The 57,671-nt window shown below is 38.3% G+C and carries 46 protein-coding genes, 1 tRNA gene, 2 rRNA genes and 3 pseudogenes (2 of these 52 cut by a window edge); 5 read left to right on the forward strand and 47 right to left on the reverse strand.

Annotated elements, in window-relative coordinates; all coding sequences use genetic code 11:
* The 8 genes from EHR_RS12990 to EHR_RS13025 form a co-directional block, all read right to left on the reverse strand.
* Positions 1–182 (reverse strand): 23S ribosomal RNA (locus EHR_RS12990) (it extends 2,732 nt beyond the left edge of the window).
* Positions 183–361: 179 nt separating this feature from the next.
* Positions 362–434: transfer RNA gene (locus tag EHR_RS12995), tRNA-Ala, on the reverse strand.
* Positions 435–513: 79 nt separating this feature from the next.
* Positions 514–2,073 (reverse strand): 16S ribosomal RNA (locus tag EHR_RS13000).
* Together the 16S and 23S rRNA genes with 1 tRNA gene alongside form the textbook arrangement of a ribosomal RNA operon.
* Before the next feature lie 666 nt (positions 2,074–2,739).
* The gene (locus EHR_RS13005; RefSeq protein WP_014834748.1) at positions 2,740–4,239 is read right to left on the reverse strand and encodes a HAMP domain-containing sensor histidine kinase; all 1,500 of its coding nucleotides are present in this window, start codon (positions 4,237–4,239) and stop codon (positions 2,740–2,742) included.
* Complete coding sequence (locus tag EHR_RS13010) at positions 4,236–4,922, reverse strand: response regulator transcription factor (protein ID WP_005875038.1); 687 nt, start codon at positions 4,920–4,922, stop codon at positions 4,236–4,238. The genes EHR_RS13005 and EHR_RS13010 overlap by 4 nt, the downstream gene beginning before the upstream one ends.
* Before the next feature lie 187 nt (positions 4,923–5,109).
* A complete protein-coding gene (gene gndA, locus EHR_RS13015) occupies positions 5,110–6,531 on the reverse strand; it encodes an NADP-dependent phosphogluconate dehydrogenase (RefSeq protein WP_010738115.1) in 1,422 nt (473 codons plus the stop codon).
* A gap of 209 nt (positions 6,532–6,740) precedes the next feature.
* Positions 6,741–6,920, reverse strand: coding sequence for a 50S ribosomal protein L32 (rpmF, locus tag EHR_RS13020; protein ID WP_010719637.1), 180 nt, complete (start codon positions 6,918–6,920; stop codon positions 6,741–6,743).
* 56 nt (positions 6,921–6,976) lie between these two features.
* Positions 6,977–7,546, reverse strand: a complete 570-nt coding sequence (locus EHR_RS13025; RefSeq protein WP_010738116.1) for a YceD family protein — start codon at positions 7,544–7,546, stop codon at positions 6,977–6,979.
* Positions 7,547–8,049: 503 nt separating this feature from the next.
* On the opposite strand from EHR_RS13025, the gene EHR_RS13030 reads away from it, so the two are divergent.
* Positions 8,050–8,952: a LysR family transcriptional regulator gene (locus tag EHR_RS13030; RefSeq protein ID WP_010738117.1), complete on the forward strand. Its 903-nt coding sequence runs from the start codon at positions 8,050–8,052 to the stop codon at positions 8,950–8,952.
* A gap of 257 nt (positions 8,953–9,209) precedes the next feature.
* Here the strand turns inward: EHR_RS13030 and pyk are convergent, their stop codons facing one another.
* The 3 genes from pyk to dnaE form a co-directional block, all read right to left on the reverse strand.
* On the reverse strand, positions 9,210–10,979 hold the full coding sequence (gene pyk / locus EHR_RS13035; RefSeq protein ID WP_042970026.1) for a pyruvate kinase: 1,770 nt from the start codon (positions 10,977–10,979) through the stop codon (positions 9,210–9,212).
* Positions 10,980–11,113: 134 nt separating this feature from the next.
* Positions 11,114–12,076 carry a 6-phosphofructokinase gene (pfkA, locus tag EHR_RS13040; RefSeq protein WP_010719641.1) on the reverse strand — a complete coding sequence of 321 codons (963 nt, stop codon included), beginning with the start codon at positions 12,074–12,076 and terminating at the stop codon, positions 11,114–11,116.
* A 166-nt stretch (positions 12,077–12,242) separates the two neighbouring features.
* Positions 12,243–15,557, reverse strand: a complete 3,315-nt coding sequence (gene dnaE / locus EHR_RS13045; protein WP_010738118.1) for a DNA polymerase III subunit alpha — start codon at positions 15,555–15,557, stop codon at positions 12,243–12,245.
* A gap of 224 nt (positions 15,558–15,781) precedes the next feature.
* Here dnaE and EHR_RS13050 point away from each other — a divergent pair, with 224 nt between their 5' ends.
* Entirely contained in the window at positions 15,782–15,970 is a 189-nt protein-coding gene (locus EHR_RS13050) for a YjzD family protein (protein ID WP_010719643.1), read from the forward strand.
* A gap of 272 nt (positions 15,971–16,242) precedes the next feature.
* On the opposite strand, the gene EHR_RS13055 is transcribed toward EHR_RS13050, so the two are convergent.
* The gene (locus tag EHR_RS13055) at positions 16,243–17,439 is read right to left on the reverse strand and encodes a multidrug efflux MFS transporter (protein ID WP_010738119.1); all 1,197 of its coding nucleotides are present in this window, start codon (positions 17,437–17,439) and stop codon (positions 16,243–16,245) included.
* A 352-nt stretch (positions 17,440–17,791) separates the two neighbouring features.
* On the reverse strand, positions 17,792–19,228 hold the full coding sequence (locus tag EHR_RS13060; protein ID WP_010738120.1) for an NCS2 family permease: 1,437 nt from the start codon (positions 19,226–19,228) through the stop codon (positions 17,792–17,794).
* A 310-nt stretch (positions 19,229–19,538) separates the two neighbouring features.
* On the opposite strand from EHR_RS13060, the gene EHR_RS13065 reads away from it, so the two are divergent.
* The gene (locus EHR_RS13065; protein WP_010738121.1) at positions 19,539–20,348 is read left to right on the forward strand and encodes a Cof-type HAD-IIB family hydrolase; all 810 of its coding nucleotides are present in this window, start codon (positions 19,539–19,541) and stop codon (positions 20,346–20,348) included.
* Between the two features lie 71 nt (positions 20,349–20,419).
* Here EHR_RS13065 and EHR_RS13070 read toward each other — a convergent pair whose 3' ends face one another.
* The 7 genes from EHR_RS13070 to EHR_RS13095 all read right to left on the reverse strand — a co-directional run bounded on the left by EHR_RS13070 (position 20,420) and on the right by EHR_RS13095 (position 29,524).
* Complete coding sequence (locus EHR_RS13070) at positions 20,420–22,573, reverse strand: peptidoglycan D,D-transpeptidase FtsI family protein (RefSeq protein WP_010738122.1); 2,154 nt, start codon at positions 22,571–22,573, stop codon at positions 20,420–20,422.
* A 260-nt stretch (positions 22,574–22,833) separates the two neighbouring features.
* Positions 22,834–23,682 carry a MurR/RpiR family transcriptional regulator gene (locus EHR_RS13075; protein WP_010719648.1) on the reverse strand — a complete coding sequence of 283 codons (849 nt, stop codon included), beginning with the start codon at positions 23,680–23,682 and terminating at the stop codon, positions 22,834–22,836.
* 361 nt (positions 23,683–24,043) lie between these two features.
* Positions 24,044–24,541, reverse strand: coding sequence for a hypothetical protein (locus EHR_RS13080; protein ID WP_135982564.1), 498 nt, complete (start codon positions 24,539–24,541; stop codon positions 24,044–24,046).
* A gap of 233 nt (positions 24,542–24,774) precedes the next feature.
* On the reverse strand, positions 24,775–24,897 hold the full coding sequence (locus EHR_RS14655; RefSeq protein ID WP_014834751.1) for a hypothetical protein: 123 nt from the start codon (positions 24,895–24,897) through the stop codon (positions 24,775–24,777).
* A 273-nt stretch (positions 24,898–25,170) separates the two neighbouring features.
* Positions 25,171–27,111 carry a threonine--tRNA ligase gene (thrS, locus tag EHR_RS13085; RefSeq protein ID WP_010738124.1) on the reverse strand — a complete coding sequence of 647 codons (1,941 nt, stop codon included), beginning with the start codon at positions 27,109–27,111 and terminating at the stop codon, positions 25,171–25,173.
* 326 nt (positions 27,112–27,437) lie between these two features.
* A complete protein-coding gene (locus tag EHR_RS13090; RefSeq protein ID WP_002287649.1) occupies positions 27,438–27,617 on the reverse strand; it encodes a 2-hydroxymuconate tautomerase in 180 nt (59 codons plus the stop codon).
* A gap of 113 nt (positions 27,618–27,730) precedes the next feature.
* The gene (locus tag EHR_RS13095) at positions 27,731–29,524 is read right to left on the reverse strand and encodes a heavy metal translocating P-type ATPase (protein WP_010719651.1); all 1,794 of its coding nucleotides are present in this window, start codon (positions 29,522–29,524) and stop codon (positions 27,731–27,733) included.
* Between the two features lie 198 nt (positions 29,525–29,722).
* Here EHR_RS13095 and helD point away from each other — a divergent pair, with 198 nt between their 5' ends.
* The gene (gene helD / locus EHR_RS13100; protein ID WP_010738125.1) at positions 29,723–32,002 is read left to right on the forward strand and encodes an RNA polymerase recycling motor HelD; all 2,280 of its coding nucleotides are present in this window, start codon (positions 29,723–29,725) and stop codon (positions 32,000–32,002) included.
* A gap of 111 nt (positions 32,003–32,113) precedes the next feature.
* Here helD and EHR_RS13105 read toward each other — a convergent pair whose 3' ends face one another.
* The 25 genes and pseudogenes from EHR_RS13105 to fabT all read right to left on the reverse strand — a co-directional run bounded on the left by EHR_RS13105 (position 32,114) and on the right by fabT (position 55,565).
* Positions 32,114–32,752: a hypothetical protein gene (locus tag EHR_RS13105; RefSeq protein WP_010719653.1), complete on the reverse strand. Its 639-nt coding sequence runs from the start codon at positions 32,750–32,752 to the stop codon at positions 32,114–32,116.
* 295 nt (positions 32,753–33,047) lie between these two features.
* On the reverse strand, positions 33,048–33,767 hold the full coding sequence (locus EHR_RS13110) for a YebC/PmpR family DNA-binding transcriptional regulator (RefSeq protein ID WP_010719654.1): 720 nt from the start codon (positions 33,765–33,767) through the stop codon (positions 33,048–33,050).
* A gap of 282 nt (positions 33,768–34,049) precedes the next feature.
* Positions 34,050–35,204, reverse strand: coding sequence for a nucleotidyltransferase (locus EHR_RS13115; RefSeq protein ID WP_010738126.1), 1,155 nt, complete (start codon positions 35,202–35,204; stop codon positions 34,050–34,052).
* 374 nt (positions 35,205–35,578) lie between these two features.
* Positions 35,579–36,319, reverse strand: coding sequence for a class I SAM-dependent DNA methyltransferase (locus EHR_RS13120; RefSeq protein WP_010719656.1), 741 nt, complete (start codon positions 36,317–36,319; stop codon positions 35,579–35,581).
* A gap of 1 nt (position 36,320) precedes the next feature.
* Positions 36,321–36,644 carry a ribosome silencing factor gene (gene rsfS, locus EHR_RS13125; protein WP_010719657.1) on the reverse strand — a complete coding sequence of 108 codons (324 nt, stop codon included), beginning with the start codon at positions 36,642–36,644 and terminating at the stop codon, positions 36,321–36,323.
* Positions 36,645–36,700: 56 nt separating this feature from the next.
* The gene (yqeK, locus tag EHR_RS13130) at positions 36,701–37,288 is read right to left on the reverse strand and encodes a bis(5'-nucleosyl)-tetraphosphatase (symmetrical) YqeK (RefSeq protein WP_010719658.1); all 588 of its coding nucleotides are present in this window, start codon (positions 37,286–37,288) and stop codon (positions 36,701–36,703) included.
* Positions 37,278–37,925 (reverse strand): nicotinate-nucleotide adenylyltransferase, encoded by a 648-nt coding sequence (locus EHR_RS13135; protein ID WP_010738127.1) that lies wholly within the window; start codon positions 37,923–37,925, stop codon positions 37,278–37,280. The genes yqeK and EHR_RS13135 overlap by 11 nt, the downstream gene beginning before the upstream one ends.
* Positions 37,926–37,937: 12 nt before the next feature.
* A complete protein-coding gene (locus EHR_RS14585) occupies positions 37,938–38,189 on the reverse strand; it encodes a YhbY family RNA-binding protein (protein ID WP_052312488.1) in 252 nt (83 codons plus the stop codon).
* Between the two features lie 74 nt (positions 38,190–38,263).
* Positions 38,264–39,373: a ribosome biogenesis GTPase YqeH gene (gene yqeH / locus EHR_RS13145; protein WP_010738128.1), complete on the reverse strand. Its 1,110-nt coding sequence runs from the start codon at positions 39,371–39,373 to the stop codon at positions 38,264–38,266.
* A complete protein-coding gene (locus EHR_RS13150) occupies positions 39,370–39,897 on the reverse strand; it encodes a YqeG family HAD IIIA-type phosphatase (protein WP_010719662.1) in 528 nt (175 codons plus the stop codon). The genes yqeH and EHR_RS13150 overlap by 4 nt, the downstream gene beginning before the upstream one ends.
* A 276-nt stretch (positions 39,898–40,173) precedes the next feature.
* Positions 40,174–40,908 (reverse strand): amino acid ABC transporter ATP-binding protein, encoded by a 735-nt coding sequence (locus EHR_RS13155; protein ID WP_010738129.1) that lies wholly within the window; start codon positions 40,906–40,908, stop codon positions 40,174–40,176.
* A 13-nt stretch (positions 40,909–40,921) separates the two neighbouring features.
* The gene (locus EHR_RS13160) at positions 40,922–41,611 is read right to left on the reverse strand and encodes an amino acid ABC transporter permease (RefSeq protein WP_010738130.1); all 690 of its coding nucleotides are present in this window, start codon (positions 41,609–41,611) and stop codon (positions 40,922–40,924) included.
* Between the two features lie 12 nt (positions 41,612–41,623).
* A complete protein-coding gene (locus EHR_RS13165; RefSeq protein WP_010738131.1) occupies positions 41,624–42,451 on the reverse strand; it encodes a transporter substrate-binding domain-containing protein in 828 nt (275 codons plus the stop codon).
* Between the two features lie 979 nt (positions 42,452–43,430).
* Positions 43,431–45,851, reverse strand: a complete 2,421-nt coding sequence (locus EHR_RS13170) for an immunoglobulin-like domain-containing protein (RefSeq protein WP_014834756.1) — start codon at positions 45,849–45,851, stop codon at positions 43,431–43,433.
* Between the two features lie 1,031 nt (positions 45,852–46,882).
* Entirely contained in the window at positions 46,883–47,668 is a 786-nt protein-coding gene (locus EHR_RS13180; RefSeq protein WP_010738133.1) for an acetyl-CoA carboxylase carboxyl transferase subunit alpha, read from the reverse strand.
* A pseudogene (gene accD, locus EHR_RS13185) lies at positions 47,661–48,529 on the reverse strand (acetyl-CoA carboxylase, carboxyltransferase subunit beta). The gene EHR_RS13180 and the pseudogene accD overlap by 8 nt, the downstream one beginning before the upstream one ends.
* Positions 48,530–49,908 (reverse strand): annotated as a pseudogene (locus tag EHR_RS13190) (acetyl-CoA carboxylase biotin carboxylase subunit).
* Between the two features lie 7 nt (positions 49,909–49,915).
* Positions 49,916–50,335: a 3-hydroxyacyl-ACP dehydratase FabZ gene (fabZ, locus tag EHR_RS13195; RefSeq protein ID WP_010719672.1), complete on the reverse strand. Its 420-nt coding sequence runs from the start codon at positions 50,333–50,335 to the stop codon at positions 49,916–49,918.
* Positions 50,336–50,358: 23 nt separating this feature from the next.
* Positions 50,359–50,853 carry an acetyl-CoA carboxylase biotin carboxyl carrier protein gene (accB, locus tag EHR_RS13200; protein ID WP_010738136.1) on the reverse strand — a complete coding sequence of 165 codons (495 nt, stop codon included), beginning with the start codon at positions 50,851–50,853 and terminating at the stop codon, positions 50,359–50,361.
* 2 nt (positions 50,854–50,855) lie between these two features.
* Positions 50,856–52,091, reverse strand: a complete 1,236-nt coding sequence (gene fabF / locus EHR_RS13205) for a beta-ketoacyl-ACP synthase II (protein ID WP_010719674.1) — start codon at positions 52,089–52,091, stop codon at positions 50,856–50,858.
* 17 nt (positions 52,092–52,108) lie between these two features.
* A complete protein-coding gene (fabG, locus tag EHR_RS13210) occupies positions 52,109–52,846 on the reverse strand; it encodes a 3-oxoacyl-[acyl-carrier-protein] reductase (RefSeq protein ID WP_010719675.1) in 738 nt (245 codons plus the stop codon).
* Positions 52,837–53,772 (reverse strand): ACP S-malonyltransferase, encoded by a 936-nt coding sequence (fabD, locus tag EHR_RS13215; RefSeq protein ID WP_010738137.1) that lies wholly within the window; start codon positions 53,770–53,772, stop codon positions 52,837–52,839. The genes fabG and fabD overlap by 10 nt, the downstream gene beginning before the upstream one ends.
* A gap of 110 nt (positions 53,773–53,882) precedes the next feature.
* Positions 53,883–54,107, reverse strand: a complete 225-nt coding sequence (locus tag EHR_RS13220; protein ID WP_005876288.1) for an acyl carrier protein — start codon at positions 54,105–54,107, stop codon at positions 53,883–53,885.
* A 46-nt stretch (positions 54,108–54,153) separates the two neighbouring features.
* Positions 54,154–55,115 (reverse strand): annotated as a pseudogene (locus EHR_RS13225) (beta-ketoacyl-ACP synthase III).
* Between the two features lie 9 nt (positions 55,116–55,124).
* A complete protein-coding gene (gene fabT / locus EHR_RS13230) occupies positions 55,125–55,565 on the reverse strand; it encodes a fatty acid biosynthesis transcriptional regulator FabT (protein WP_010738139.1) in 441 nt (146 codons plus the stop codon).
* A gap of 345 nt (positions 55,566–55,910) precedes the next feature.
* Here fabT and EHR_RS13235 point away from each other — a divergent pair, with 345 nt between their 5' ends.
* Complete coding sequence (locus EHR_RS13235; RefSeq protein WP_088766128.1) at positions 55,911–56,783, forward strand: GIY-YIG nuclease family protein; 873 nt, start codon at positions 55,911–55,913, stop codon at positions 56,781–56,783.
* 342 nt (positions 56,784–57,125) lie between these two features.
* On the opposite strand, the gene EHR_RS13240 is transcribed toward EHR_RS13235, so the two are convergent.
* Positions 57,126–57,356, reverse strand: a complete 231-nt coding sequence (locus EHR_RS13240) for a YkuJ family protein (protein WP_010719680.1) — start codon at positions 57,354–57,356, stop codon at positions 57,126–57,128.
* 86 nt (positions 57,357–57,442) lie between these two features.
* A protein-coding gene (locus EHR_RS13245; RefSeq protein ID WP_010738140.1) for an NAD(P)-dependent oxidoreductase crosses the window boundary here: on the reverse strand, positions 57,443–57,671 show its 3' end. Its footprint extends 659 nt past the window's final position; the window shows 229 of its 888 coding nt (coding positions 660–888); its start codon lies beyond the right edge, outside the window — the gene reads right to left on this strand; its stop codon occupies positions 57,443–57,445.

Raw genomic sequence — 57,671 nt, forward strand, 5'->3', positions numbered from 1 at the left:
TACCTCGAATGCGCTATGTATTCACGCAAACGTAACATCCTATAAAAGATGCTGGGTTCCCCCATTCGGAAATCTCTGGATCATAGCTTACGTACAGCTCCCCAAAGCATATCGGTGTTAGTCCCGTCCTTCATCGGCTCCTAGTGCCAAGGCATCCACCGTGCGCCCTTATTCACTTAACCTTATCAACCTTACGGTTGGGTTTTGATCTTTCTTCTAGCGATAGAAGTCCGATCAAGAAAATAAGCAATTGAACTTATTAAAAAACTCATTCAACGCGGTGTTCTCGGTTTGTATTACTAATTTACTTCAAATATCCAGTTTTCAATGAACAAAATGTTTTAACAACTAATGTTGTTAATGGAGCCTAGCGGGATCGAACCGCTGACCTCCTGCGTGCAAAGCAGGCGCTCTCCCAGCTGAGCTAAGGCCCCGATTTATTTTTGAGAGTAGACCTCTCAAAACTGAACAAAGTAKAAAAACAAACAGTGTAGTCTCCGTAATATTCCTTAGAAAGGAGGTGATCCAGCCGCACCTTCCGATACGGCTACCTTGTTACGACTTCACCCCAATCATCTATCCCACCTTAGGCGGCTGGCTCCAAAAGGTTACCTCACCGACTTCGGGTGTTACAAACTCTCGTGGTGTGACGGGCGGTGTGTACAAGGCCCGGGAACGTATTCACCGCGGCGTGCTGATCCGCGATTACTAGCGATTCCGGCTTCATGTAGGCGAGTTGCAGCCTACAATCCGAACTGAGAGAAGCTTTAAGAGATTAGCTTAGCCTCGCGACTTTGCGACTCGTTGTACTTCCCATTGTAGCACGTGTGTAGCCCAGGTCATAAGGGGCATGATGATTTGACGTCATCCCCACCTTCCTCCGGTTTGTCACCGGCAGTCTTGCTAGAGTGCCCAACTAAATGATGGCAACTAACAATAAGGGTTGCGCTCGTTGCGGGACTTAACCCAACATCTCACGACACGAGCTGACGACAACCATGCACCACCTGTCACTTTGCCCCCGAAGGGGAAGCTCTATCTCTAGAGTGGTCAAAGGATGTCAAGACCTGGTAAGGTTCTTCGCGTTGCTTCGAATTAAACCACATGCTCCACCGCTTGTGCGGGCCCCCGTCAATTCCTTTGAGTTTCAACCTTGCGGTCGTACTCCCCAGGCGGAGTGCTTAATGCGTTAGCTGCAGCACTGAAGGGCGGAAACCCTCCAACACTTAGCACTCATCGTTTACGGCGTGGACTACCAGGGTATCTAATCCTGTTTGCTCCCCACGCTTTCGAGCCTCAGCGTCAGTTACAGACCAGAGAGCCGCCTTCGCCACTGGTGTTCCTCCATATATCTACGCATTTCACCGCTACACATGGAATTCCACTCTCCTCTTCTGCACTCAAGTCTCCCAGTTTCCAATGACCCTCCCCGGTTGAGCCGGGGGCTTTCACATCAGACTTAAGAAACCGCCTGCGCTCGCTTTACGCCCAATAAATCCGGACAACGCTTGCCACCTACGTATTACCGCGGCTGCTGGCACGTAGTTAGCCGTGGCTTTCTGGTTAGATACCGTCAAGGGATGAACAGTTACTCTCATCCTTGTTCTTCTCTAACAACAGAGTTTTACGATCCGAAAACCTTCTTCACTCACGCGGCGTTGCTCGGTCAGACTTTCGTCCATTGCCGAAGATTCCCTACTGCTGCCTCCCGTAGGAGTTTGGGCCGTGTCTCAGTCCCAATGTGGCCGATCACCCTCTCAGGTCGGCTATGCATCGTCGCCTTGGTGAGCCGTTACCTCACCAACTAGCTAATGCACCGCGGGTCCATCCATCAGCGACACCCGAAAGCGCCTTTCAAATCAAAACCATGCGGTTTCGATTGTTATACGGTATTAGCACCTGTTTCCAAGTGTTATCCCCTTCTGATGGGCAGGTTACCCACGTGTTACTCACCCGTTCGCCACTCCTCTTTTTCCGATGGAGCAAGCTCCGGTGGAAAAAGAAGCGTTCGACTTGCATGTATTAGGCACGCCGCCAGCGTTCGTCCTGAGCCAGGATCAAACTCTCATAAAAAGTTCGAACAATCTTGCGATTGTTAAGCTCAATTGTTTGCTAGCATATTGCTTGCTTGTTAAAAATGTTTGTTGTCTTGAATCAATCAAGACGCCCTACACATTTGGTTTGTCTTTGCTTTGTTCAGTTTTCAAAGGTCTACATTTTCTCTTTCAACAACTCTTATATCTTAACATTTTCTTAAGGTTTTGTCAACAACTTTTTTCAAGTTTTTTTGACTGAGTTGTTTGCCGTGTTCTTAACGACTTGATTATCATATCATTTAAATTGTTATTTGTCAACAACTTTTTTCATTGATATTTCAATCTTTTCGTCACTCCTTAATCAAGCGACTTCGTTATTATAACATGGTGATTTTTCATCGTCAATATGTTTTTTCAACAAATTTTAAAGTGAAATTCATCACGCTTTATCAGAACAAATAATAATATATCAAGGACTGTCGAAAATTGCAATAGAAAAAAACATATTTTTCACTATAATTTTTAAAGGCGAATATTCCTCTCGATAATTAGTATTTTGACGTTTTTTTATAGTTTTTTCAGCGCGTTTAACACCAATTCAGATACAAAAGTTCGGTTCCGCGTATTTACGTTTTTTATAAATTCGAGTACTTCCCTATATTATTTGTTTTTTGAATAAAAAAACAAGTAAAGTTAACCCCCTTTACTTGTTTTCTTCTTTTACAATCGGAATAAAGATCCTAAAAATGGTACCCTGCCCAACGACACTTTCTGCATTGATTCTTCCTTTATAATTTTCAACCAATTGCTTGGCAATGGATAACCCTAACCCATTACCACCTTTTGTTCGTGCTCTGGCTTTGTCGACACGATAAAAGCGATTAAAAATCTTATTAAGGTCTTCTTGTGGTATGCCTTCTCCAAAGTCTTGAATCGCAATTTCAAATTCGCTCAATGTAGAAGAAATCGAAATATGCACTTCTTTTCGATTGGTTGAATACTTCACTGCATTATCCAAAATAATAATGATTAGCTGTTCAAAGTGGTTACGATAAATTTGCAGAGTCACTTCTTTTGCTAAATCGTCATCTAAAGTAATGACATAATCTGGATATAGTATTTTGAAGTTATTGTAAACCTGGTAAGTGACTTCTTTCGCTAATGTCGTTTCATTCGCATAATGCATATCCACTTGTTCTGCTCTGGAAAGATCAAGCATTTCCTGAACCAAACTCTTCATTCGGCTAATTTCCTGCATACTTGCAGCTAATGATTCTTCAAAGATTTCAGGATCATCTTTCCCCCAACGGTTCAATAAACTCAAGTGTCCCTCAATGATTGCTACTGGAGTTCTTAATTCATGAGAAACATCTTCCACAAATTGTTCTTGCTGTTCAATATAAAGACGCATGCGATCAAGCATCTCATTGAAGATTTCAGCAAGATCAGCTATTTCATCATTCGTATCGATTTCCGGCATATGAATATCTGATTGTGGGTCTTTACGAATCGTATCCATCGTGTCTCGTAAGACCTTTAATGGTTTTAAGAAATAAGAGGATAAGAAAAACCCGAGTATAATACTTAAAATCAAGGAAACAACTTCTAATACGATGAGTGTCAATAATAACTTGTTCCGAATATCATAAAAAGATGAAAGTTCATAAAAACTTTGAGCATAACCAATCTTTTCTCTCGTTTCTTTAGAATAGATCGGCTGGACAGAAAGAAAACCAGTTTTGCCATCTAACGTAACGATCGTTGGCACTTTTCTAGTTGTTTGGATCAATGAACGATCTTTTTCATGCGTTTTAAAAATTAATTTTTCATCTAAGTTATAGACATATAGATCCATTGAAGATTGTCCTAATTCGGAAATGAACGAATCGATTTTCATCAAATTCCCTTCAATGATTGATGTGTCACTGATGCTCGTATTATTTTCTGCATTTGTTAAGTTGCGGTAAGTGTTGACTAATGTCAGCTCTTCATTTGCATTGGCTAATCGTGAAGCGACTTCTGAGATCGTTCGTTCGTCATTGTTTCGCTCTTTTGCCACGATTAGATTGATTGAAGACTTATACGTAATGACCGCAAAAATGGTAAAAACAACGAATATAAAGAAAGAACTTGCAAAGGCCCACTTGATTGTCAAGGAGGGACCTTTAAGTTCTCTTTTTTCAGAATTTTTCGGTTTTATCACGAGCGCATCACATAGCCTGTTCCACGGACAGTTTGGATATAACTTTCTTCTCCAGGAACATCAATTTTATTACGAAGATAACGAATATAGACATCCACAACATTCGTTTCGACTTCTGTTTCGTATCCCCATACTTTGTTTAGTAAAACATCACGGGCTAATACAACATTTACATTTTCCATCAAAGTAAGTAACAATTCATATTCACGTTTTGTTAACTCAATGACTTCACTGCCGCGTCGTACGACACGATTTTCTTTTTCGATCGTTAGGTCACGATAGGTGATCGTTGTTTGTTTCGCTACATTCTTGTCTCCTTCAATGTCGATACGACGTAATAAGGCACGTAAACGAGCTAATAATTCTTCAATCGCAAAAGGTTTAACGATATAGTCATCTGCACCATGATCTAATCCTGAGACACGATCGATTACTGAGTCTCTAGCAGTCATCATAATGATTGGTGTATTTTTAACTTGACGGACACGACGGCATACTTCTAGTCCATTTAATTCTGGTAACATCAAGTCTAATAAAATAGCATCCCATTCATTGTTTAACGCTGCATCTAATCCTGTACGGCCATTGTAATGTACTTCTGCATTGTAGCCTTCATGCTTTAATTCTAACTCGACAAACCGAGCTAAGTTTTTCTCATCTTCAATGATTAGAATATTACTCATCAATTTTTTTCCTTTCTATTCTACGGGCTTTTCAAAACTCTATTATTATACCGATAATCTACTTAAAAATCTATAACCATTTTATCATGGATAATAATTTTTAAAAAGAGCTGAAGTCTTCTCTTTTCAGTTGACTCCAGCTCTCATGTCATCTTTTATTTTTCTTCATCTTCAAGAAGCGAAAAGATTACTCTTCATGATACCATGAATAATGGAAGATTCCTTCTTTATCTACCCGTTCATAGGTGTGCGCACCAAAATAATCACGTTGCGCTTGGATAATATTTGCCGGTAAGCGTTCTGCTCTATAAGAATCGAAATAAGCAATCGCAGAAGAAAAAGTTGGTACTGGAACGCCTGCTTGGACAGCTAGTGCGACTACATCTCTTACTGCTTGTTGGTATTTATTGGTGATGTCGACAAAATAATCATCTAATAAAAGATTTTCGATATCAGAATCCTTGTCATACGCATCAGTGATTTTTTGTAAGAAACGAGCACGAATGATACACCCAGCGCGCCAGATCTTAGCAATTTCACCAAATGGCAGATCCCAACCATATTCTTTAGAAGCAACACGTAATTGAGCAAAACCTTGTGCATAACTCATAATTTTGCTGAAGTACAATGCTTCACGGATTTTTTCGATTAACTCTTTTTTATCTCCAGTAAATGAAAACTCATTCGTGCGGGTTAGCACTTTGCTTGCTCGGACACGTTCATCTTTGTATGCTGAAATGTAGCGGGCAAAAACTGATTCTGTGATCAATGGTAAAGGAACACCTAGGTCTAACGCACTTTGGCTCGTCCATTTCCCTGTTCCTTTGTTACCAGCAGCGTCCATGATGACGTCAACGATTGGTTTACCAGTTCCTTCATCATCTTTTCTTGTTAGAATATCTGCAGTGATCTCAATCAAGTAACTATCTAACTCACCTTGATTCCATTCTTTAAAGATGTCAGCCATCTCTTCAACTGATAAGCCTAAAATGTTTTTCATCAAGTCATAGGATTCTGCAATCAATTGCATATCGCCATATTCGATGCCGTTATGAACCATTTTGACATAATGACCAGCACCATTAGGACCGATGTAAGTCACACAAGGGGCCCCGTCTTCTGCTTTAGCAGAGATTTGCTCTAAGATTGGCGCAACCAATTCATAGGCTTCTTTTTGCCCTCCAGGCATGATTGAAGGTCCTTTTAAGGCTCCTTCTTCCCCACCTGATACACCTGTGCCGATAAAGTTGATACCAGAGTTAGCTAGTTCTTCATTCCGACGAATCGTGTCTTTGAAGAAAGTATTTCCTCCATCGATTAAAATATCTCCTTTATCTAAATGCGGAAGTAATTCTTGGATGGTTGCATCCGTTGCCGGACCAGCCTTTACCATTAGAAGGATTCGACGTGGTTTTTCGATCGAATCGACAAATTCTTCGATTGAATAAGTTGCTTTAAATTTTTTGTCTGGGTGTTCTTCCACCACAGCAGTTGTCTTTGATCCAGTACGGTTAAAGAGGGCAACTGAATACCCACGACTTTCAATATTAAGGGCTAAGTTTTTACCCATTACGGCCATACCGACAACGCCGATTTGTTGTTTTGACATATGAACTCCTCCTACATATGGGATGTTCTCCCTAATCTCTATCATTATAGCTTAACATGGCGCTATTGCAAACCAAAGAAGCATATATTTTTATGACGTTGTTTTAATATTAATGGACGAGCTAGGAAAGTTTTAAAGTATCACAAAAAAATAAACCTCAAGGCTCCATGGTTAGCCTTGAGGTTTTTACATTTTCTAATTAAAATGTATTAAGCTTCTTTAGACATTACGTCCTTACCATCGTAGTAACCACAATTTGCACATACGTGATGGCTTTTTTTCATTTCACCACAGTTTGCACATTCGTTTAAACCTTTGATTGTCAATTTGTAGTGTGTACGACGTTTTGCTTTTTTAGCTTTTGATGTTCTTCTAGCTGGTACTGCCATTTTGCTACACCTCCTTGTAAAGTCTTGCACCTTAATTGATGCAATATATTCCAATCTTACGCTTTATCATCTTCATTTGATGGTTCATCAAAAAGTTCCGATAATTTTGCAAGACGAGGATCTACTTTTGTCTTGGCATCTTCTGATTTTCTACGCTCATATTCTTCTTCGGAAACGACTTCCCAATCTGTTCCTTTTGGCAGGTCAGTTGCTAGTTCTTCTTCCTCTGTTAATACGCGCATCGGAATTGCCAATAAAATGTTGTCTTCAATTGATTCTGTCAGGTCAAGTTTTGCATCTTCGATTAACAAAATCTCTTCTGCAGACAATTGGTCATCTCTGAGTTGATATTGTTCTTTTGTCATAAACAATTCGTCAACAGTAAAGTCCATCGGTAATTCAACCGGTTCTAAAGAACGCGTAGATGGAACAGTCAGAGTCGTCTGCACAGTGTAATGAACCAGATAGCCTTTTTTATCAACTGAGACTAACCCTTGGACTGCAACAGGCGCAACATCTAGTATTAAATTGTCTCGCTCCATGAGTTCCGCTTTAAGATCAAGGGTCTCATGAAATGTTAACGGTGTCTCTTGGTATTTTCTCAATTCGAGTAAGGACCATTTCATTTTTCATCACTCCTAAGCAACAAAAGCAATTATACAGGGCAAAAAGGTCCTTGTCAATGAAATTTTCTTGACACCTTACACTTCATTAAAAAACATTTTTTTATTTATTCGTTATGTTGTCTTATTTTTATTTACGAACAAATTTCCATGGCAACCCGCAACAAATAGAGAAGCCATTTTTTTAACTAAACTTTTTCTCTATTACGTGAAAGACTCTCTGTAAATTTTGACTTTTTCTCCTTATTGTTTCGTAAACTATATGTTTACCCCAAAATTAACTGATGATTTTTAGAATAACATTCGATCATTCCTACAGAAGAACGATTTTTACTAACCAAGAATGATAACTAACGGTATAAAAACAGCAGTTTTGATCGTTTATCCGGCTAAATTCTTCTACAAGTTGTTCTGTGGCGTACATACTTGATGGTTTCTATTTGCTCAAGTATTCAAGATGAACTACAATAAACAATATTTATAAGAAAAAGGAGCAGACGCTTGTTATGAACACACGAGATATCGAATATTATGTTCAAATCGTCAAGCAAAAGAATTTTACCAAGGTAGCCAAGTACTTTCAAGTTAGTCAACCGACGATCACTTACGCACTTAAGCGCCTGGAAAAAGAACTTGACGCAGTTCTTATCACGAGAGATCGTTCACACCACGAATTAGTGATTACCCCTGCTGGCAAACAGTTATTTATCCATGCACAATCTATCTTGCAAGAGATCAAGATGGCAAAAGCAGAGATTACGCAATTACAGAAAAAGAAATTACGATTTGGAATGCCACCAATCATTGGCAATGAATATTTTCCGAAATTATCCAGTTATTTTATTAAATCTCAGCTAATGGACCAAATTGAGATTACAGATGGTGGCTCGAGAGATTTGTATGGCATGATCCACCAAGGAAGAATCGATTTAGCGATCCTGGGCTCCACCCAACCAATTATCGATCAAAAATTAGAGATCGAATTACTTTTAGACAAGCGATTCATGATTGTCGTTGCTCCTACTCATCCTTTCGCTGACCGACAAACGATTTCTTTTAGCGACCTAATAGCTGAACAATTCGTTTTATTGAACGAGCATTACGTTCATCCTGCAGCTTTTAAAAAGTTAGCTAAACAGGCACATATTGAACCTAAAGTTGTTTACCAAAGCAATGACTTAGCCATATTGAAAAGCATGATTCGAGAAAATATCGGGATCGGTTTTTTAACTGAAATTGCTATTCACCCTGAAGATCATCTCGTATCGATCCCACTTTCCGATCAGCTTCAGCCGCACTTTCTGATTTCACTCGCTAAGCGTACTCAGCAAATCCCGACTCCTTTACAAGAAAATGTGGTTGAGGTCATCCAACAATTTATGAAAACTCAAAAGAAGAACAAATCTTAATTGAATGGCTATTAATAGAAATGAATAATAATTAACACTTTTGAATAAACATCAAATAATGGTTGTACGGTAGTCTGCTTGTTCCTCTCTAATTGACACTTTAAGTAACATTAGAAAAAGGTCGTTTTAAAAACGTAGCTTAAACACCCCGACGATCATTCTGTTAAAATGAAGGTTGACGCATGATTCATCTAAAAAACAACGAAAAAAAAGGATAAGACCTAGTCTTATCCTTTTTTGATGATCAGCGGAGTCAATTAGATTGCTGTTGTTTCGCCACGGTATACAATACCACGACGTGAGTCTACAGTTACTAACTCGCCATCAGTGATTGTTGAAGTTGCATCTTGTGCACCAACGATTACAGGAATGTCTTGTGCAATTCCTACAACTGCTGCGTGTGAAGTCAATCCGCCTTCTTCAACGATAACTGCTGCTGCTTTTTCAATTGCAGGCATGTATTCTTTATCAGTTGTTGGAACAACTAAAACCATGCCGTCTTTTGCTTTTTTGATTGCTTCTTCAGCTGATGAAGCAACAACTGCATTTGCAACGACTGATTTTTGACCAACGCCTTGAGCTTCTAATAATTTTGAACCAATCATTTGAATTTTCATTACGTTAGTTGTTCCACGTTCACCAACTGGTACACCAGCAGTGATCAAGATCAAATCGCCTTCTGAAGCAAAGCCTAAGTCAACTGCTTTTTGAGCAGCTAATTCAAACATTTCGTCAGTTGTTGTTGGTTTTTCAGCAACTGTTGGGTAAACACCCCAGTTAAGCATCAAACCACGTTTTGTACGTTCGTCAAAAGTAACAGCCAAGATGTCAGCATCTGGACGGTATTTTGAGATCATTTTAGCTGTATAACCAGATTCAGTTGCAGCTACGATTGTTTTAACGCCTAAGTTTTTAGCAGCGCGTGCTACAGATAGACCGATTGTTTCAGTCACATCAGTTTTATCAAATTCGTTTAATTGGAAAGTACCTAATTCTGATAATGCATTTTCAGCTTGTTGGTCAATACGAGCCATTGTTGCAACAGCTTCTACAGGGTAGTCACCGTTTGCTGATTCTCCTGATAACATTGTTGCATCAGTTCCGTCAAATACGGCATTGGCAACGTCAGAAGCTTCTGCACGTGTTGGACGTGGGTTTTCTTGCATTGATTCCAACATTTGTGTTGCTGTGATTACTGGGATACCAGCTGCATTACATTTTTTGATAATACGTTTTTGAACCATTGGAACTAATTCGGCAGGAATTTCAACACCCATGTCACCACGAGCGATCATTACACCATCAGAAACTTTGATGATTTCGTCGATGTTGTCGATTCCTTCTTGTGATTCAATTTTAGGGAAGATTTGAACGTGTGTCATATCTTTTTCTTCTAAAATTTCACGAATATCTAAAACGTCTTGCGCTTTACGTACAAAACTTGCAGCGATAAAGTCGATATCGTTATCTAGACCAAAACGAATATCATCTGCATCTTTAGGAGTAATCCCTGGTAAGCTAATTGAAACGCCTGGTGCATTAACCCCTTTACGAGATCCTAGCATTCCAGCATTCTTCACTTCTACAACTAATTCACGAGTTGCTTCGTCTTTTTCAATGATTTCCATATCGATCAAGCCATCATCGAATAAAATGTGTCCACCTACATGAACGTCTTCAAATAGTCCAGGGTAAGTAACAGCGATTTTTTCTTTTGAACCTACATGTTCAGGATCCATTGAGATACGAGTTTTATCTCCTACTTCAAATTTGATGTATCCTGCACGACCAAAATCAGCTTCAGTTGTGCCTTGAACAGTTGTACGAATTTCAGCACCTTTTGTATCTAAAAGGATACCTACATCTTTACCTGTTTTTTTAACTGCTTCACGGACCATTGTCATACGTGATAATTGTTCTTCATGATCACCATGTGAAAAGTTAAAGCGGAAGACATTTGCCCCAGATTCAATCAATTTAGAAATAGTTTCTACTGAATTACTTGCTGGTCCTAATGTACTAACGATTTTGGTTTTTTCATTTTACAAAACTCTCCCATTCAATTTTGTTTATTTAAAGCTGGTTAAAGCCTAAATACAAAGATAACAAGCTATACCTATTTTTAACTATAGCTTAAATTTAAAATAACAGGCTTTCAATCTTAGAATGAAAGTGAGTTATTTAAGTCATAAAGTGATAAGTCTGGTTTGTGTTTGTTGCTTTCTAGTGTTTCGATGATATCTGCAGCGACCATTTCATTGTCGCGGATACCCACACATAGTCCACCTTTACCTGCACGAAGCAAGTCAACAGCATAAGCACCAAATTTGCTTGCTAACACACGGTCACGTGCGCTAGGTGAGCCACCACGTACTACGTGTCCTAAGATGGATACACGTGTATGGTAATCACCATATTCAGAAAGTTTTTCGGCAAATTCATTTCCGCCCATTACGCCTTCTGCTAAGATGATCAAGCAATGTTTTTTACCACGATCGCGGCCTTCTTGGATTTTTTTAGCCACAGATGCCATATCAAAATCATGTTCAGGAATGATAATTTCATCTGCGCCACCGGCAACACCTGACCATAATGCGATATCGCCAGCGTTACGTCCCATTACTTCAATAACAAACGTACGAACGTGTGAAGTTGCTGTATCACGAATACGGTCGATTGATTCTAAAACTGTGTTGATTGCTGTATCAAAACCGATTGTGAAATCAGTTCCTGGAATATCGTTGTCAATCGTTCCTGGAACACCAACAGCTGGAAATCCACGTCTTGTCAATGCCATTGCTCCATGGTAAGAGCCATCTCCACCGATAACAACTAAACCTTCGATACCGAATTTTTTCAATTGTTCGATCCCTTTTAATTGACCTTCTTCAGTCGCAAATTCAGGGTAACGTGCAGAGTACAAGAATGTCCCACCACGTTGGATTTTATCACCCACATCTGCAACATCTAGACGACGAATATCTCCTGCAACTAATCCAGCAAATCCATAGTTGATTCCATATACTTCGAGCCCTTCATAAATCCCTTTACGAACAACAGCACGAATAGCAGCATTCATTCCAGGTGCGTCTCCGCCACTGGTCAAAATTCCAATGCGTTTCATAATAATCATTCACCTCATTAAAATACTTTATCCTAAGCAATGCTTAGGTTAATAACCTTCTTTGCGTTAACCACGACTAACATTCTAACATTATTTTTAGCAATTGTCTTGATTTACTGATAAAAAAATGAAAAAAATGAAAGCAAATAGTATATTTTACCGTAAGTTATTTGAAAACAACATTTTCTGGTTGGAGCAAGTAAGCTAATTGACTCTTCAAGCTCTTACTTCCATCGACCCAATAAGCTTCTGCCAGCACTACTTTCCGTTGATTCTTTTCATGGTACATCACGACTGGAATGTACCCAGAATGTTTCTGAAAAATAGTTTGCAATTGTTTCATCGTTTGTGGATCATCAAATTCTTCTTTGATTCGTAAGTAGCAAGTCTGATCTTGATATTGTTCTTCTAATTCTACAGGATCAGCAAAATTTTCGCCAATCAATTGCAACTCTTGGTTGTATTTACTCGTTTCTGTTCGTCCCTGAACAAAGATCACTTTATTCAACTCAAACAATGAACGAAATTGTCGATAGGATTTGGGGAATACAGTGATCGTGATTTCTCCACTGATATCTGTTCCTTCAACAAAAGCCATCAATTCCCCTTTTTTAGTTCTGATTTCACGGATATTTTTAATCATCACTAATACACTGACTGTTTGTTTCGGAATAACTTCAGTAATTAACCGGATTTTTTTAGCTAATTTCAAGCGTTCATAGCCTTCTGTTGGGTGCCCTGAAAGATAAACGCCTAAATATTCCTCTTCTAATTGCAGCTTTTCTTCTAAAGAATAGTCAGCCACTTCTTCTTCTTTTAAAGCCATGATCCCTAGGAGATCTAAGCTTCCACCACTATAAATAATGTTTTGTATTTTTCCTTCTAAATCGAGCATCAATTGTTTTCGGTTTGGTGCCAATTCATCAAACACGCCTACTGCTACTAATGACTGGATCAACTCTAATTTTAGCCAGCGTTTATCTAAACGAATCAAGAATTGATCCACTGATTGATAAGCGCCATTTTCTTTTCGATCTTTTAAGATATCCTCAATGAAGTCTTTTCGGACACCTTTGATCGCAGTTAGACCAAAACGAATCTCTTCTGGATTAATTAGCTCAAAGCCATAATAGCTCTGATTAATGGAAGGTGCTGCTAGTTTTAATTTTTTCTTTCTTGCCTCAGCGATGTATTCTTTTAATTTGGTCGTATTGTGTCGAACCGAATTTAGTAAACTAACAAAAAATGCGCCTGGATGGTGGGCTTTGAGGTACGCCATTTGGAACCCAACAAATGAATAAGCAAACGCATGCGAGCGATTGAAACCATAATTGGCAAAACGTTCGATATAGTCATAGACTTCGACCGCTTTTTCTTTCGAATAGCCCTGACTTACTGCCCCGCTGACAAAGTGTTCCCGCTCTTTGTCAATCACTTCTTTTTTCTTTTTACTGATTGCTCGACGCAAAATATCCGATTGGCCCAAAGAAAAACCAGCCATCTTTGCAGCGATTTGCATAATCTGTTCCTGATACACGATGACACCATATGTGTTTTTTAAAATAGGCATTAAGGAGTCATCAGGATAATGGATCGTTTCTTTTCCTTTTTTGCGGGAAATAAACGTATCGATATTTTGCATTGGTCCTGGACGATATAACGCATTGACTGCCGCAATATCTTCAATTGTTTCTGGTCCTAATCGGCGTAAAACATTGCGAATACCTGCAGATTCAAATTGGAAAACCCCTGTAGTATCTCCTTGTTGAAAGAGAAAAAGTGTCTTAGGATCATTTAAAGGAATTTGTTTCAATCGAATTTCTTTCTTTTCTACTTTTTTAATAGCTTTCAATGCGTAATCAATGATCGAAAGATTTCGCAATCCTAAAAAATCCATTTTGAGTAGTCCGATCGCTTCCACGTCATTCATCGTATATTGAGTTAAAAATGCTTCATCTGATCCTTTTTGTAATGGAACCAGATCTAATAGATTCTTATCACTGATCACAACACCCGCTGCGTGAGTCGAGACATGTCGAGGCAATCCTTCTAAAATCGAAGCTGTTTTAAATAGTAATTGATTTTTTTCACTTAACTGAACTAACTCCACTAAGGGTTTCGATGTCCGATATGCTTCGGGTAAGGTAATTTTCAACTGATTAGGGATCGCCTTTGACCATCGATTGGCTTCGCTTTGTGATAAACCAAAGACACGAGCCACGTCCCTTAACACCATCTTAGCCGCCATCGTCCCAAACGTTGCAATTTGCGCCATATGGTATTGTCCATATTTTGCTCTGACATAATTCAAGACTTCTTCTCTACGATTATCAGGGATATCCAAATCGATATCTGGCATCGTATAACGTTCTGGGTTTAAGAAACGCTCAAAAAGCAAATCATATTGCAAAGGATCGACATCGGTGATCTCCAAGATATATGCAACTAATGAACCAGCCGCTGATCCTCGTCCAGCGCCAGTCACGATTTTTTCTCGATGAGCAAACGCCATGACGTCCCACACGATCAAGAAATAATCATCAAAGCCCATTTGATGGATAATCGACAACTCATATGCTAGACGCTCTTGATATTCAGGAGTGATTTCTTCGACTCGCTCTACTAATTTTGCGTGGCACAATTCATCAAGGTACTGACCAGCACTTTTCTGATCTGGTACTGGGTAATGAGGCAGCAGCTTTTGATGAAATTGAAATTCAAAGGAAACCGATTGAACTAAACGTTGCGCACCCTCTAGCGCATCAACCAACTGTGCTTCATTAAACCGTTGGATCATTTCATTTTCAGCAAGTAAAAAACCTGTTTTAGTTTCTATCTTTTGTTGGTTGATTGCTTCCATAGAAAGTTGGCTCCCAGCTCGAAGATGTTTCATCGTCTCAAGCGCAAACAGTTCTTCTTGTCTTAAGCTGGCAATAGGTTGTAATGCACATAAGGAATAATTGTTTTCTGCTAGGAACGTTACCCAACCACTTGGTAGTTCTGAGAAACTTTCAGTGATTCCAACATAAAAATCTTGTCGACCTACTTTTTCTTTGAGTGCTTGCCAATGGGCAGTAAAGGTCTCCGTTTGATTAAATTCAGCTACCACAGAATGTTGGGGAGGAACGACGAAAATCAAATGATCTGATTCCGTAAATTCTGATAATGCGAGACTTTCTTGAATCATTTTTTTACTCGACAGCTTCATCAACTGCTGGTAGCCAACGCCATCTTTCGCATATACCAATAAATCAAAAGCTTGGGACTCATAAGTATAAGTAAGGAGCATGCCGACAATTGGCTTTATTCCTTCTTTGATACATGTTTGATAAAACTCAGGTATCCCATACAGTACATCTTGATCAGTTATTCCTAGGACTGTATAACCTAGTGCTCTTGCCTTTTGGACATAATCTTGGATCCTGATCGTGCTTTGCAACAGCGAATAGGAGGTTTTTGTATATAATTGTGGGAAAAACATGGTCATTCCACCTTTTGTATAGTTAGACAATTAATCAATGCGTTCATTTATCTACTATGAATATAGGATAGACGACAACGCATTTGTAATCATTCTCTTTGATTTGCATTTTTATTATTTTATCACATGGACTGGTTAAATCATAAAACTTGTTTTTTTACAACTAGCTTTCTTTACATTCAGCAAAATTCTGGTAAACTAAGCTTAGAAAAGAGGTGTTCTTTATGCGATATATCGTCACATTATTTTGGTCATTTGTCTTAGGTCAAGTCGTAGGTTACATTGGTGGGGCTCTTACAAGCGGTGGCTATGATTTTACTTTAACAACGATTATTTCATTGGTTGCAGGCGTTGTTGTCATTTTACTTGGTGCATTGGCAACTCCTAGAAAAGAAGCCTCATCACATTCATAAAAGCCAAATGAGGGTGGGACGCAGTCTCATCCTTTTTATGTATTTTGATAAAATCATTTCGCTTTCCATTAACTTTTTGGAGTGGAAAAGTTAAGCCTGGGACAAAAGGTCGTCCCGGGCTCTTTATCATGCACAAAAATGAATAATTGTTGTTCCTTGAAATAAGCCTGAATTTCTCAAAACATGAGCGGTTATTTCAACAAATTCTTCCCTAGTGTCATCGGAGTTGCGAGGTTTTAACGAAAGCGACACACGATCTTTTCATCATCTGATCAGAAGCGTTGTCGAAGAACTTTTCTGAAGTTAAATAAAGATAATAAGATATTAGATAAAACAAAGAGACTTGTAGCAATGAACACTGCGCGATAGTTAAAGGCATGCGCAACCGTCGAGCCCACCATCGGTCCAAAGACTTGTCCAAAATTACTACACATTTGATTGTAACTATAGATTCGACTCACTCCTTCTGGCGGCGTGATCTTACTGATGAGTGTATTGATGGATGGCATTAACGCTCCCGTTGAAAAACCAAGAATAAACCGTAAGATCCCCAACTGTAAAGGGGTCGCTACAATAGCCATGGGTAAGTAGCAACAAAAAGATAAGGTTAGCCCTGCAAGCAGTACTTTTTGGTTCCCTATTTTATCCCCTAATTTCCCTAGTTTAGGAGAGGAAAAAACTGCAGACACACCTGAAATCGAAACGATTAACCCACTAACAAATAAAATATTTCCTGAATTCCCGCTTAGCTCACGAATATATAGGGTCAAAATAGGACTGATAGTTGTGATACCAATTTGAAGAATCAAAGTGGTCACAAATAATCCGATTAGAATGGATAAATGATCCATTTTGGCAAAGATTTCTTTTGTACTGATCATATCATTTTTTTCTACTGGTTGAAAATCTTCTTTTACCAAGAAAATGGTTAAAAGTGTTGTCACAAGTAATAATACCCCAGTAATCAAGAAAACATTCTCCATACCAAACCACTGCGCCAACGCACCTCCCATTGATGGTCCGATCAAACTGCCGGCAATTGCTCCAGTCGATAAAGTTCCTAATGCCCAACCACTTTTTTCTTTTGGCGCTTGTGAAGCAATCATCGCAGTCGCGTTAGGAATATAACCTGATAAAATGCCATTTAAAAAACGCATGACCAGTAACCAATACGCATTGGGAACAAAGGCCAACGATCCCATCGTTACCGTCATCCCTGCGGCAGCTCGGATCATCATGAGCTTTCGTCCTTTACGATCTGCCAAATTCCCCCATATTGGCGCTACGATAGCTGAAGCAAAGGCAGTAACAGATATCGCTAGACCGGAAAACAACTCAACTTGATCACTTGGTGTACCCAATTGTTCTACATATACAGGAATAAATGGCATAACTAAACTAAAACTAGCCCCTGTAAAAAAGCAGCCGATCCAAGCCACGAATAAATTTTTCTTCCATTGTATCTTCATTGATCATCCTCATTTCTTTATGTTTCTTTGCAAAAAATTTCTTTTTGAAACAGCATAAATTATGTATTGTTACTATATAGACGAAAGGTTTTGTTCCGAGCAGTACTATCTTCTACTTATTTACTATCTTAACAGTGAAAATCTTATGTTACAAAAAAACACTCTTAACAACTATATAAAATCGTTAAGAGTGCAAATACTACTTTTTTCGAATCATTCAAATGGTGATGGCAAAAAGCGTTTTTTCTTATTAAATTTGTGCTACTTTTTATTGTAAACTTACTCATGTTACTGTTTCCTGACTTTTCAGCTGGTTCTTTAAGAAAATAGTTCAGCTACCAGTTAGGCTGGTTTACATCGTTGCTAAAATAATAAAGTTAAGGATAAACAAGACCACAACGATCCATAATGGGATTGAAATTTCTTTGAATTTCCCTTTGATTACTTTGACGATCGTGTAAAAAATGAAGCCGACAGCAATCCCATAAGAGATGCTATAGCATAATCCCATAAAGATTGAAGCAAAGAATGCTGGTAGTGCTTCTTCCAGGTCAAGCCAATTGATATCTGTGAATGAAGCCATCATCATCACACCAACTAAAATCAATGCAGGTGCAGTTGCTTGAGTTGGAACGATAGAAATCAATGGTGAAAAGAAACTACTTAATGCAAATAAGACTGCAACCACTACTGAGGTCAAACCTGTTCGTCCACCAGCACCGATACCTGCAGCAGATTCTACATAAGTCGTCGTATTTGATGTCCCAAAGATTGCTCCTACAGATGTCGCAATGGCATCGGCAAAGAGCGCTTTATCCATTTTTGTCTTGAAACCTTTGCCATCTTCTAATGCTTCTTCATCTTCTTTTGAGAAGATCCCCGTACGGCGACCTGTTCCAATGAACGTCCCAATCGTATCAAATGTATCCGATAAACTAAACGCAATGATTGTCATGATTACTTGTGGAATCTTTGAAGAATCACTAAATAATGATTGCATCCCCTCTGGTCCAAAAGCAGCACCAAAAGTCGTGCCTAATTCTTTGAATGAACTTCCTAATGAATTGGCTTGCCAATCAATCGTACTTAAATCAACAACCCCCATCATAATCCCTAAGATAGTGGTTGCCACGATCCCGATCAACATCGCACCACGAACATTTTTTACCACCAGGATCGCTGTTAAAATCAAACCGATCACAGCTAATAAAATCGGTGCATTATTGAAGTTGGCTAAAGCTGGAACGATCCCACCATTGATTGTGACATTCGTTGCCTTGCCTCCGTCAACCACCGAACTAGTGATTGCTGACTGATCAGCTGAAAAAGAGAGAAATCCTGCATTTTTAATTCCAACATAAGCGACAAAGATCCCGATCCCGCCTCCAATCGCATGTTGTAGACTTTCAGGAATGGAATGAATGATCAATTTTCGTATTTTGGTCACAGTAATAAAAATGTTGACCATCCCACAAATAAAGACCATCGCTAAAGCTTGTTGCCAAGAATAACCTAATCCAAAAACTACTGTAAAAGTAAAAAAGGCATTTAATCCCATTCCAGGTGCTTGCGCATACGGTACATTTGCAAACAACCCCATTACCAAAGTACCAATGATCGAAGCGATGATTGTTGCTAAGAACACTGCCTGAAAAGGCATCCCTGATGCTGACAAAATGGTTGGATTTACAAATAAGATATAACTCATTGCAAAGAATGTCGTAACCCCAGCCATGATTTCTGTTGGTACATTTGTCTTATTTTTCTTTAATTGGAAAAACTTTTCCATAAAAAATTTCCACTCCCTGAATTTTTTTGACGTAAAATCAAATAATAAAATAAAATAAGTCAACTATTCCGTTTACGTCGAACAATTATTGATTATAATTATAATTCGTTCGCTTTTCAATAAAATCATTAAAAAAAGCAACAAAAAAATGCTTAATGTTCGTGTTTTACCTTATAAATGGTTATTGAACAAAATGTATCCGTTCTCTTTAATTTAAAAAAGACTTCTTTTCCCCTTACATTTGCACCTTGTTAAAAAAAATATATGTGCTAGACTGAAACACATACTAGCATTGAAAGGAATGACATTTTTGAATAGAAAGCTCATTGCCATTGATTTAGACGGAACAACTTTAAATCCCGATTCAATCATTACTTCAAAAACTGAAGAAACATTAAAAAAAGCGATTAACGCTGGTCACCATGTCAGTATTGCTACTGGGCGCCCCTTCCGAATGAGTTATCACTATTATCAGCAATTAGGATTGTCTACACCGATGGTCAACTTTAACGGTGCTTTAGTACATATCCCTAATCAATATTGGGCTCATGAAAAAGAAACCTCGATCGATAAACGCATCGTATTCGAGATTTTAGCTCAAAAACGCCAATTGAATTTAGATTTCATTGCTGCAGAAAATCGTGAAACTTATTTTATTGACAGCTTTGATTTTTTTGATGAAAAAATTTTTGCTGCATCAAATCCTAGCCCTCAAAATTTATTATCGCCTAAAAATCTGACAACTGATCCAACCTCTTTACTGGTTCGAACAGAAAAATGCTATGCTGAACAAGTTTCAGCTGAATTAACCCGTCAATTCGGTAATTTTGTTGATGTTCGTACTTGGGGAGGACCAATGGCTATTTTAGAAATCGTTTCTAAAGGAATTGAAAAAGCCAAAGGCGTTCATCGCATTGCCAATTACCTTGATATCGATCAAAAAGATGTCATTGCTTTTGGTGACGAACATAACGATTTGGAACTATTAGAATATGCTGGCTGGGGAGTTGCAATGAAAAATGGTACCGATCAATTAAAAGGCGTTGCTAACGATGTCACTGAACACACCAACCAAGAAGATGGCTTAGCTACGTATCTAGAAGACTTATTAGCCCTTTAAAATCAAAAAAGACCGTTCCAGAGAAAACAAATTGTATTTCTCTGGAACGGTCTTTTTAGTTGTTGGTCTTTTTATTTTGCCATGAACATATCGTAGTAAGTGTCCATGATTTCTTTTGCAATGACTAGATTCATATGATCTTTTTCATCTAATAAGTTCGGTAGAACGACACTAATTGCAATTTGTGGGTTATCACTCGGACCATAGGCCACGATATTACTATTTACTGTGGTAATATCTGGATGACCTTCAGCTACAGTTTCGGCTGTACCAGTCTTAGCAGACAAATCCATTTTTGCACTAGCTAAAGGTTTAGCTGTCGTATACGCATCTGTTCCATGAACAACTTGATGGAATCCTTCACGAAGGATCGACATATCAGCTGGAGAAATATCAACGGTATCTTCGACTTTTGTTTCCAGCTCTTTTTTCACCGGACCAAGGTTCCCATTTTCATCATTTCCATAGATTCCCTTGACTAAACGAGGTTGGATTCTCTTACCACCATTGGCTACAGTTGAAGCATACTGCGCTAATTGGATCGGTGTATAGGTATCAAACTGACCAAAAGCTAAGTCAGTAAAGTTACCTGGTGTGTACCATTGAGCACCATTATCTGCATTAAATTTCTTCATAAAATCAACAGAACGAGAAATCCCTGGTGATTCATTTGGTAGATCAATCCCAGTTTTTGTTCCTAAACCAAACTGTTTGAACGCTTTACGTAATTCTTCATAGGCTTTTGACTCTTCATTTAGTGAAGGAAGTCCCATATTTGGTGTATATTCCAATCCCAGCATTTTCAACGCAACTTTGATCATATACGTATTCGATGATAGTTCAAGTGCTTTGACTGCATTGATTGCAATACGCCCGCTTCGATTAAAGACCGAACTCTTTTCAGAAGAGCCTTGTAATTTGATTGGCTCATCGACTAACACTTGGTTACCTGAGATCACATTCGTTTGCCAACCAGCAGTTAACGTACCTGCTTTGACTACTGACCCTGGTGTAAAGGCACTAGTAATATTCCCCAAAGCATTTTCTGTCAACTCTTTGGACCCTTCTTGGTGGCTAAATCCTGTCATAGCCAATATCTCACCGGTTTGTGGATTCATCGCTACTGCATACGCCCCTGGCGAATAAGTTGCTTTTCCACTATCCACTAATTTTTGGTAGTTTGTCTTTAAGATATTTTCGACTTTGGCTTGGAAATCAGCGTTAAGAGACAACATGAGGTTGGACCCTTTTTCACCAGCAAAGATTTCTTTTTGATTCGTTACATTCCCATTACTATCGAGGGTTACTTCATATTGGGTTTTTGTTCCTTGTAAAACATCTTCATATTGCTTTTCAAGGTAACTTTGTCCCACACGATCATTACGAGAATAGCCTTTAGCTAAGTATTCATCTACTTCATCAGCTGGTAAACCTTGTTTTTCTGTTGTCACACTACCTAAAATACTTTTGATTGAGTCAGCAGCCGTGTATTGACGTGTCCAGTCGGTTCCTGTGGATACTCCAGGTAGTTCTGAAGCATGTTCGGAAACAACCGCTAATTCTTGATCAGTCACACCTGAATTTTTGATAAATACCGTGTTCAACTCATACGCGCTATTCATGCGTTTAAAAATTGTCGCGATTTTTAATTGTTCTTCATTGAAGTTGATTTCACTATCAGTTACTTTGTCAACTAACGCTTTGTATTGATCGCTGGAATCAAGTTGTTTTTCCTTTGCTGTTAAGCGTTCCGTTGCTTCTTTCAAATGCTTAGGATCAGCTAACCAAAAGTCTTTTTTATCTCGTTCAGTTAAATTTTCATCAACTGGCACATTGATTAATTGATTTAGTCTTGTCGCTACTTTAAGCAGATCCTCTGCCGTCATTTTTGTTCCTCTGGTGAAAGTAATTGCTTGATTCGCTTGGTTCGTCACCAATGGTTTACCTGTCGAATCGTAAATCATCCCCCTCGGAGAACTGGTTTGGATCGTTAGCGTCGATGATGATTTCACTTTGGCTTCCATTGCTTCGCCATTAACGATTTGTAGATAACCTAATCGTGCAATCAATGCGACGAATAATGTAAATATGATGAAAAAAAGAAAATTCAACCGAAAAGGGACATGGGAACGTCGAAATGTTTTGTTTTTCGGCTCTTGTGCACCTTTTTTCAATTTATCCATCCATGAATTGTTTAATAGTTTTTTCATAAACTCTCTCATCATTCCTATCTTTTTCCTACTTACTGTTATGTTTCATTGTACCTAAATTTCTTGAAATAAAAAAGAAGAAACGAAAATCACTAATAAATTCTTTAACTTATTTCAAGTTAATATTCTTTTTTTGTTTCACAGGATAAAATCGTGTCAAGTTTTCAAACAATTCAAACCTTTAAAAAAATAAAGTTTTTTATTTAATTTATCATTTTCTTATCGTGAAACACAACAAATGATATTTTTACTGTGGAAAACTTTTTATAATGCTCTTACCGTTTTGAACCAAAGTATCCTTTAATTACTTGTCTGGTTTCACGAACTTTTTCCTTCAACTGTTCATTCTTTGTCATATATAAATAAAAAATAATATCGATAGTAACAAACTGAGCCAGCAAAGAATTTGTAGCAGCGCTTCGATTGGTAATTTCCTTTGGACGTGAGGTTTGTACAACAACATCCGCCAACTTACTTAAAGGATTATTTCCAAATTGCGTTAAAGCAATTACCTCAATGCCTAAATCTTTTGCGATTTCTCCAACTGCTACGACATCCGCGCTACTACCAGAATTGGAGACTAACCATAATACTTTTTTGGTTTCATTGCTTACTAATTGAGGAAGTAAAACATGGATATCTTTTTCAAAAATAATGGGTTTGCCTACTCTAGACCATTTTTGCAAAATGTCTTCCACCACTAAAGATGAAGCGCCCACGCCATATAAAAAGACTGTTTCAGCACTTTCCAGGGTCTCAACCACTTCTTGAATTTTTTCTTCATTTAAAATGTCCACCGTTTCTTTGATTGCCACTTGCGCATTATTTCCCAAAATGTGTTTGATCGAATAAAATGATTCGTTTGGGTGAATATCACTGAAGCCTTCAACGATACCGGTTTGTAACTCGGTCGAAATATTTATTTTGAAGTCAGTCAAACTTTGAAACCCAATTTTTTTGGAAAATCGGACAACTGTGGGCGCACTTAACCCAGCAGCTTCTGCTAACTCGTTCGCAGTCATCGTGGGAATTTTTTCTACATTTTTGATGATATAATCAGCGAGCTTTTTTTCAGTTGAAGAATACTCCTCCATCATGCTCTCAATACGGCTAATAACGCTCATTTGTCTCACTTCCTTTTTCTCTTCCAGTCTAGCTAAGTATACCATATCCCACTAATAAGATCGTGACGTCTGACAAGAAATTTTGTCATCATCTGTAAATAAATGTTGGAGAAAAAGTATGAAGCTAAAAAATAATTGATGAGGTTCGGCTACAGCAATAGAGCCCAAGGCAAGCCTTGGACTCTTAGATAAAAGATTAATTTTTCAAGAAGAATGGACGATTGCAGCTCCTGGTTATCCTATCATTCATATGATAGTTGCACTCTTTATCATGAAAATTTTGTTGTCTCACGTTGAATACTCTTGATAGAAGTCACGAGTATTGAACTCCAATTTATAAATTGATGTCATGAAATAACTTTTAGAGTTGGTGTTCCGCATGTGCTGCTCCTAATTGATTCCTAGAAGTTGAGAAGTTCATAGCATTTTGGATTTTCTCACTTATTCGTGCTAGTCTTTCTTCTTTAGTATTCTCGAATGGTTGTATTGATCGACTGAAAAGTTGTTCTGGCATATCATTTCTATTTGTCGATCTTGCTAATATTTGTTCCATTGTTAACAACACTTGTTTTTCTTCATATTTTTCTTGCTGTATTTTTTCTACTACTATTTTATTTAGGTCTTGATTCCTCATTTTTTGGCTATTGGAATATAACAGTCGGTTGAAAAACTGCTTAAACAAATTTTTTCTGAGACCAAGTTTAGTCTGCTCTTCATTTCTTTGTTTCATTTTGATTTTCGTTATAGGTAAAATATTCTCCATTTCAGTCTTAGCACGAGGAGCTATTTCGATTTGATTCGTAAAATTACTTTTATGAGGAATCAAAGTTGTTTTGAACGCACGAATTTTTGTTGCCATTCTTTTCCGATCGTTTCTTATGTAACTGATCATTTTTATTCTGAAAGAGCGGTCAAGTTTATGGATTTCCTGGTAAGTATTATTCAGTACTTTCTCAAGCGTAGAAAAATCTCGCCTAATCAATTCCAACATTCGTTTAGCGGGACCAACGGACTTCGAATTTTTTTGATTCGTGGATTTATGTTGACTCCTTTGTTTAATCGCATGTTCAATTTTTACGATTAAATTTACTGCTAAGTTCTTTTTTTATGATTGGCTTGTTTTGACTGCATTTCGTTTGTTTGCTCGCTTAACTCATTTTGAGCTACGTTATTTCCTTTTTTATTTAGCCTTTTATTTGTAAAAAAAGTTCCCATTTTCAACCCTCCTTTTTCCTTTTCAACCTAATAATAGCATAAGATGAAAGGCTTGCTTATTCATCTTTTCGTAATTTCAGAAAAAAAGATTCTCATTATCGCTTTGTTGTTTCAAATTGCACGCTTTAGCTTTAACTCTTAAAAAGATATGGGAGAAGCGTAACAATCCGCTTAGTAAAAAACCGATGGTATCAAAAATCGTTTTCGATTTTCGACACCATCGGTTTGATCTTACATTCTAGGGTAGTCAGGTCACTTTTTCGACTATTGAAATTAACCTTGTCTACTATAATTTTGGACTTCAGCAACCATCGCATCAACGAACATGTTGAGATCTTCTACTGAAGTTTCTTTGCTTCCATATCGGCGAATATTGACCGTTGCATCAGCTACTTCTTTATCACCAACGACTAGTTGATATGGTATTTTTTGTGTTTGTGATGCACGAATCTTATAACCCATTTTTTCATTGCGGTCATCTACTTCAACACGTAGACCTTTCATTTGTAGACGTTCCTTGATTTCATAAGCATAGTCACTATGCGCTTCAACTGAAACAGGAATGATTGTTGCTTGGATTGGTGCTAACCAAGTTGGGAAAGCTCCTTTGTAAACTTCAGTTAAATAAGCAACAAAACGTTCCATCGTTGAAACGATCCCACGGTGGATAACTACTGGACGATGTGTATTTTCGCCATCTTCACCAACATAAGTTAAATCAAAGCGTTCTGGAAGCAAGAAGTCTAATTGGATCGTTGATAATGTTTCTTCTGTTCCTAAAGCTGTTTTGACCTGAACATCCAATTTTGGACCATAGAAAGCAGCTTCTCCTTCTGCTTCGAAGTAATCCAATTCCAATTCATCCATTGCGGCTTTTAACATCACTTGCGCTTTTTCCCACATAGCATCATCATCAAAATATTTATCCGTGTTGTTCGGATCGCGATAGCTCAAACGGAAACGATAGTCTGTAATATTGAAGTCAGCGTAAACTGCGACCATCAATTCCAACGTACGTTTAAACTCATCTTTGATTTGATCAGGACGTACAAAGGTATGCCCATCGTTCAATGTCATTTCACGAACACGCTGTAAACCTGATAGCGCACCTGATTTTTCGTAACGGTGCATCATGCCTAGTTCAGCGATACGGATTGGTAATTCGCGGTAGGAATGGATCGCATTTTTATAGACCATCATATGATGCGGACAGTTCATCGGACGAAGAACTAACATTTCACCATCACCCATATCCATTGGTGGGAACATGTCTTCTTGGTAATGATCCCAGTGACCTGATGTTTTATACAATTCTACATCTCCCATGATTGGTGTGTAGACATGTTGGTAACCTAAGCTGATTTCTTTATCAACGATATAACGTTCAATTGTTCGACGAATCGTTGCACCTTTAGGTAACCAGAATGGTAAGCCTGAGCCAACTTGTGGTGATACCATAAATAGATCTAGTTCTTTTCCTAATTTACGGTGGTCTCTTTCTTTTGCTTCTTCACGTAGACGAATAAATTCTTTTAAGTCTTTTTTATCAAAGAATGCTGTCCCATAGACACGTTGCATCATTTGATTGTTTGAATTTCCACGCCAGTAAGCTCCAGCTACAGATAATAGTTTGAAGACTTGGATACGACCGGTTGATGGGACATGTGGTCCACGGCATAAATCAATAAATTCTCCTTGTTGATAAGCAGTGATTACTTCCTCATCTGGTAATTCACTGATCAATTCTACTTTATAAGGATCACTTGCAAAGATTTCCAGAGCTTCTTCTTTAGAAAGAACTTTACGTTCGATCGGTAAGTTTTCTTTCACGATTTTCATCATTTCTGCTTCGATTGCTGGAAGATCTTCGGCACTGATTTGGTTTTCACCGTTGTCTGTGTCATAGTAAAATCCTGAATCGATTGCTGGTCCGACACCGAAATGGATATTTGGGTACAAGCGTCTCATAGCTTGTGCCATCAAATGTGCGGTTGAGTGACGTACCAATGCTAATGCATCTTCGTGGTCAGGTGTAACGATCTCGATTGATGCATCTTCTTCGATGCCACGATTCAAGTCAATCAATTGACCGTTCACTTTACCGGCTAATGCTTTTTTAGCTAAACTTTTGGAAATACTTGCAGCAATCTCAGCAGTCGTGATTCCCGCATCAAACTCTTTCACTGCGCCATCTGGAAAAGTAATTTTTATCATTAAAATAGCCTCCTTTGATTTTTTGATTGAATGAGTTGACACCAATAAAAAAGTCCCAGCACCTCATAAAAGAGATACTAGGACGAAAGATTCGTGGTTCCACCTAATTTCGAACGTTTACACGTTCCTTGAGCGTTATAACGGTACGACCGCCTTTGTTTCAACAAAGGTTTCGAAAGTGGTCATCCTTTGGTTTTCTTCTGGAAAAGTTTCAGCCTGGCTTTTCCTCTCTTATCGAAGACTCTCAAATTCAGTTGTCTTTCTCATCAATCAACTATGTGTTTATTTAACCACTAATAAAAAGAAAAATCAAGTGTGGGTGTGACTTATTTTTTCCATTCACCATTTACACCATAAGTGCCTTTTTTCATTTCATTGATAATCACATGGATATGTTCTTTTGGTGCTTGGGTATTTTTATGAACAGCTTCTGTAATATCTTTCATCATATTTTCTAATTGTTCTGGACTACGTCCTTCAACTAGTTCTACGTGTACAAATGGCATTGTCTCGTCTCCTTTTAATGATTGCTATCTTAAATGTAAGTGGTCTTTTCAACCCTTCTTCTATGCTATGATCATACCGCAAAAAAAGCAAAGAGAAAAGGTCTTTTCTGATGTTACGTGTGGGATCGCTCATTTTTAGCCCGCAACGCACTTAAAATCGAAACAGTGTCTACCACTTCTTGGAGAACCGCTCCAAACAAAGCGGGGATTACACCCGTACTAGCAACCAGCATTAAAAAAACACAAATAAAAATACCGATTAAAACAGATTGTTTCGCTACTTTCATCGTATCTCTGGAAATCGTTATAGCAGTAGCAACTTTTGTCAAATCATCTTTTAGTATCACCGCATCAGCACTTTCGCTAGCTGCCGTTGATCCGTGTGCGCCCATGGCTATTCCAACATCTGCGATCGTCAAAGCTGGAGCATCGTTGACCCCATCGCCCACCATCGTTACGGGACGTTCACTTTCGGGAATACTCTCAAGGATATTCAATTTGTCCTGCGGCAAACAACGAGCATGAACAGCCGTGAGCCCAACCTCCTTTGCAATTGATTCAGCGATAGCCGGTCCATCCCCTGTGATCATCATCAAATCCGCTACACCCATTGTTTTCAATTGTTCAATCGTTGCTTGTGCTTCTGGACGCAGCACGTCTGAAAATAAGATCGTACCCGAAAAATGGTCATCAATTGCAACATAGATAGCTGTTTTAGTAGATTGGCTTTCTTTGGCACCGACAAATGAAGCTCTGCCAACTTTAACGAAATGTCCATCTACTCTAGCTTGTATTCCTTGCCCCGTGATCTCTTTTAATTCATTCACTGGCAATAACTTTTCGTTATCGACTTCATGGACTAGTGATCGGGCTAAGATATGACTTGATTCTTGTTCAGCACTTGCCGCATAGACCAAGAGCGTTTCTGATGTTACACCAGCTTCTGGATGAATACTTGCTACTTCGAGGACCCCTTTAGTGATGGTACCCGTTTTATCAAATGCAACTGTCTTGGTTCGTGCTAATTTTTCCACAGCAGTTCCTGTTTTGATGACGATTCCGTTTTTACTTGAACGACTCATTCCAGCCACTAAAGCAATCGGTGCAGCTAAAATCAAAGGACAAGGTGAAGCAACAACGAGAACTTCTGCGAAACGAACAGGATTCTTCGTGACCCACCAGGAAATACCTCCGATTAAATAAGCGATCAATGTAAAAGGCACCGCATAGCGATCCGCTAAGCGAACAAAATGAGCTGGTTTTTCTTTTGATTCTTCGACCAATTTAATAATTTGTTGGTATTGACTATCAGCTGCTCTTCTTTCAACGATCATTTGAACGGAACCGTCCCCATTGACTGAGCCAGACATCAGTTCATCGCCTGCTTTTTTTAATACAAGTTTGGCTTCACCCGTTAATGAAGACTCATCAAATTGCGACTCTCCTTTCACTACCTTTCCGTCAACGGGCACTAATTCTCCTGGTTTCACCACTAATAAATCATTGATCTCAACAGCTTCTACTGGAATATCTTTCAATTGGTCATTCATCAATTGATGCGCTGTGCGTGGTGTATTGTCCAATAAAGTTTGCAATTCTCGACTAGCTTTTTTATTGGCATAGTCTTCCAAACTGTCTCCGCCAGTCAACATGATCAGGATCATCAAACTAGCCCAGTACTCTCCTACCACTAATGTCGCAACAATCGCTGTAATAGCAAGAATGTCCACACCATATTTACCTGAACGTAATGTTTTAATCATCTCAATAAACATAAAGAAAGCCAAAATACCACCCGTGATCGCGATAATCAGAAATGCAAGTGTGGGTCGTTTAAAAATAAATTCGCAAATAAGTGCCGTCATTCCTATCAAAACGGTGATTGAAAACTTTTTAAAATGTGTCATATTGTTCACTCCCTACAATTTTAGGATACTGACTTAGAACTAGAATGAAAACTATTTACACTTAACTGAAAACAACTCTCACTCTCATTGATTTTCTTCTTTCACTTTCCTTCAAACAAATAGTCAAAGATACCTTTTTCTCACTTTTTGTGCTATACTTTTAATTCGTTATTTACGGCGGAAGGAGTAATATACGCAATGAATGAAAGACAACTAGAACAACAACACGTGGATGAAACCATTCAGTTGATCCAGCTTGAACAAAAGCTATTAAACACTAAACAACAATCTCTTACCCAAGAGATGCAAGATTCTACGAAAGACACCGCCAGCCATAAAATCAGAGGTGGGTCTAATGAATCCTTTTATGAATCAGCTGTCGAATACCGCCAACATGAGCAAGAATTGCTTTTAAAATACCATACGCTTGAATCGCAGCAAAAAAGGCTCCAAACGTTAACAGTTATGGAAGACAACCCTTACTTTGCCCGAATCGATTTTAAAGAAGAAACAGATGCAGAGACACTTTATCTAGGAATCGCTTCTTTAAGAGATCTCTCTGAAGAAACAATCGTAATCGACTGGCGTGCCCCAATTGCTAACCTTTATTACGAAGGGGAAATTGGACCAGCCTTCTATGAAACAGATACTGAAAAAATCAATGTTGAATTACTGCTGAAACGTCAGTTTAAAATCTTAGACGGAAAAATTATTTCGATGGTGGATACTTCTGAAGTGATCAACGATGATTTCTTACTAGAGATCCTAGACGATGCCTCAAGTGCGCATATGAAAAATATCGTCTCTACGATCCAAAAAGCCCAAAATGCCATTATTCGTGATACAACAAGTCAAGTGATGTTGATCGAAGGAATCGCTGGTAGTGGAAAAACATCCGCTTTATTACAACGGATCGCCTTTTTACTTTATCACAATCGAAAATGGTTAGATGCCGAGAACGTTTTACTTTTTTCTCCTAATCATCTTTTCTCTGACTATATTTCGACTGTTTTGCCTTCTTTAGGTGAAAGTGGTGTACCTACGCAAACCTTCAAGTCTTATTTGGAACAGTTATTACCTGAATTTTCATTGTTAGAAGAAGAGCAACAAGAAGTTGGTTTTTTATCTGGAGACAAGGACCCGATCCAAACCTTCAAAAGCGGTCTTCAACTAATCCATCAGATTGATCGTTATATCGATCATATTACTGGTTTTGGTCCCTTGTTTAGAGATATGAAAATTAACGGTCGGACGATTTTAGCAAAAGAATCGATCCGCAAATGGTATCAAGAAACCAATGAACTCTTACCGTTACATCAACGTCTCTCCTTGTTGCAAACAAAATTATTAAAAAAATTGGGTGGACTCCAAAAAGATGAGATGCGTCAAAAATGGGTCAAAGAATTAGCAGAAGAACAATTGCAAGACTTATATGCGAATGATCCGAATCTTGAGTATACGGAGCAAAAAGAACAGTCTTTACGGAAAAAACTAGCGAATCAAATCGTGAAGAAAAGATTTCGTCGAATCTACCGCGGAATCAATCAGTTTCAATTTGTCAATTTGACCAAACAATACCTTCACTTTTTACAAACCGTACCTCAGGCGCTGTTGGCTAAAAATGACATTAGCGCAACGATGTGGAACGATCATTCAGCCTTATTAAAAGAGAAGCTTCGTCAACGAGAACTACGACAAGAAGATGCAGTATTATTCTTCTTGCTGATGCGTCGCATCCATCCAGTGTCTGTGATGCAAAAAGCTCGCTATATCTTTATCGATGAAATGCAAGATTTCGCTCCCGCTCAGGTAGCTCTTTTACAAGCGATCTATCCAAAAGCTAATCTCACTTTTTGTGGTGATCTAAATCAAAATGTTTTCGGCAATGAAACGATTACTGGCTCTTTGGATCAACTATTTAAAGACCAAGAAATCACACACTTCCAGTTAACGACCAGCTATCGTTCAACAAAAGAGATCACGGATTTTGCGAATCATTTTCTTACTGAGGAAAATCAAGTAGAAACGACGGCTCGCAAAGGTACGCTTCCTTCTATCGTGAAAGGTTCCTCCTTAGAAGAACGATTAAATTGGTTAAAAACTACGCTTGAAACGACTCAAGAAAATACCCGTTACTGGCGTACCGCAATCATTGGTAAAACACAGACTGAGTGTGAACAACTCTATGAACAGTTGCCCGAATACTTAAAAGATCGTGTCCAATTGATTTCTGATGAAACAGATTTTATGAAACGACAAATCGTCCTACTACCAGCATTCTTGGCAAAAGGGCTCGAGTTTGATCGCGTTTTCTTATGGGGCATCGATGATACAAACTTTGCCACTGACCAAGATCAATTAGTTCTTTACACCATGTGTACAAGAGCCATGCACGAACTCGTTTTAGTTACTTCTGAATCTGAAAGTCCTTTGATTGAATCCATGGACCCAGCGTTATATACCACTATCAATATATAAAAATAAAGGGTTGTGACAAAATTTTTGTCACAGCCCTTTATTCTTAATAAACGGTGTTAAAGAAGTAGCTTCAAAAATAAGAAGCTAACCACTTAGTCACAACCTCGCCTTTTAAACAAATGATTCAGTATCTGGATACTTTAATTTAACTAATGAAATAATCATTCGCAATTCTTCTATATTTTCAGGATACTCAGGATCAAAGACTTTACTATGACGCCCAATCCCCCCGTTATCTATCAGCCGATAAATTCGATTCCAATCAATAAACTGTTCGATTGATCGGAAGTTACTGATCGGATAGCCTCCACTATCAAGGATTTCTGATAAACGAAAAGCTAGATAAGCACTGTCGATCACTTTTACTTTTTTAGAATCATATTTTTCATTTTTTTCAATTAAGATTTTTGTTGGTTGATGTTTTAAGCTCCATTCTAACAAACGAAAGAAAGCTTCCATACGATAATTTTCTTCAAATAATCGAAAGGTTGAATCTGAACGTCTAAAAAGTAAAGGGATTAAATAATTTCTTTTGTAAATCAACATGGGGACGCGATCAACCATACATTCCAAATAGCGATTAAGGTAACCAGTACCTACGTAATTTCCTAAACGATAACCTTCTACACCATAATGGGCATATTTTTTTGCTAATTTTGAACAGTCTGTGATATTCACAGCTAACTCTTCGATCTTTTGGTAACCGCTTAAAATACGTTCAAAAGGCTCTAAACTAATTTTTGCTTCCATAAAATTTCCCCGCCTACATCCACATTCCTATGTATCATTTTTCCAATAATACGTCTATATCAATAATAACACAGGACGAAACAGAATAAAAAATAAAACATACGAAAAAAAGATAAAATCAGTGATTCGTCATAAACTACTGTTTTTTCAGAACGAATGATCTTCTTTTAAGCGTAAAAAAATAGTCTGAGAGACGAATCGTCCCAGACTATTAGCAGGTGTAAAAACGAAAAACGGATAAATCGCAAGTCGGAAGCTATCCGATGCTTTCACAACCTTCATTCGTTTTTATCGTTTAGTCTTCCAATGCTACATTATGGAAAACATGTTGAACATCTTCCAATTCTTCCAACGCATCAATCATTTTTTCAAATGTTTCTTGGTCTTCTGGTGAAAGTGTCACTTCATTTTGAGGAATCATTTGGATCTCAGCAATTGAAAAATCAGTGATTCCTTTTTCTTTCAATGCTTCTTGGATACTGTGGAAGTCAGCAACTTCACCATAAACGATGATTTGTCCATCTTCTTCCATGACATCACGTACATCAATCTCTTTATCCATCAAATATTCAAGGATCTCATCTGCATCATCGCCAGCAAAACCAAAAATCGCTGTATTGTCGAACATGTAAGAAACAGCTCCAGAAACACCCATATTTCCGCCGTTTTTACCAAAAGCAGCACGTACATCAGCAGCTGTACGGTTCACGTTGTTTGTTAAGGTATCAACGATGACCATTGAGCCATTTGGTCCGAATCCCTCATAACGTAATTCAGAATAAGTTTCATCTCCCGCACCTTTTGCTTTTTCAATTGCACGGTCAATAATATGTTTAGGTACATTATAAGTTTTCGCGCGTTCAATGACGAAACGTAGTTTTTGGTTAGCGTGTGGGTCTGGATCACCTGATTTTGCTGCTGCATAGATTTCAATCCCGAATTTTGCATAAACTCGGCTATTATTTGCATCTTTTGCGGTTTTTTTCGCTACGATGTTTGCCCATTTACGTCCCATATTCTCACTTCGCTTTCTAATTTTGATCGTTCATTTCTGATAGTGGTTAAGCACAAAAACGTCCTGTTCCATTATACTTGTGAATCTGGATTCTGTGAAGTATTTTTTCTAAATCTAGTCATTTTTTAGGGAGGTGTTTCCTTGTATGATCGATTATAGTCGTCTCTTGGAATAGCTACTCAACAAGCTAGACAAAGAATTTTTTACAAAGCGACATATTCAAAATATTGAACTAAACTTTCATTCAGATTAGTCATTTCACTTTGTTCCCACCAACCAGGTTTATTTCGAAACATAAGGTCTTCTTCCAAAATTTTGTTCAGGTATCGCCCCACCGAGTTGATAGATTTGATCACTCCGAACCAAAAGGTGTGCCAATTCTGCTTCTTTTTTGCCGATTTTTGAGATCAAAGGTATCTCTTTCTTTTCTTTTAAAAACTGTTGTCCTGCCTTGGTGAATCCTAAAATATTCAAGTAACATTTAGCTTGTTGGTCATGGATTTCCTCATGATGGATGTTCAATAATACGTAACAAGCTAAACGTTGGATTCTCGTCCAAGTATATCTTTTCGTCTTGACTAAAGTGACAAATTCCTCGAAAGAAGTGGCTTTCTTCGCAGCCGATTGCATTCTCACTTCAAGTCCTTCCGTCATCTGATAGATAGTTTTCAAATTGGCTAGCTCCGTAGAAAGCAAACGATAACGTAACAAGGGCCAGTAATTCGCCCATGTTTGTTGCGAACCTGCTTCGATCATCGCTGCGGTGGCAGCAGGTATAAAATTCGTTACGGAGCGTTGTTCACTGAGCGCTTTGCGAATAGCGGTCGCACTTGCGATGGAGGAACTGCTCCATTCTTCATCGTGATAACCAGCACTTTTTCTGGTAATCGGTACTAATTTCATTGGCTGGGCATACTGGGCATTTTCTTTCGCATAGCTTAACCCTAAAATGTGATTAGGAGAAGAAAAATCGAGAGCGATTTCTGGATAAAGTGTGTTGAACACTGCTGTCATCTTCTGCGGATAGCTCATTCCTTGATCAGATAAACGTTGAAATTCACGGTCAATCCTTAATTGGTTTTGCTGTACAAATTTCCCAAAAGCTTCGTAATTAAATGTCGACTCTTCTTCTGTACCAAAACAAAGATGTGTACAGCCGAGCATCTGTAATAATCGGACAGCGCCTTTGGCAAAGTAATCTGCTGATTGCACAGACCATTCTATCGGTAGTTCAATGACCAAATCCACTCCGTTTTGGAGGGCAGCAGTTGCTCTGGACCATTTGTCGATAATTGCAGGCTCACCACGCTGTAAAAAATTTCCACTCATCACTGCTATCACGATATCTGCGCCCGTTTGTTCACGAGCCATTTCCGCATGGTAGCGATGCCCATTATGGAAAGGATTATATTCAACAATAATGCCACAAATTTTCATCGCATTTCCTCCGTTTCTTAATAGGAATAAAACAAACAGTTCATTCTTTCGGTCAATCCTAAAATGATCAATTTGGTTTTTAACTGTAAAAAAATAAGCAGGAGAAATCGAAAAATCGTTTCTCCTGCTTTTCAAATGACGCTTCAGCTTATTTTTAATCAAGATATTTCTAAAGTGTTTTTTCGTTTTTTAGCAGAAAAACGTCACTATTTGGCGCAGACTTTGTTGATGATTTACTCGTCTTTGCCATTATTCGTTACTTTTATACTATTATAATACTATCTGAAACAACGCGATTCACGGCAGTTTTTTTTTGCGATTACACCTCGCGATAAGGTAATGTTTCGTATTCAACAAAAGACTTTTTTCGTGTCCTATTCCTTATATGCCACAAAAAAGAGACGTTTTGTATCTTCCTTTGGTTGTTCGTCGGTGAAATCACCAAATGCTTCTACCTTAGAAAAACCACTATTTTCTAACATTCTTAAATAATTATCCAAAGAATAAGTTTGCTCTTGATGCAGTTCGTCTTCTCGAATAAACTTACCTGCTTCTTCGGGATCTTCCACGAAGAAAGTCAAGAAATGTTCAATACTATGCTTTTCCTTACCTGGGTAGCTATCCCATAAAAAGGCAAACTGATCATTTTGATAATGGTAACTGTATTCAGGAAAAACCGTGTCGATTTGATAGATAGAATGAACATCGAATATAAAACGTCCATTTTCTTCCAACGCTTGATACACTTCGTCAAATACTTGCTGCACTTCTTGTTCATTCTTCATATAGCACAAAGAATCTGAGAAACAAGTGATTGCTTGGTATTGACCAATTTCTGACAGATCAAGCATGTTTCCTTCAACAAATTGGATTGGTGTTTCCTCTTCAAACGCACGTTGGCTAGCAATCATCAACATCTCTTCTGAAAGATCTAACCCTGTGACATGGTACCCAGCTTTAGCAAAGGCAACAGCTAGAGCACCTGTTCCGCAAGCTAATTCTAAAATATTACATGTTTCACTTGGTAAGTGTCGTTTTGAGAAATCTAACCATTGTTGATATAAGGTTTCATCCATTACCTCATCATAAACGAAAGCAAATGTTTCGTAAGCCATATTAATCGATCCATTCATTTAGGTCAACAAGTGGTGCATCTGACCATAATTTTTCTAAATTATAGAAACTTCTTTCTGGCGCATGGAAAACATGGATGATCAGATCTCCTAAGTCGATCAGGATCCATTTTCCGCCTTCTTTTCCTTCGATACGTTTTACTTCGTAATTGTTTTCTTCTTCTTTTTCAATGATTTCTTCTGTAATTGCATTTAGTTGTCGTTCACTGTTTGCCGAACAAATCATGAAGTAATCTGCTAGTAAAGATACTTCTCTCACATCTAAAGCAACGATATCTTCTGCACGTTTTGAATCGGCAGCTTGCACTGCAATTTGTAGTTGTTCTTTGCTATTTATAGTAATTTCCTCCTAATGGGTAGAGATTATTTTTTAGCTACCCAATGATTATATGTTTCAATTGTTTTTGGATAAATCTGTTGTTCTTGTTCAATCAAGTGAGCTAATGTGTGCTTTGTCTCAAAAGCTACCGCTTCGTCTAAATCAAGCAACGCTATTTCACGCGCATCTTGGACTCCAGGAAACGAACGACCAGGTTCAATATAATCTGCTACATAGATGATTTTATCTAATAAAGACATTTCAGCCGCACCAGTGGTATGAACCCGAATGGCATGAAGGATCTCTTCATCTGTGATACCAAGCTCTCTTTCAACAAAAGAGGCGCCAACTAAACCATGCCAAATCGCATTTCCATAATGAAGAAGCGCTGGGTCATAGCCATCTCGCTTGATAACTAAAATAAATTCATCATCAGGCCGTTCTTTCGCATAATCATGTGTCAAAGCAGCAATACTAGCTTTTTCTAATGAACAGCCGTATTTGCCGGCAAGGGCAATCGCCGTCTCTTCCACCCCAAGAACATGCTTGAAACGTCGTTCACTCATTCGCATTTGGACTTTTTGCATCAACTCTTCTCTTGAGTAAGTTGTGTATTTATTACTATAGTCCATCTTGATATAGCCCTTCTTTCTCGATATACTCAATGACCTTATCAGGTACTAGATAACGAACGGAACAACCTTGCTGGATCTTCTGCCGTATTTTAGTTGAGCTGATATCAATGGTTGGCACATCGACCCAAATCACTGGGTAAGGCGTTTCGGTTGAGTAACCTGCTCGACGAATACCAACAAAATTGACCATTGTCACTAGTTCATCGATTTTATACCATTTTGGTAGATATTCTACCATGTCGCCACCGATAATAAAATAGTAATCGGTATTAGGGTTGTTTTGTGTCAGAGCTTTCATCGTATCATAAGTATAGCTTTTGCCTTTTCGAGATAACTCGATCGGTTCAATAGCTAAAAAAGGATTATCTGCTATCGCAAGTTCAAGCATGTTTAAGCGATGATTGGCAGCGATTGTCGTTTTTTCATCCACATGTGGTGGTTGATAAGAGGGCATTAGATAGACCTCATCCAACCCTAAATTTTTCCCTGCCTGTTCTGCCATAACTAAGTGTGCCAGGTGAACTGGATTAAAAGTACCACCTAAAATCCCCACCTGTTTGCGTTTTTCAAAAATTTGAGGCATCTCTTGAGGAAATACTTGAGATTCGACAAAAGCTTCCGCTTGCGATTTCATATTAACCACTCCTTAAATTGCGTTTACTTCTTTAGAGATACGTTGATATTTTTCCTTTGAAGAGGGTTTGTATAATACAAGAACTCGTCCAATGATTTGAACAACTTGACATCTGACTGTTTCTTCTAAAATACCAGCTACCTCTTCAGGAATCTCATCGGTATTTTGTAATAACGTTACTTTGATTAATTCACGTTTTTCCAGCGCTTCTTCAATCTGAACCATCATGGCAGAATTGATTCCACCTTTACCAATTTGAAAAATCGGTTGTAAGTGGTGTGCCTGGCTTCGTAAAAATCTTTTTGTTTTCCTCTTAAAGTCATATTCTTCCTTCTTCCTTAAATCAAGGCCTTTCGTTTCATCACATTCACACCTTTTGGCGCCCAACCTGCTACGACTGCCGGTTGTGTCACTGTGATCCATCCTAAGCCAGCAAATACGATATCTGTTTTTTCTTTTACCGAAAATTCAAAACGAACCAATTCGGGAAATTCATTTACTTCATCGGGACGAGGTGGTTGTAATAATCCACCGACGTGTTTCACATAAAATTCATCGGCTTTTGCTAATTTCGTTCGATGAATAGTGACATCATTTGAAACATAAGCAATAAATGAACCGCGTTGCCCACTGATAAAATCAAACCTTGCTAAACCGCCGAGAAAGAGTGTCTGTCCTTCATTCAATTGGTATCCTTTAGGCTTGATTTCTTTCGTTGGTGCAATGATCCTTAAATCTTTTTTTCCAAGATAATGCGCCATTTGATGTCGATGGATAATCCCAGGAGTATCAATCAAGAAGTGCCCATCATCTAAAGGAATCTCGATCTTATCTAAAGTTGTCCCTGGAAATTGAGAAGTCGTAATCACATCTTTGACACCTGCTGTGTTCTTGATGATTTGATTGATCAATGTCGATTTACCGACATTTGTCACACCAACGATATAGACGTCACGACCTTCACGATACTCTTCGATTTTTTTGAGTAGATTTTCCATTTCATTCGCTTTTTTTGCGCTTGTCAATAATACTTCAACCGGACGCAATCCAGCTTCATGTGCACGCTCTTTCATCCATTGGATCATTTTTGGTTTCTTCAGTGATTTAGGTAAAATATCCACTTTGTTTCCGACCAAGAGCACCGGGTTATTACCTACAAAGCGATGTAGTCCAGGGATCAAAGAACCATTAAAATCAAAGATATCGACAACATTGACGATCAAGGCATCTTCTTGTCCTAGTTCATTCAGCAGGCGCAAAAAATCATCATCTGTCAGTGAAACATCTTGGATCTCATTATAATGTCTTAACCGGAAACAACGTTGGCAATAGACCTCACCTGATTCTAGTCCTTTTTCTAATGCTGCTTTTGGTGTATACCCTAATTCATTAGGATGGTCGGTTTGGATCGTTGCTCCACACCCAATACACTGTAGTTCTTCGTTCATTCAATTCCACCTCGCCAGCCCATATCAGGATTGTGTGCTAATAAATAGGCCATGATTTTGCGTTCCCAAAAACGATTGAATCGTGTTTTCCAACTATCCGTTTCAATAATTGGTTTAACCAAGATACTTCTGATACCCGAACGATTAGCTGCTCGGATATCTGTCATGATTTGGTCACCGATCATCACAATTTCATCATCTGAAAGATTCAACATTTTTTTTGCTCGATTCATTCCTACGGCTAAAGGTTTTAATGCCCGAGCAACATACGTCAATTCAAATTTATCGATCGCTCGTGCTACTCGTTCAGAGCTATTGTTTGAAACAACCACTACTGGAATACCAGCATTTCTCATTTCTAAGATCCAGTCGAGTAATTCCTCTGTCCCATCAGGATTGTTCCAAGCGATCAACGTATTGTCCAAGTCAGTCAAAACTGCTTTAATCCCTAAGTTTTTTAATTGTGCAGGGGTTATCTTGTAGATGGCATCGACCATCCATGTTGGTTTATATTTTGAAAACATTTTGTCTCCTCATCTGCAAAAAATGAAGGAGCACGAAATGTACTCCTCAGCCCTATATTATACTTCATTCTTTCCAAAAAAACTACCTCTACACCTGAATCCTTCTGAATAAACAACTATTAACCTGAAATGATGAACAGACCGAAGTTACCAAACACTTTTAAAAGAGAAGAAATCATCCGTTTGACTACACTGATAAAATAAAAACTCTCCAAACACGAGAAACTGTTTCGAGAGTTTTCATTCGATTTTTTATTCTTTGGATGTTACTGACTTTTATAATATTTTGGATAAAAATGCGACTGTTCGTGGATGACTGGTTTGTTCAAAAATAGCCGTCGGTGTACCTTCTTCAAGAATGGTTCCTCCATCCATAAATAGAACTCGATCACTGACTTCTTTTGCAAAGCCTATTTCGTGAGTCACAATGATCATAGTCATCCCTTCACGAGCTAATTGCAACATGATTTCTAACACTTCTCCGACCATCTCCGGATCAAGAGCTGAAGTCGGCTCATCAAATAGCATGACGTCGGGTTGCATGGCTAAAGCTCTCGCAATGGCGACCCGTTGTTGTTGTCCCCCAGATAAAGACTGAGGATAAGTATCGGCTTTTTCTAGCAGACCTACTTTCTTTAGCAGATCTCTAGCAATCTTTGTTGCTTCTTCTTTTGATTGCTTTTTGACTTTGATTGGTGACAAAGTGATGTTTTCTAAAACCGTCATATTAGGGAATAGATTAAACTGTTGGAAAACCATTCCCATTTTTTCTCTTGTTTTAAAAATATCATTTTGCTTGTCGGTAATTGTCATTCCTTCAAACTTGATTTCACCAGAAGTTGGTATCTCTAATAAGTTGATGCATCTTAGTAAAGTGCTTTTTCCCGAGCCTGATGGCCCTAAAAGTACCACGACTTCTCCTGGATAAATTTCAGCGGAAACGTCTTTCAGTACTTCCTGTTCACCGAATTTTTTATTTAAATGTGTAATTTTGATCAATGATTTGGCCATCTATTTTCACCCTTCATCCTTGGTATCCTTTACCTAATCTTTTCTCCCAGCGATTTAGTAACCGAGAAGTAGCAAACGTCATGCTGAAATAAACGGCTGCTGCTATAAAATAAGGCTCTAATGGAACATACGAATTGGATATGACGATTTGCGCCGCTCCCATCAGTTCATTGATTCCGATCGCAGTCAACAGGGAAGAATCTTTAATCAACGTAATAAATTCATTGCCTAAAGGAGGCAAAATATTTCTTAATGCTTGTGGTAAAATCACGTAACGCATCGTTTGTGCTGGACGCAACCCTAATGAATAGGAGGCTTCTGTTTGACCGTTGTTCACTGCCAGGATCCCCCCACGGATGATCTCTGCCACATAGGCACCGGAATTTAAAGATAACACGATCATTCCTGGAAGCAGGCGGCCAAGATCAACAGTTAAAACACCTACTTCTAGATCTTTTGAAGGAAAAAATCCTTGAAGCAATAAAAAGCCGATCATGATTTGTAGAAGCATCGGTGTTCCTCGTAACACTTCGATATAGACATTAGCTAAAACATTCAACGGTTTCTTTTTGGACAATTTTAGTAACGCCATAAGTAAACCGATACCCGTTCCCAAGATCACTGTGACGACCGAAATCATGATTGTTATTCCTGTACCTGATAAAAAATAAGGGAAATATTTATCTAAAAAAGAAAAATCCACTCTGCCTGACCTCTATTCTGTCGCTGTTTTTTCAGCTAATTCGTTATTTTGTTGAATAAATTCTTCAATTTTTCCTTCATCATTCAACTTTTTGATGATTTGGTTTAATTCTTTTTGTAGTTGACTGCTTTCTTTAGGTAACGCAATAGCAAAGGCTTCATCAGGAGCTGGCTCAAGTGAAATATCAGCGATCATCAGATCAGGATTTTGGGCGATATATGATTCGGCGATCGTTTTTTCAACGACTGTCGCAGCTAATGAGCCTTGGTTAACTTCAACGATCATGTTGGGAACTTTGTCGATTGTCACAAGCTTCGCACCTTTCAGTTGCGTCTTAACTAATTCCTCTTGAATGGATCCCTTTTGAGCACCCACATTTTTATCTTTTAGGTCATTCGCATTGCGATAGATTTCTTTATTTTTTTTGTTGATGATTACCACTTGTGGTGGGTTGTAATAATTGTCTGTGAAATCAAATTGTTGTTTTCTTTCATCTGTGGCAGAAATCGCTGAAATAGCAAGATCTGCTTTACCTTCTTTTAAGGAAGCTAAAACGGTATTGAAATTCATATCTGATACTTCAGCTTTTACTCCTAGTTCTTTCGCGATTGCTTTAGCTAAGTCAATATCAGATCCTACGATTTTATCTTTCCCGTCAACCATCGTATGAAACTCAAACGGCGCGTAATCAGCCGACGTAGCTACTTTTAGTACCCCGCTTTTTTTAATCGCTGCTAACTGATCCTTTTCCTGACCTTGAGCAGTCGTATTGCTGCTGCCACATGCACCTAAAGTCGCTAGTGCAAACAGTACCGTTAACATCCCAAAGAATTTTTTCATGTCATTTTCCTCCTACGTTAAAACTTTTGTATTAAGTGAAGTAATTATAGCATGAAACTTTCAAAAAAAAGCATTTTTTGTATATTTATTTAAAAAAATGTATTTTAAGGTGAATATATTGTATATAAAACAAATAAAAGAATAATTATTTTAGAATAGTTTTCAATAAAATGAAAAAGAGCTAAGAACGAAAAAGTCATCTTAGCTCTTTTACAGGTGTAACCACAGATAAGGTTAGTTAATCTCCCGCAAGAAGATAAAAGTCATCAAACATTCAAGAAGGAAATTTTGGAAATTCTACTTCTTGATGCGAAACACTCTTTATGTGCAAATAATATTTATCAGAGTTCAATTAGATCTGGGAATCAAATTCCATGTCTGATTACTAGTATTTTTCATTGTTCTACTGATAATAGGATTAAAATCAGTTAGATTATTGTCTTCTAGATCCTATCTACACTCACATTAGAATCCTTATCTTGATAACAAAAACAGCGGGAATCTAGTCCGTTATAACCGCCGTTCACTCTGAGTGTATTCTAGTCTGCAGTTGGATTGTTTGCGCAAAATTCATTCACACTATAGGAATGCTAGTAGAACCTTGCACTTATCCAAAGAAAAGAAACGGAGACAAAAGTAGCATCTTCGGAAAATTAGTCGGAATTACTTGATACTAAACATGTTTGTTTCAACCCCTTCTGTGCTCAACTAAGTTTCCTATTCTAAGTAATTCTCAATCAGCTTGTTTGACCAACTAATTATGCAACTGATTAATTCTAAATAATCTTAGAATCATCGTATGGTCTCTAAACAGATCTTATTTTACTAAATATAAACCTCTGTACACATTCCGGTATTCCTCATTTAGCTCAACCTGTTTGAATTTTGAGCGTATCTTAAATCAAGAAAACTGAGACATTGATCAGATTTTTTCTAATCAATGCCCCAGTTTTTAGACTTACATTAATTTGTTTTTTCCTTAATTAACAGAAACTGTTTGGTTTTCAGCCAATAAGTTGCCACTTCCATCATAGAAATTCATTGTTACTTGATCATCAGCTTTGATTAGGTCTGGCTTCACATAATAACTGATTGCCCCATCCTTAAAGCTCCCACCTTTACTGATCAGTTTACCATTGACAAACAAGTGCCCTTGGTGAACTTGGGTATCAGAACCATAGGCTCCTTTGATCGTTTGTGTGCCGATTTTATAAGTCAATTCGTTGATTTCAGCTGTTGGTGTTTGAATAGTGACATCAATCTCTGATCCTGGAATTTGTTGTCCTCGATTGTTGGCACCCATCAAGACTACCTGATCGTCTTCTGACACTTTAAGGTTTCCTACATAATAACTGAACTTGCCATCTTTGAAGCTGCCGCCTTGACTAACTTTTTCGCCATTGACCAACAAGATTCCTTGGTAAACATCGCCTGTGTAGCTTCCTTCGATCACTGTACTGATTCCCACACGATGGGCTTCTGTTAATTGACCCAGTTGTTCTCCTATAGTCACTGGTTGTGGGTCCCCTAGTGGTGTATCGAATTTATCATAGCCTTGAATCGTTGCTTGATCCCCTGCTTTGATGATTTGAGAGTTCACATAATAGCTAAACTTGCCATCTTTATAGGTTCCGCCCCAGCTGATTACTTCCCCATTCACTACTAGTTTTCCTTTATGGATATCCCCCGTATAAGATCCAGTAATGGTTGAATCACCTAGCTTATAAGTGTCCACCTGATCAATTGATCCTGAAGATTCGGAAATCACTTCAATCTCTTTGGAATCTATCAATTCCTTCTCTTTGTTGTAGCCATCTAATACGACTTTGTCGCCGACTTTTAATTTGCCAACACCGACATAATAGCTGAATTGACCATCTTTGAAGCTACCGCCCCAGCTAACCACTTTGCCATTAACGGTTAATCGGCCGAGAGACATATCCCCTGTGTAGGTTCCAGTAATATTGACATCTCCTACATGATATTCTTGTGGTTTCAACTCACTTTTCACTAGTTCTGCCACATAAGTTCCTGCCGTTAAATCCCCAGTTCCGTAATTTGTCATAAAGTCAGCAGGTGAATAGCCTTTGGACTGACCATCTTCACGAATCCAATTTCCTGTCAGCTGATCTCCATCGTTCAATGCTTTCGGTGCTGATAAACCAGTGTCTCCAACCGCCTTAAAGTGATCGCCTAGTGTTAATTTAGCAAGAGGTGTATTCTTAAACATACTTCCCATCGTTGTTACTTTGCTAGTGTCAAAGCTACTTACATCTAGACTTGTTAAGTTATCCATATCGTAAAACATTGTACTCATATCTGTTACATTACTAGTATCAAAGCCACTTAGATCTAGGCTTGTTAAGTTCCCCATCTCTCTAAACATCTCGCGCATAGTTGTTACGTTACAAGTATCAAAACCACTTACATCTAGACTTGTTACGCTACTCATACCGGAAAACATACCATACATACTTGTCACGTTACTAGTATTCCAACCATTTACATCCAAATTTGTTATGTTTTTCATACCCAGAAACATATAACTCATAACTGTGACTTTACTGGTATCAAAGCCACTTACATCTAAACTTGTTACGCCGTTCCTATAAAACATATAAGACATATCTGTTACTTTGCTGGTGTCAAAGCTACTTACATCTAAACTTGTTAAGTTACTCATCTCTTTAAACATCTCGCACATGTTTGTTACGTTACTAGTATCCAATTGATTTAACCCTTCAATTTCAGTTAAATTATTAAGATACTTGGATCCGGTAAGATCACTACTAAATAAGTAGGCAGAATCTTCCGGAGCAACTACTTTTCCAGCCAAGACAATTTTCTTGATGGCTTCACTATCTACTTTGTCGCTGTTCCAAGGTGATTCTTCATAGCCACTTAATTCACCTGCTTCGATCGTCAATACCCCTGTATTTTCATCAAAAGTATACGGACTGGTAACCCACGTACCTGTTATCTCGGAGGTAGCTGCCACGTTCGCTTTTTGCGCTACTTTTGGCGCTTCAGCTGTTGGATTAGTTGCATCCCCTTCACTTTCGGCAGTCGCTGCTGTTGCTTGTTCTTGTTCTTTTGCTTGTTCCTGGGTGTTCTCAGTTGTTTCATCCGTTGCTTCATCAGTTGTTGCTAATGAATCACTAGTTGTAGTGGTTGAATCCGTTGGGTTTACTAACGGCTCTGTGACGTTTTGTATCGTTTGATCGATGACTTCTTTTGCTTCATTCGCCTGTGTTTGTTCAGTAGCAGTTTCAGCTGTTGGTGACAAAGTATCCGCTAATGCCATCGTTGGTGCGATCCCAGCATTTCCCATCACACCAGCCACCGCAAACATCGTTAATAGCTGTTTTTTACGTTTTGCTGTTAATTTTTTCTTACTCATATTTACTCCTTTTTTTCTCTTATTTTTGATCATTACTTTCTCGTCAATACCACTTCATCAGCTTTAGGTGTTTTCTCTGTTTTCAATTGATATCTCTTTCCAATGTCCATTTTGTTACCGAAGCTGACAAAATCGTATGGATCATCTCCCCTGTAGCTTTTATTTTACTTGTTCTAATCAAGAGTAAACGCTCAATATAACTAATTAATATTCTTGAATCTTGATCGTTTACCATAACTGTTTTGTTGTATGTATTTTTTTCATTGATTGAGGAAATCAATCAAGCTTTCTCTACTACTTATCATCTGAAAAAATTTTTCATCTACATGTTACTATTTATGTAAAGGTTCATAAGTGGCAGAATAACCTGCAACCTTTTAGACAGGAGAAAGATTTAAATATATCAAAAAAGGAAGTGGAGACAAAAGTAGTTAGCATCAAGAAATAAGAAGAGATTCCCAAAAATTGACAAGAAACACAAAAACTAGTTTTTTGCTGTTGATTGTTACCTACTTGGTGCTTCTCAAATTTTTCGTAAATTTCAGCAGATTTTCCGAAGACGCTGCTTTTGTCTCATGTTTATTTGTTTTTTAGAGATACTAGATGAGACTGAGACAAGTTCTGTCCCAGTCTCCTTGAAAAATTATAGAGCCCATATTCATGCCAACCAAATGGTAGACACATGATTATATTCAACAGAGCGATTATCGCATTCCCATTTATAAAATCTCTGATGAATGATAGAGGATAATCTCCAATCCTTGTATTCAATGTTTTTTAAAAAAGCAGAAAGGGTAATAAAAAAACTATCAACGTGAAATAACAAAAAAATCTGAGACAGAATGAGATTCATTCTGACCCAGATTTGATTTTACACCATTCATCAGTCCTTATTGACAAAGAGCCGAAAAATTCAAAAAGCAATCGACCTCCAAAGCTGTTCCTGTCATCTAACAGGAAACGGTGGGTAGGTCGATTGCTTTATTCATTCAATTTGGTGCATAACTGTTTGTCTTATTCTTTATAACTGTTTAAAATTTACGGAATCTTTGATAACGTCGTTCAAGCAACTCTTCAGTGGAAGTTTGACATAGTTCGGTCAATTTTTCAATCAATGATTTTTGTAACATTCGACTGACTTTTTCTTTACTTAAAGCTTGCCCATTTACTGTTTCCGGTATCACACGATCGATGACATCTAATTCTAATAATTCAGCTGCCGCAACTTTCATTAATTCAGCCGCTTCAGCTGCTCGACTACCATCTTTCCACAAAATCGACGCAAAACCTTCAGGAGATAAGACAGCATAAATCGTCTGTTCAAGCATCCAAACTTCATCAGCTAAGCCAAGAGCCAATGCTCCTCCGCTTCCACCTTCACCGATGATGATTGCAATGATCGGTACTTTTAGATCAGACATCTCTAATAGGTTTCTGGCAATCGCTTCTCCTTCACCACGTTCTTCTGCACCAACACCACAATAGGCACCAGCAGTATTAATCAGTGTGATAATAGGACGATGGAATTTTTCTGCCTGTTTCATCAGACGAAGTGCTTTACGATAGCCTTCTGGATGAGGCGAACCAAAATTTCTACGAATATTTTCTTGAAGGTCTCGTCCTTTTTGGATCCCAATAACTGTGACAGGTTTTCCATCTAATTTGGCAACCCCACCAACGACTGCTTCGTCGTCTCCAAATAAACGATCGCCATGAAATTCTTGAAACCCCTCAAAGATATCTTCAAAAAAATCAAGACTCGTCCAACGATCCTTTTCACGCGCCAGTTGAACGATCTCATGTGCTGTTTTATCCATGATTTATCCAACCTTTCTGCGTATGCATTTCCAACAAATGATGGATCGTTTCTTTTAGTTCTTTTCTAGGAACGATTTGATCAACAAATCCATGGGTAAGTAGAAATTCTGCTTTTTGGAAATCTTCCGGTAATTCTTGTTTGATCGTTTGTTCGATCACTCGTCTACCGGCAAAACCAATCAAGCTTTGGGGTTCAGCCAGGATCACGTCGCCTTCCATTGCAAAACTCGCTGTTACGCCGCCTGTAGTTGGATCGGTCAATACTGTTAGATAAAACAAACCGGCATTGCTATGACGTTTGACAGCTGCTGAGATTTTTGCCATCTGCATCAAAGAAAAAATACCTTCTTGCATTCTGGCTCCTCCAGAAGCAGTGAACAAGACAACGGGTAAGCCAGCTTTTTCAGCCCGTTCAAACAAACGGGTGATTTTCTCCCCTACAACGGTTCCCATACTGCCCATGATGAAATTAGAATCCATGACACCAATCGCAAATGGCAGACCGTGAATCGTTGCTTTTCCTGTCAATACCGCTTCATGCAATCCTGTTTTTGCTTGCATAGTTTGGATCTTTTCTTGATAATCAGGGAAGTTCAAGGGATCTTTCGTTACTAAGTCCGTGTCCCATTCTTCTAAACTTTTTTCATCGATGATCAATGCTAATCGTTGCCAAGCACCAATACGAAAGTTATAACTACAATGAGGGCAAACCTTCTCATCACCAATATCTTTTGTATAAATGATGTGTTTACAATTAGGGCATTTAGCCCACATATTATCTGGAATAGACGGCGCATTCGTTGGTTGTTCTGCTCGATTAGGATTAATTCGAATGTATTTTTCTTTTTGAATAAAGCCATCTACTCTTCTCCTATCTCTGTTTCAGGTGTCCAGTTCGGTAAAAAATCTTCTTGTAAAAAGGCGGTACTATAGTCCCCTGCGATGACTGCTGGATGACTGATTAAATCCATTTGGAACTCCGCGTTCGTGATCACTCCATCGGTAACCACTTCGCTTAACGCTCGTTGCATTTTCATCAATGCCTCAAAGCGAGTGTCTGCATGAACGATCACCTTAGCGATCATTGAATCATAATAAGGTGGAATCGTATAGCCAGAATAAACGGCACTATCAACTCGAACGCCCATGCCTCCTGCTGGCAACAAAAGGTTTTTGATTGTTCCAGGTGATGGTGCAAAATGAAAAGCTGGATTTTCTGCATTGATCCGACACTCAATGGCGTGACCAGAGAATCGCACATCTTCTTGTTTGATTTCCAACGGTTGCCCCGCAGCAATTTCAATTTGTTTTTTACCAAGTCAATGTTTGTAACCATCTCAGTTACCGGATGTTCGACTTGGATCCGCGTATTCATTTCCATGAAATAAAATTCTCCCGCTTCATCCATTAAAAATTCAATCGTTCCAGCATTTTCATAATTAACCGCTTTGGCTGCACGAACTGCCGCAGCTCCTAATTCTTCTCTTTTATTCTGAGAGATGACCACTGAAGGGGATTCTTCTAATACTTTTTGATTATTTCGTTGAAGAGAACAATCTCGTTCGCCTAAATGAAGGACATGCCCATAATGATCACCAAGGATCTGTACTTCAATATGTCTTGCTGGATAAATGATTTTTTCTAAATACATTTCATCATTTCCAAAAGCCGCTGCTGCTTCTTGCTGCGCAGAAGAAAAATGTTGCGGTAATTCTTCTTTTGATAAAACTTTACGAATCCCTTTTCCGCCACCGCCAGCGGCAGCTTTAAGCATGACCGGATAACCAATCTTATCCGCTACTGTTAGTGCTTCTTCAACTGTTGATAATACGCCATCACTTCCTGGAATAACAGGTACATTGGCTTCTTGCATCAAGCGACGTGCATTGATTTTATTCCCCATCGCATCGATCGTTCGACTCTTTGGACCAATAAAAGCAATATTACATTCTTCACACATAGAAGCAAAACGGCTATTTTCAGATAAGAACCCAAAACCTGGGTGAATCGCTTCTGCTTTGGTCACGATGGCTGCACTCAAAACTGCTTGGACATTCAAATAGGAGTCCGTCGCTTTTGCAGGACCAATACAAATTGCTTCATCTGCCAATTGAGTATGCAATGCGTCAGCATCTGCTTGTGAGTAAACAGCAACAGTCTGAATACCAAGCTCACGACAAGCGCGAATAATTCGTACGGCGATTTCGCCACGATTAGCTATCAAAACTTTTGAAAACATAACTCACCTATCCAATCATAAAAGTTAATTCAGCTTCAGCAACTTTTTTGCCATCCACTTTTGCAATTCCTTTACCAATACCAGCAGAAGATTTGATTTTCGTAATTTCTACTTCAAGATACAGTGTATCCCCTGGAGTGACTTTTCGACGGAATTTTGCTTTGTCTAAACCACCAAAATAAGCAGTCTTTCCTTTAAATTGTTCCAAGGATAATAACGCAACTGCTCCTGCTTGTGCCATCGCTTCAACGATCAAAACACCTGGCATCACAGGTTCTTCTGGAAAGTGACCTTGGAAAAATGGTTCGTTGATCGTCACATTTTTCTTTGCAATGATTCGTTCGCCTTCCACCATTTCTTCGACACGATCAATCAGCAATAGCGGATAACGATGTGGTATGATTTCTTTAATTTCTTGAATGTTCATATTGCTCCTCTTTCCTCTTTTGCTTAATTTGGTTGAATTCTAAATAGTGGTTGATCGTATTCAACAACCGCTTCATTTTCAACAAGAATCTCAACGATTTTCCCATCGACTTCGCTTGTGATTTCATTCATCAATTTCATTGCTTCAATGATACAAATCACTTCACCTTTTTTGACACTATCTCCCACTGACTTAAATTGTGGTTTATCAGGGGCAGGTTGTAAGTAGACGATTCCAACAATCGGTGATTTTACCTCGACACCTTCGAAACTTTCTTGTGATGCTTCGACAGATGCTTGAGGTGCTTCACTAACTGGCGTTTGTTGGATTGGTGTTTGAGGTACTACCGTATCTCTAGGCGCTTCTGTAGCTACTGGCATTGGAGCCATTGTTCCCATTCCACGACTAGATTCATTTTTATTCATATATAATTCAAATTGACCTTCTCTTAAATCAAATTCAGTTAAAGTAGATTGATCGAATTGACTGACTAATTCCTTGATCTCATTGATATTCAAGATTATTCCTCCCAGCGTTTCATACACAAGACCGCATTGTGACCACCAAAGCCTAACGAATTGCTCATTGCATAAGTCAATTGCGCTGGTTTGCTTTCATTGATGACAACATTCAAGTCAATTTCCGGATCTTGTTTTTGGACATTGATGTTTGGTGGAATAAATTGATGTTCCAGCGCCATTAAAGTAGCTAACGCTTCAATCCCTCCAGCTGCACCTAATAAGTGTCCAGTCATGGATTTCGTACTGCTGACATATGTTTCTTTGAATGAATCACCTAATGCCAGTTGGATCGCTTTTGCTTCTGCTTGATCATTAGCGGGTGTACTTGTCCCATGGGCATTGATATAGCCAACATCTTCTGGCTTAATACCCGCTTCATCCATGGCTAATTTCATTGCTTTGGCAGCGCCTGAACCATCTGGTGTAGGAGCAGTCATATGGAACGCATCACAATTAGCGCCGTAACCAACGATTTCTCCATAGATTTTTGCACCACGAGCTTGAGCATGTTCTAAAGATTCGATCACTAAGATACCCGCTCCTTCGCCCATCACAAAACCGTTACGTTCTTCATCAAAAGGAATCGAACCACGAGTAGGGTCTTCAGCATTCGATAGAGCTGTTAGTGCAGCAAAGCCAGCAATTCCCATTTCACAAATTGTTGCTTCTGCCCCACCAGCTAGAATGACATCTGAATAACCATGTTTGATATTGCGGTAAGCTTCACCAATAGCATTCGTTCCACTCGCACAAGCAGTAACGATTGCTGTACAAATCCCTTTAGCACCTACACGTAGTGCAATGTTGCCGGCAGCCATATTTGCAATAGCCATTGGAACAAACATTGGTGAGACACGTTGCGCGCCTTTTTCGTGTAACCGGATCACTTGGTTTTCAATCGTTGGCAATCCGCCGATACCGGAACCAACAATGACACCAAAACGATCTTGATCGATTTTCTCTTTATCTAGACCGCTCATCCCTAATGCTTCTAGTGCTGCATAGATCCCATAAATCGAGAACATGTCCATCCGTTTGCTGTCTTTTTTTACAAAATATTTATCGTATGGAAAATCTTTGACTTCACCTGCTAGTGTGATTCCAGTTTCTGTGGCGTCAAATTTAGTAATAGGAGCAATCCCATTCGTTCCTTTTTGCAAACTATCTAAAAAGCTTTCAGCATCATTACCGATTGGTGAAGTGACACCATAGCCTGTAATTACTACTCGATTCATTATTGTTTTCCTCCTTTTTATCCGTGCATCACGAGACCGCCATCAACATTGATGACCTGTCCTGTGATATAAGGACTCTCTGCTAAGAAAATCGCAGCATTCGCAACATCTTCCACGCTGCCAAAACGTTGCATTGGAATTTGTTTTACTACTTGCTCTTTGACTTTATCAGATAACACTTCGGTCATATCCGTAGCGATAAAACCAGGAGCAATGGCATTACATGTAACACCGCGTGCAGCCGCCTCACGAGCAACAGATTTTGTAAAACCAACGACACCTGCTTTGCTTGCTGCGTAATTGGCTTGTCCGACGTTACCAATCAATCCTGAAACACTTGACAAGTTGATAATTGCACCTTCACGTTTTTTCATCATTTTCTTTAAAACGTGTTGTGTCATATTGAATGTTCCTGTTAGATTGATATCTAAACAAGCTTTAAAATCTTCTGCTGACATGCGCATCAATAATTTATCGTTCGTAATCCCTGCATTATTGATTAGAATATCGATTGATCCTAATTGTTTTTCTGCTTCTTCTACCATCAAACCAGCTTTTTCATAATCTGAGATATCGCCAGAAACACCGATGCAGTTCACACCTTGAGCTTTGATCTCATTGATTTTTTCTTCTGGAATTGCTTTTCGTCCATTTAAAACGATGTTTGCGCCTGCTTTTGCAAAAGCTAGCGCCACAGCGGCACCAATTCCTCTTGTGCTACCTGTAATAAATACGTTTTTTCCTGTTAGCTCCATAACATGCCTCCGATACTTGTCATTGTTTCTTCTAAAGTTTGTTGATTTTCTACTCTTAAAACCGGAATCGTTTTATCGATTTTCTTCATAAAGCCACTTAATACTTTACCTGGACCAACTTCGATCACACGTTCCACACCAAGTTCTTTTAATTGATGGATGCTTTCATAAAAATGTACCGGCTTCATCACTTGTTGTTCAAGCAGAGTCGGTATCCGATCTTTGTTCATGATTTCAGTTGTCGTATTACTGATGACAGGAATTGTTGGCTCATTAAAAGTGATCGCTTTTAGCTCAACGGCTAATTTTTTTGCTGCTGGCGCTAAGATTGCTGTATGAAACGGACCACTCACATTAAGTGGAATCATTCGTTTGATGCCTTTTTCTTGCATGATTCTTACTGCTTCATCCACTGCTTGTTCTTCACCGCCAATTACGATTTGTTGGGGTGTATTATAATTTGCAGGAGAAACAATTCCTAATCGTTGAGCTTCCAAACAGCTTTCTTCAATAACTTCTACAGGTGCATTCATAACAGCTACCATTTTCCCACTACCAAGTGGTGCAGCTTCAGTCATATAAGCCCCTCGTTTTGCCACTAAAGCGACTGCTTCACTAAATGACAAAGCTCCACTAGCTACTAAAGCGGAATATTCGCCTAAACTTAATCCTAGAGCAGCTTGAGGTGTAATCCCTCTTTCTTTCAACAAACGATAAAAAGCAATGCTGACCGTTAAGATTGCTGGTTGTGTATAAGCGGTTTGATTGAGTCGTTCATTTTCTGAAAAACACAATTCCGCCATATCATAGCCTAGAATATCACTTGCTTCATCAAACGTTTCTTTGACGATAGTTTCTTGATAGAGATCTTGTCCCATGCCTGGATACTGAGCGCCTTGTCCGCTAAATAAAAATGCTGTCTTCATGTATTTTCTCCAATATTTTTAGGATATATGCTCATGTCTTGATTTATTAAAAAGGACCAAGACACTCCTATTTAAGGAAAATGTCCCAGCCTCCAACCTAATCTTAATGATTATGCAGTTTGTTTTTCAACATAAGTTACTAAATCTTGAACTGTTTTGATGCCGTCTTCTGTTTCGATTTTCACGTCAAATTCGTCTTCGATTTCATTAATGATTTGGAATAAATCCAAGCTATCAGCTTCTAAGTCTTCTTGGATGTTTGTTGTTAATTTGATTTCTTCTGTTTCTTTTCCTAACTCTTCTGCAATAATTTCTTGAATTTTTTCGAATACCATACTATATATTCCTCCGATATTGTTTACAATTTTATGTTTTATCAGCTTACAGTTCCATGAGGATACTTCCCCATGTTAAACCTCCACCGTAACCTGTAAATACTACTTTTTGTTTTTTCCTAAAGTGATTTGCCCACTAGCTACCGCTTCATCTAATAGGATTGGAATACTTGCAGCAGAGGTATTTCCGTATTTATCCATATTGGTTAAGAATTTTTCTTGCGGTATTTTTACCTTGCGTGCAATTTTCTCAATGATTCTAAGATTTGCTTGATGTAAAAGCAGATAATCAACTGACACATTTTGAGTGATGTCTTTAATGTTTTTTGCAACGTCTCTTACAGCAAAATCAAAGATATCTCTTCCTATCATTGATAAATAAAAAGAGCCTTTTGCATCCTTTACATACACCGGTGATCCGTTCGAATGATAGCCAGCTGTGAGTGACGATCCTCGAGTGCCATCTGCTTCCAGATGTTCTGCAATTATTTTCTGCTCTGTACCAGCTTCAAGTAACACACCACCAGCACCATCACCAAACAGGACAGCCGTTGAACGATCAGACCAATCGATTAATTTGGATAATGTCTCGCCACCAATCACTAATCCTTTATTTGAACCGCACCGAATCATTTTCTCTGCCATGCTTAAAGCATAAACAAAGCCTGAACATGCTGCACTAAGATCAAATGCAATTGCATTTGTTGCACCAAGTTTACCTTGAACCTGGACAGCCACAGAGGGTGTCGTAAAATCAGGAGACATGGTTGCTACAAGAATGAAGTCAAGTTCTGTCGGATCGATGTTCTTTTTTTTGATGAGCTTTTCTGCTACTAAATAGCAAAGATCAGAAGTTTCTTGATCTGTGACGCAACGCCTTTGTTTGATACCTGTTCGCGATGAAATCCATTCATCTGAAGTGTCCATCATTTTGGAAAGATCATCATTGGTAATGATTTTTTCGGGAAGGACACTAGCTGTTGCTGTGATCGTTCCAAATTGTTCCATTAAAAATCCTCACTTGTAATCTCGCAAAAAATCATGCAAGTTTTTCAATGCAGCCAGTAAAGCTTGCTGTTCGTCGGTAGCCATGCCATCCAAGATATTTTTGACCATTTCACGATGAAAGTGCTGATGGACACGATATAAAAGTTTGCCTTTTTTTGTCAGTCCTAATTTCACCACTCGTCGATCATCTTCACTTCGAATGCGTTCAACATAGTCTTTCTTTACTAACTTATTGATAGCAGTGGTCAAGGTCCCAACAGTAATCGACAGTTCTTTGGCTACTTCTGAAGTCGTTTTTTTCTTGTACATACCGATTGCCTCGATCGTATGCATCTCTGTAATTGACAAATCTTTGAACTGAGATTTTTTTAATTCAGATTCTTCGATTGTCAAAATATCATTGAAGACACTAACAAGATAATCATTTACTGTTTTCGAATCTGGTTCCATGTTCCACCATCCACTAATTAGTTTGATTATCAAATCATTTGATGTTCAAACTATATCTTAACTTTTTTCAAAATGCAACCTAAAAAGCTCATTTTTTTCGATTATGAACTTTTTCTAAGAAAAAATTCATTTTAAAATCCTATTAAATCAACAATCACCCATTTAAACATTAAAAATATTTCTCAAATAAATATTTTGATTGTCAAACTATTTTTACTTAATACTCAGCAAACGAAAAGGTTGTTCCTTTGCCGTAAATTTGATATAGTATTTTTTGATAAAAAAGGAGAAAGAACGTTGAAAGAAAAAGTAAAAAAACTCCCCTTGCTTCCTGGGGTATACTTGATGAAAGATCATACCGGAACTGTGATTTACGTGGGAAAAGCGAAACAATTAAAAAATCGTGTAAGTAGTTATTTTCGTCATAGTAAACAACATTCAAAAAAAGTTCGCCGATTGATTCATCATATCGCTGACTTTGATTTTGTCGTCGTGGATACTGAATTAGATGCACTATTGTTAGAATGTCAATTAATCCAGTACTACCGCCCTTTTTACAACCGTCAAATGAACTATTTTAGTAACTATAATTATTTACATATTACAAATAATGGTTTTTCCCTTTCGGATATGCCACTTGCCCGTACTTACGGTCCCTTTCGACTTTACAAAAAAATGCCGGCTATTTTACGCATCATTGAAGAAACCTATCAGATGCCGTGGCTGTCTGAAATCAGCCTTTTAGCTTTAAATACACAATTACCGGAAATGAATCAGTTGTCATTTGAACAAAAGAAAAAAGAGATTCAAAATCTGTTGCAAGGGCGCAATAAAAAACTAATCACTTACTTGAAGAAAAGGCAAAATCATTTTATCGAACAATTGAATTTTGAAAAAGCTGCCCAAATCCAACAAGATATTGAGTTATCCACAGCTTTCATTAAAAGAATACAGGCGCAGAAACTATTTCTAAGGACGCCTAAAATCACTTTCCATTTACCTCTGGCAGCGGACGAAACGAAACAAAAACATTATTTGATTTGTTACGGTCAACTGGCTGAAACGGCCATTACGTCTAATGATGAATCTCCTTATTTTTATTATGAAAATGCAAAAGCTGGTTTGTCCTTGAAGCGACAGTTGCAAAAAGAAGAAATTGACCCCGTCCTTATACTAATGAGTTACCATAAGAAAATTCTCGCCCAAAATGAATTGTAAAATAAAAAGAAACCTTGAACTACCAAACATTGGTCTACAGTTCACGGTTTCTTTTCGTTGTTTTATCCATTTAACCAATTATTCCCCTAATCTTCTCACTAGCCGAAAAAAATCTAAGGAAAAATAGGCGTCACACTTTTTCTTCTATTCATCGGAGCAGTCTCTTGCTGATACGAACGCTTGTGGATAGAACACGCCCATCCTGGTCACTTCAAGAAGACTTCTTACGAACGAAGCCTGATCCATTAAGCCATAAAAAAAGCAGCTCTAAAGCACCAAGAGAAGATTTTCTAAAAAATCCTCTCTTGGTTGCTCAGAGCTGAACGCTTCTTTCATGATCTTTTATTGGATCAAGTCATAAATTTCCATTGCAACGATATCGATATTGTCAAATTCATATTGTTGATGTGAATCTGTTTCAGTTAATTCAAATGTTTCAGTTGCTTTGTCATAAGTAACTGTACATTTTTCAACGCCCTCTTTTTCAAAACGACGGACTTGCAGTTCATTATCTGCTGATTCGACCATTGCCTCCAGTCGTTTAATGATTGCAACTAATTGTGAATGTGCCATCGGAGGTCCTCCTTTTCTTATTTCTGTTATATTGTAACAAAAGCACAGACGACTTGCATTGATTTTCTCCAAAAAAAGCGAGTTTTTTAAGATTTTTTTTCTGGGTTCTTTCCTTCAGGCCACCAAAGCTTAATCAATGCTTGAGTACCGTCATTTTCAAATCCCTGATCTGCTAATTGTTCATATAATTTTAAAGCTTGCGTTGTCGCTGGTAACTTCAATGCCATTTTATCTGCTTCATCTAACGCAATTTTCAAATCTTTAATAAAATGTTTAACAAAAAATCCTGGCGTATAATCCTCTTTTAAAATACGA

This window comes from Enterococcus hirae ATCC 9790 (assembly GCF_000271405.2).
In the GTDB taxonomy this organism is placed as follows: domain Bacteria; phylum Bacillota; class Bacilli; order Lactobacillales; family Enterococcaceae; genus Enterococcus_B; species Enterococcus_B hirae.

Bases quoted from the DNA above. Each gene is read 5' to 3' on its own strand.
- EHR_RS13150 (WP_010719662.1), bottom strand. From the start codon at position 39,897: ATGTTTTCAAAATATAAACCAACATGGATGGTCGATGCCATCTACAAG.
- EHR_RS13220 (WP_005876288.1), bottom strand. From the start codon at position 54,107: ATGGTATTCGAAAAAATTCAAGAAATTATTGCAGAAGAGTTAGGAAAA.
- fabD (WP_010738137.1), bottom strand. From the start codon at position 53,772: ATGAAGACAGCATTTTTATTTAGCGGACAAGGCGCTCAGTATCCAGGC.
- EHR_RS13110 (WP_010719654.1), bottom strand. From the start codon at position 33,767: ATGGGACGTAAATGGGCAAACATCGTAGCGAAAAAAACCGCAAAAGAT.
- EHR_RS13165 (WP_010738131.1), bottom strand. From the start codon at position 42,451: ATGAAAAAATTCTTTGGGATGTTAACGGTACTGTTTGCACTAGCGACT.
- EHR_RS13235 (WP_088766128.1), top strand. From the start codon at position 55,911: ATGAAAGATCATACCGGAACTGTGATTTACGTGGGAAAAGCGAAACAA.
- EHR_RS13025 (WP_010738116.1), bottom strand. From the start codon at position 7,546: ATGAAATGGTCCTTACTCGAATTGAGAAAATACCAAGAGACACCGTTA.
- yqeH (WP_010738128.1), bottom strand. From the start codon at position 39,373: ATGAACGAAGAACTACAGTGTATTGGGTGTGGAGCAACGATCCAAACC.
- EHR_RS13080 (WP_135982564.1), bottom strand. From the start codon at position 24,541: ATGGCAACAAAAATTCGTGCGTTCAAAACAACTTTGATTCCTCATAAA.
- EHR_RS13170 (WP_014834756.1), bottom strand. From the start codon at position 45,851: ATGAGTAAGAAAAAATTAACAGCAAAACGTAAAAAACAGCTATTAACG.
- EHR_RS13055 (WP_010738119.1), bottom strand. From the start codon at position 17,439: ATGAAGATACAATGGAAGAAAAATTTATTCGTGGCTTGGATCGGCTGC.
- fabF (WP_010719674.1), bottom strand. From the start codon at position 52,091: ATGAATCGAGTAGTAATTACAGGCTATGGTGTCACTTCACCAATCGGT.
- EHR_RS13090 (WP_002287649.1), bottom strand. From the start codon at position 27,617: ATGCCATTTGTACACGTAGAACTAGTTGAAGGACGTAGTCCAGAACAA.
- fabG (WP_010719675.1), bottom strand. From the start codon at position 52,846: ATGGAGCTAACAGGAAAAAACGTATTTATTACAGGTAGCACAAGAGGA.
- rpmF (WP_010719637.1), bottom strand. From the start codon at position 6,920: ATGGCAGTACCAGCTAGAAGAACATCAAAAGCTAAAAAAGCAAAACGT.
- EHR_RS13095 (WP_010719651.1), bottom strand. From the start codon at position 29,524: ATGACACATTTTAAAAAGTTTTCAATCACCGTTTTGATAGGAATGACG.
- EHR_RS13050 (WP_010719643.1), top strand. From the start codon at position 15,782: ATGCGATATATCGTCACATTATTTTGGTCATTTGTCTTAGGTCAAGTC.
- EHR_RS14655 (WP_014834751.1), bottom strand. From the start codon at position 24,897: ATGGGAACTTTTTTTACAAATAAAAGGCTAAATAAAAAAGGAAATAAC.
- EHR_RS13120 (WP_010719656.1), bottom strand. From the start codon at position 36,319: ATGGCTTACGAAACATTTGCTTTCGTTTATGATGAGGTAATGGATGAA.
- EHR_RS13070 (WP_010738122.1), bottom strand. From the start codon at position 22,573: ATGATGAGAGAGTTTATGAAAAAACTATTAAACAATTCATGGATGGAT.
- EHR_RS13135 (WP_010738127.1), bottom strand. From the start codon at position 37,925: ATGAAATCGCAAGCGGAAGCTTTTGTCGAATCTCAAGTATTTCCTCAA.
- EHR_RS13030 (WP_010738117.1), top strand. From the start codon at position 8,050: ATGAACACACGAGATATCGAATATTATGTTCAAATCGTCAAGCAAAAG.
- gndA (WP_010738115.1), bottom strand. From the start codon at position 6,531: ATGTCAAAACAACAAATCGGCGTTGTCGGTATGGCCGTAATGGGTAAA.
- yqeK (WP_010719658.1), bottom strand. From the start codon at position 37,288: ATGGACTATAGTAATAAATACACAACTTACTCAAGAGAAGAGTTGATG.
- EHR_RS13060 (WP_010738120.1), bottom strand. From the start codon at position 19,228: ATGGAAAAGTTTTTCCAATTAAAGAAAAATAAGACAAATGTACCAACA.
- dnaE (WP_010738118.1), bottom strand. From the start codon at position 15,557: ATGTTTTTCCCACAATTATATACAAAAACCTCCTATTCGCTGTTGCAA.
- EHR_RS13155 (WP_010738129.1), bottom strand. From the start codon at position 40,908: ATGGCCAAATCATTGATCAAAATTACACATTTAAATAAAAAATTCGGT.
- EHR_RS13105 (WP_010719653.1), bottom strand. From the start codon at position 32,752: ATGGAAGCAAAAATTAGTTTAGAGCCTTTTGAACGTATTTTAAGCGGT.
- fabT (WP_010738139.1), bottom strand. From the start codon at position 55,565: ATGGAACCAGATTCGAAAACAGTAAATGATTATCTTGTTAGTGTCTTC.
- EHR_RS13240 (WP_010719680.1), bottom strand. From the start codon at position 57,356: ATGGCACATTCACAATTAGTTGCAATCATTAAACGACTGGAGGCAATG.
- thrS (WP_010738124.1), bottom strand. From the start codon at position 27,111: ATGATAAAAATTACTTTTCCAGATGGCGCAGTGAAAGAGTTTGATGCG.
- EHR_RS13180 (WP_010738133.1), bottom strand. From the start codon at position 47,668: ATGGATAAAACAGCACATGAGATCGTTCAACTGGCGCGTGAAAAGGAT.
- EHR_RS13115 (WP_010738126.1), bottom strand. From the start codon at position 35,204: ATGAAAATTTGTGGCATTATTGTTGAATATAATCCTTTCCATAATGGG.
- helD (WP_010738125.1), top strand. From the start codon at position 29,723: ATGAATGAAAGACAACTAGAACAACAACACGTGGATGAAACCATTCAG.
- EHR_RS13075 (WP_010719648.1), bottom strand. From the start codon at position 23,682: ATGAGCGTTATTAGCCGTATTGAGAGCATGATGGAGGAGTATTCTTCA.
- EHR_RS13010 (WP_005875038.1), bottom strand. From the start codon at position 4,922: ATGAGTAATATTCTAATCATTGAAGATGAGAAAAACTTAGCTCGGTTT.
- fabZ (WP_010719672.1), bottom strand. From the start codon at position 50,335: ATGAACATTCAAGAAATTAAAGAAATCATACCACATCGTTATCCGCTA.
- pfkA (WP_010719641.1), bottom strand. From the start codon at position 12,076: ATGAAACGCATTGGAATTTTGACCAGTGGCGGAGACGCACCTGGAATG.